We start from the raw sequence: 54165 nt of genomic DNA on the forward strand, positions 1-54165 counted from the left end.
GCTCCACCGGTTTTCGCCGGGGGAGCCGCGCCGCCGTCCGGGCAGGCAGATCTCAGTCGAAGGCCGCGTCGAACATGCCGGCCTCGTAGGAGCCGCCCGCCTGGTGGGTGATCACGGCGAGCCGGTTGGCCGCGTTGATCATGGCGACGAGGCAGACCAGGGTGGCGATCTGGTCGTCGTCGTAGTGCTTGCGCACCTGGGCCCAGGTCTCGTCGGACACGCCCTGGTGGGCGTCGGCGAGCCGGGTGCCCTCCTCGGCGAGGGCCAGCGCCGCCTGCTCGGCCTCGGTGAACACGGTGGACTCGCGCCAGGCGGCGACCAGGTGGAGCCGGACCGCGCTCTCCCCGGCGGCCGCGGCCTCCTTGGTGTGCATGTCGATGCAGTGCCCGCAGCCGTTGATCTGACTGGCCCGCAGCGCCATCAGCTCCTGCGTGGACTTCGGCAGCGACGACTGCTGGAGCACCAGGGCGATGCCCGCGAACCGCTTGGCGAACCGGCCGCCGATCTCGTTCTCGAACAGGTTGAATCGGGTTTCCATGACCCCGTCCTCACTCTCGGTGCCGCGTTGACGCACACAAGACGCCGCCGCCCCGGATGCTGTGACGGGGCCCGGGTGTGACGTGGAACACCGGCGGGGGATGTCACAGACCGGCGGTGGCCGGCGTCCTGTGCGCGTGACACCGTCGAAGGCGAACGAGCGGGAGCAGCTGGTCATGAGCGAGTACGGCAGCCACGAACAGGACGCGACGACCGGGGCGGGCGCCGGGGGCGGACGCACGGACCCCGCCACCGAGGCCTTCGTCGCCCATCGCAACCTCCTCTTCACCGTCGCCTACGAGATGCTCGGCTCGGCCGCCGACGCCGAGGACGTCCTGCAGGAGACCTGGTTGCGCTGGGCGGGAGTCGATCTCGGCTCGGTGCGCGACCGGCGCGCGTACCTGGTCCGGATCACCACGCGCCAGGCCCTGACCCGGCTGCGCACGCTCGGCCGCCGCAAGGAGTCCTACGTCGGCGAGTGGCTGCCCGAGCCGTTGCTCACCACGCCCGACGTGGCCGAGGACGTCGAACTGGCCGACAGCGTCTCGATGGCGATGATGCTGGTCATGGAGACGCTCACGCCGACCGAGCGGGCGGTGTTCGTGCTGCGCGAGGTGTTCGGCCTGGAGTACGACGAGATCGCCGAGGCCGTCGACAAGACCCCGGCCGCCGTCCGCCAGACCGCGCACCGGGCCCGCGCCCACGTCGCGGCCAGGCGGCCGCGCGGCGTCGTCTCCCGGACCGAGAGCCGGAACGCGCTCGCCGCGTTCCAGCGGGCGGTCGAGACGGGGGACCTTCAGGGCCTGCTCGACATCCTCGCCCCGGACGTCGTCCTGCTGGGCGACGGCGGCGGCATCAAGCAGGCGATCCTGCGGCCCGTCATGGGCGCCGACAAGGTGGCCCGCCTGATGCTCGGCGGCCTGGTCAAGCTGCCCGTCGCGATGTCGATGCACCCCGCCCAGATCAATGGCCACCCGGCCCTGGTCATCCGCCTCGACGGCGAGCTGGACACGGTGATGGCGGTGCGCTTCGACGACGGCCGCATCTCCGGCCTCTACGCGGTGCGCAACCCCGAGAAGCTCACGCGCATGGAACGGGAGACCGCCCTGCACCGCTGATGCGGGCCGGGGCTCCTACCTCTCGCGCGGCCGATGGTTGAGCTCGTGGGCGATGGCGTCGAGGTCGGCCTGAGGGCTGCGCGGCTCGCAGAGGCAGATCGGCGCTCAGCCATCTCCCGGCCACGGTCCCGTAGCTGGGGCGGGATGTCGAGGAGACTCTTGGTGAGGTGCGGAGTGACCTGCTCGGCCTTGATGCCGCCCGGCAGTGCCACGATGTCCGTGTAGCGGCTGGTGCGCCCGACGAGCGTGGCGACAGCCGAGGACCGGGTGCCCATCACGAGGTCGCCCTCTCATGGCCGGGAGTCTTCTCGGGAGACCGGCGCAGAGCCGGCTTGGCCTCCACCAGGGCGCGCAGAGCGGCCGAAGCGATCTGCCCAGCCGCTCGGCAGACTGCCGGGCCGATTCACCCGCGGGCGATGCCGTGGGGCCACACACCGCCGCTCCGGTACAGAAACCGACCCGCGTGCCGCATCGGTGCCTCCAGCGCCCGCCCGGTCAAGCTGAACGACTGCCTCTCGCGTCGGCGTCTCCAGACCTCATCGTGCTGAGCCGGCGCACACCTTGCCGCCTGGCCGATGTAGAGAGCTATAGTGCTATAGTGCTAGGAGACTAGATATATGGAGGAACCGGTGATTGAGTTCCACCTGAACAGCCGGTCTGGCCTGTCCCCGTACCAGCAGCTGGTCCAGCAGGTGAAGCACGCACTGCGCCTGGGCCTGCTGAAGGAGGGGGATCGGCTGCCGACGGTCAAGGAGGTGGCGAAGCAGATGGCGGTCAACCCGAACACGGTGCTCAAGGCGTACCGGGAGCTGGAACACGACGGTCTGGTGGCCGCCCGCCCCGGCGTCGGGACGTTCGTGACCCGGACACTGGCCGACGCCACGCTCGCCGCGCACGGCCCGTTGCGCAAGGACCTGCAGCGCTGGCTGACCAAGGCCCGGCTGGCCGGGCTCGATGAGGAGAGCATCGAGGCGCTGTTCCTGAACACGTTTCGTAACGCCGCAGGGGAGGACGTAGCGTGAGCGCTGTCTTACGAGCCCAGGGCCTGGGCAAGAGGTACAAGCGGCGCTGGGCGCTGCAGAACTGCGACTTGGACGTCCCCGCCGGCCGGGTGGTCGGCCTGGTCGGCCCCAACGGCGCCGGCAAGTCGACCTTGTTGAACCTGGCCTCCGGCATGCTGTCCCCGACGGTCGGCACCATCGAGGTATGCGGTGGCCGTCCTGCCGAGGGCGTGGAACAGCTGGCCAAGGTCGGCTTCGTCGCCCAGGGCACCCCGACCTACTCCGCGCTGAGCGTCGCCGACCACCTCGACTTCGGCAAGCGCCTCAACCCGAACTGGGACGACGCCGTGGCGCGCGACCGGATCCGTCGCCTCGGTCTGGACCCCAAGCAGCGGGCCGGCAGGCTGTCCGGCGGCCAGCGCGCGCAGCTCGCTCTCACCCTGGGCATCGCCAAGCGCCCGGAACTGCTCATCCTGGACGAGCCGGTCGCGGCGCTGGACCCGCTCGCCCGACGGGAGTTCATGCAGGACCTGATGGAGGCCGTCGCCGAGCACGAGCTGAGCGTCGTGCTCTCCTCCCACCTGGTCTCCGACGTGGAGCGAACCTGCGACTACGTCATCGTCCTGGTCGACTCCCGGGTGCAGGTGGCCGGCGACATCGATGACCTCGTCGCCTGCCACCACCGGCTCACCGGCCCGCGCCGGGACCCGGACACGCTCCCGGCCGGTCAGCACGTCATCACCGCCAGCCACACCGATCGGCAGACCACTCTCCTGGTGCGTACCGACACCGCGGTCCACGATCCGTCCTGGACGGTCAGCCCGCTCGGACTGGAAGACATTGTCCTGGCCTACATGACCCGGCCCGCCGACGCGGTTCGTGACACCCGGCCCGCGCTGGAGGTACTCCGATGATCTGGCTGACCTGGCGCCAGTTCCGCACCCAGGCCGCCGTAATGTTCGCCGCGGTGGCCGCCCTCGCCGCCACCCTCGCGGTCACCGGCCCGCGGCTGGCCGACCTCTACCGAGCTGCCGGCAGCAGCCTGGTGGACCAGGTCTCCAGTTCGGACCAGACCCTCTACTACGCCGGACTGCTGGTCGTGCTCGCCGTGCCCGCGGTCATCGGGATGTTCTGGGGCGCGCCGCTGATCGCCCGTGAACTGGAGACCGGCACCCACTACCTCGCGTGGAACCAGGGTGTCACCCGCACGCGCTGGCTGGCGACCAGGATGGGGCTTGGTGTGGCGGCATCCATGACCGCCGCAGGACTGGCCGTACTCGCGGTGAGCTGGTGGAGCAGCCCCATCGATCGGGCCGTGAACGGCGGTGGCGAGACGGACACGTACTTCGCGCGGCTCGATCCGGTGGCCTTCGCCGCACGGGGTGTCGTGCCCATGGCCCATGCCGCCTTCGCCTTCGTCCTGGGTGTCGCCCTCGGTCTGGTCATCCGCCGCACCCTGCCCGCGATGGCGACCGCGTTCGCCCTCTACGCCGCCGTCCAGATCGTGGTGCCGATGTGGGTCCGGCCCCACCTGGCCGCCCCGGACCGGGCCATCGTGCCGATCGAGCCCGGCGCTCCGATCGGTATCCATGGCGACGCCGAGCGGATCACCGTGCACCTCGAGGAGCCCGGTGCTTGGCTCACCTCGCAACAGACGGTGAACGCCGCAGGTCAGCCGGCCCGCGTGCCGTCGTCCTTCGCGGACTGTCTGCACACCGAGTCGGGCCCGCCCACCATGCGGCAGATCGACGGTTGCGTCACCGACCTCGGCGCTCTGGGCTACAAGCAGCAGACGACGTACCAGCCCGCCGGAAACTTCTGGGCCCTTCAATGGGCCGAGACCGGGCTCTACCTCGGCCTCGCCCTGGCCCTGACCGGGTTCTGCGCCTGGTGGATCCGCCGCCGAGTGACCTGACGGACGCCGGTCCCATGAATCTCCCGGCAGACCGGGAGCGGCCCGAGCCAGGGCTACGGGGCCTACTGGGGCTGGGGCAGCGCGTCTCCGGTCTCCAGCAGCGTCTTGAGCCCGGAGACGAGGGCGGGCCACCCGTGCTGGATCATCTCGCGCGCGGTGCTGCCGCCCTCGAACCCGTCGTGCACGACGGTCAGCTTGACCGTCCCGCTCCCGTCGAGGTCCTCGATCTCGAAGGCGACCTTCGACCGCCGCTCGGCGCTGAGCCTGGCCAGCGTCTCGTCGTCGATCCCGTTGGCCCGGGCCCACTCGGGCGTGAAGGTGTGCCAGGTGTAGGCGAGCCGCCGGTAGGGATCGGACTCGAGCACGACCTGCTCGGGGTCCTCGGTGGCCGCGCCCCGTTCCTTCCAGGCCATGGGCGACCCGGCCACCCAGTCGGTGCCGAACTCCACCCCCCAGTAGCGGCGGGTGAACTCCGGATCGGTCAGGCCCTGCCACAGCCGCTCGGGCGTGGTCCTGATGTAGGTCGTGTACACGAACGCGTTGCTGTCCATGGCGTTGCTCTCCAGCACGTGCTTGAGGTCGGCGAGTGCGTGCACCCGCTCCTGGTCGTAGCGGCTGATCCAGCGTTCGGCGATGGCGTTGATCGGCTCGGCGTTGAGGTAGTGCAACTTCTCCCGGCCCCGCCGCACGGTGGTGACCAGGTTGGCGGCCTCCAGCACCGCGAGATGCTTGCTGACCGACTGCCGAGCCATGTCCAGCCCGGCACACAACTCCCGCAGACTCTGCCCGTTCCGCCCGTTCAGCCGATCCAGCAGCCGCCGCCGGTTCCGGTCACCCAGCGCCTTGAAGACCTCGTCCATCTCCGCCCCTCTGACATGCAGCCCATTGGCTGCCTTTCACGTTAGGCAGCCGGTGAGCTGCATGTCAATCGGGGGTCTCGAAATAGGTGGACACCCTGCGCGTTGGTCGGCGAGCATCCGCAGGTGGCAGATGGAGCCGATCATCAAAGGCCGCTCGCGCGGAGTCCGAAGCGTGTCCGTTTCGTCGAGCTGTCCGGCGGTGTGATGTCCGCTCTGCTCGATGGAGACCTGTCCGGAGCCAGCGGGATGGCCGGTGTTTCACTGACCGAGTACTTCCTTACCGACAGAGCACGATGGCTGTGGCAGTTCCGGCTCGACCAGATGGCCGCCGATCCCGGCCGTGCGCGGTGGATGGTGCGGCAAGCGGTCGTCGGCGAGGGCGGCCTCGTCGTCGGGCATGCCGGATTTCACGGGCCGCCCGACGAGGTCGGCAAGGTCGAGATCGGCTACTCCGTCGCCCCCGACTTCCGCCGCCAGGGGTACGCCCGGTCCGCGTTGACCGAGTTGCTCCGCCGGGCAGCAGCCGAAGCCGCCGTCACGACCGTGCGGGCAACGATCAGCCCCGACAACGTGGCCTCCCTGGCGACGATTTCTGGCTTCGGCTTCGTTGAGGTCGGAGAGCAGTGGGATGAGGAAGACGGTCTCGAACTGGTCTTTGAGGTTCCTGCTCGCCGAATCCCGCCGGCTTGATGGGAAGGCGAGCGCGTGTGGGCTGAGCGGGGCTTCTTGCGCGTCCGTTCAAGCCCCCGCCAACTCGCACCACACAAACTTCCCCCGGTTGCCGTGCCTGGCCAGCGGATGCCACCCCCACACATCGGCGCAGGCCCGCACCAGTCCCAGTCCCCGCCCCTCCTCCATCTCCTCCACCCGCCCGAACGCCGCCGGCGGCTCCGGAGGTTCGGGGTCCGCGTCCCACGCCCCGATCCGCAACGTGCCGGGCGGTGACCAGCGAATGCGGAGGGCGGCGGGGCCCTTGGTGTGCCGTACGGCGTTGGAGACCAGCTCCGTGGCGAGCAGTTCGGCGACATCTACCAGGCGGATCAGTCCGTGCATGGTGAGGATCAGGCGGAGGGTGCGGCGGCTGACGGTGACGGCGCGTAGGTCGTTGGGGATGTAGAGGGAGTACTCCCAGGGCTCGTTTTCGGGCATGCGGGACTCCGTTTTGTACGAGGGGAGGTGAACGCGGACCCGGTGTCATTGCCGCGGCCGTCATGGCAGGACGGGGCGGTGCGCTTCCGGTGGCCCGGTGCCGCACGGTGTGCGTAGCGTCACTGACGGTAGGGCTAACATGTCATACCAAGCAAGCGGGTCGCCTAATCTGACCCCGAACGAGTAGCAGCACCAGGCCCGTTGAACCGAGGAGCCTTCGATGGTCTTGAGGCGAGAAGCCACCGCCCGACAGATGCGCCTGGCGGTCGAGCTGCGCAGGCTTCGTGATGCGGCGGGTCTCACCGCCGCCGAGGCGGCAGCGCTGCTGGGGACGAGTCGGGTTCAGATCAGCCACATCGAGTCCGGGCTCGCAGGTGTGAGCGAAGAGCGGCTGCGTCGCCTCGCTGATCACTACTCGTGCACGGACGAGGAGTTCATCGACGCACTCGTCGTCATGGCGACCGACCGGACGCGTGGTTGGTGGGAGGAGTACCGAGGCCTACTGCCTACTCCCTTTCTCGACCTGGCCGAGTTGGAGCACCACTCAACGTTCCGGTCCGACGTGGAGTTGCTCATCATTCCTGGACTGCTTCAGACCGAGGCCTACGCCCGTGCTGCCTTCTCTTCAAGGGTCCCCGAACTTCCCTATGAGGAAAGAGAGCTGCGCGTACGCCATCGCATGGAACGCAAGGTCGTCCTCGAAGGTCCGGATCCCGCGCCGTACGAGGCCGTCATCCACGAAGCGGCGTTGCGTATCAGGGTCGGGGATCGAGCCACCGCACGGACCCAGCTCGCTCGTGTCCTGGAACTCTCTGAAGCGGATCACACCACCGTGCGGGTCATCCCCTTCGATCTGGATGGTTTCGGTGGGGCCTGGAGTCCCATGATGCTGGCGGGCGGGGGCGTGCCGAAGCTGGACACGGCTGTCCGCGACGCACCTCACGGCACGGGTTTCATCGATGCCGAAGCACAACTAGCCGTCTTTCGAACGGTCTTCCGTAATGTGGAGGCCGTGTCACTCGACCCCAGTCGTTCGCGTGACTTCATCCAAAGACTGGCCAAGGAACTGTGAGGCTCCGTGACTACCCCTGACCAGTGGCGAAAGTCGTCCTACTCCGGCGGCGGCGATGGCAACAACTGCGTGGAAGTCGCAACCCTTCCCACCATCACCGCCGTCCGCGACAGCAAGGCCCCCACCCGGGCCACCCTCGCCTTCCCGCCGGAGGCCTTCGCCCCCTTCCTCGAAGCCCTCAAGACGCAGCCGCCCCGCTCCTGATCATCCCTGCCGTACCTGCGGAACTCCGACCCGCACACCGTGCGCACCTAGGGCATGCCGCTAAACGGGAGTCTGGTCAGCGGTCCATCCAGTGCGGCACCCACACGTCGTCCGGGATGCGCCGCCTTGAGGAGCGCAGATGGTCGCGTAGCGCGGTCAGCACGGGGTGCTGGTCTCCGGTCCGGGACAACACCATGTGCGTGTACACCGGGTCGGTTCGCGCAACGGAGGTCAGCCGTGATCTTGCAGGGAGTGACCATCGGCGCCGGTGCGGTGGTCGCTGCCGGTGCGGTGGTCAGTCGTGATGTTCCTGCCCGCACGCTGGTCGCGGGAGCCCCCGCCCGGGTGATCAAGACGATCGACTGAGCCCGGCCGGACCACCGGGCCGTGCCATCCTGACCACCGGAAACGACAGCACACGCACCTGGGGAGGGACTCGTGGCCGCCGACTACTACTGCGCCGACAGCGAGAACGGCGACCACATCGACGACCCGTCCGAGGATGCCCTCTTCATGCTCATCAGCGATCTCAACGGCAGGGACAACACCTTCGTCGTGATCCAGCCCGACGAGGACGATCCCGTCTGGTTCGCCTCCATCGCCCTGCTGGACCAGGGCGGCTACGAGATCGTCCGCCGCGACACCACCCACCGCGAACACGACGTCACCGTCGAGTCCAACATCGACCGGATCGCGGGCGACCTCACCAAGTGGCTGGCCGCCCGCGCTTCCTGACACGCGGCCGAGGGTGCCCGATCTCGGGATCTCGGTGGACGACGACCTCAGTCCCCGGCGGCGCGCGCGAAGGTCACGAAGGACGCGCCGCTGTCGAGCACGGTGTGGCCGGTGAGTCGCCAGCCGCGTGGATCGAACGTGGCCTTGTCGGAGAAGAGCGGGATTCCGGCGCCGATGGTCAGCGGCGCCATCTTGAGGATGAGCTGGTCGATCTCGCCGTACAGGGCGCCGGCCAGTTCCGCGCCGCCGATCAGCCAGATGTCCTTGCCGTCCTCCTGCTTCAACTGCCGCACCTTGTCCACAGGGTCGCCGGCGACCAGTTCGACGGCCGGGTCCGGGCTCTCGGTGAGGGTCCGGGAGAAGACCAGGTGACGTAGGTGGGGATAGGCGTCGGTGATGCCCGCCTTGAGGCCTATCTCGTAGCTGCGCCGTCCTTCCAGGACGGTGTCGAAGTGCGTGCCGGGCGCGGTGACGGACAGCGCCGCCCGCGCCTGGACGGGCAGGGTCTCCGGGTACTCCGTCACCAGGTGCCGGATGTAGTCCTCGGGGATAGGCCAGAAGCCGCCCGGCCCCGTGGGGTCGGCGCCGTCCGGGCCCGCGATGAAACCGTCCAGCGTGGTGGCGATGTAGTACACGAGCTTTCGCACGCGGTGCTCCTTCTTCTGGGTCTGCACGATCCGAGCGGGCTCAGGAGGGGTCCGGTGTGGTCCATTCGACGAGCTGGACGACGACCCCATTGGGGTCGGTGACCTGGAACAGGCGTTCACCCCACGGCTCTTCGCGCAGCGGCATCGTGATGTCGACGCCCTCGGAACGCAGTCGCTTCTCCTCCGCTTCGAGGCCGGTGACGGTGAAGGCGAGGATCAGTCCGTCGGCGTGCCGGTCGCGCTGGTCGGGCGGCAGGACGTCGATGCCCCGCCGGAGCAGGACGATGTCGACGGCGGCATCGTCACGCGTGAGGGAGGCGAATCCCTCGGCCGCGGCCTGTTCCTGGTAGCCGAGGTGCTCGGTGAAGAAGCGGCGGGAGGCGGCGATGTCTTCGACCGTGAGCGAGACGGTGGAGGCGGTGATCCGCAAGAGGGGTTCCCTTCCCAGAGGCTGATCTTACGTCGGTAGTAAGATTACTCCCATGCGCTCAGTGCTGTAAACATATTTTTGCTACGGAGGTAAGATTCGCCTCATGGAGACGAGGACGAGCCCCCCGGCGAGTGCCACCGCAGTCGACGCCACCCCCGCCCCACCGGGCCTGCGGGAGGCGAAGAAGCAGGAGACGCGACAGCTGATCTCCGACCACGCGACCCGGCTCTTCATCGAGCAGGGCTTCGAGAACACCACCATCGCCGAGATCGCGGCGGCGGCCCGCGTCGCGAAGAAGACGGTGACCAACTACTTCGCGCGCAAGGAGGACTTGGCCCTCGATCACCAGGACGAGTTCAGCGCCACGCTGGCGCGCACCGTGGCCTCCCGCCACCCCGGGGAGTCCGCCCTCGCGGCGCTTCGCCGTGCCTTCGAGGCATCCGTCGCGGCGCAGGACCCGGTCGCCGGATTCGCCGGCCCGGAGTTCTCCCGCATGGTCGCCGACAGCCCCACGTTGTCGGCGTGCCTGCGCAACCTGCACGACCGGCGCGAGCAGGCGCTGGCCGAGGCCCTCGCCGAGGCCGTCGGCGCGCGGCCGGACGACGACGACATGACGGTCCGCACGGTCGCCGGGCTGCTCGGCGCCGTGCACCGCGTCCTGTTCCAGCGCATCCAGGACCTGACCCTGGCCGGGCACACGCACGACGAGATCGCCAAGACCGTCGCGAAGGAAGCGGCACGCTCCTTCGACCTTCTCGAACCGGCCATCCACGACTACGCGATCGCGTGAGGCCGGGAGCGCCGAGGGCAAAAAAACAGTCCCCGGTAGTGCTGCACGTGTCCTGAAGCCTCAGTCGTCACTGCTGCCTCGGTATCGCGCCGGCTTGCCGGGGGCCTGAACCGCATCCTGTCCGCGTCACTCCGCCGGCTAGACGTCCTCGTCGACTTCGTGACCCTTTCGGTGTTGCCGTCTGATAACCACTACTACGCCCTTTCCGTCCTGAGTCAATAGGTCTTAGGTAAATCTTTCGAATCCTGGCTGTCAGCGGCTCCCGGTAGCCTCCTTTCAGGACTCGGAACGGAGACGCGAAGGGGCAGGTGGGGCGGTGTCCGGCGCGGGAAGTGGTGCGGACCGGGGGAGCCGGCCGGGCCTCGCCGAGGTCACCGGCGTCCTGGAACGCATCACGTACGCCAACGAGGAGAACGGCTACACGGTCGCCCGTGTCGACACCGGCCGGGGCGCCGGTGACCTGCTCACCGTCGTCGGTGCGCTGCTCGGTGCGCAGGCCGGGGAGTCCCTGCGGATGGAGGGACGCTGGGGGTCGCATCCCCAGTACGGCAAGCAGTTCCACGTCGAGAACTACACGACCCTCCTGCCGGCCACCATCCAGGGCATCCGGCGCTACCTCGGCTCCGGCCTGGTCAAGGGCATCGGGCCGGTCTTCGCCGACCGGATCACCCAGCACTTCGGGCTGGACACGCTCACCATCATCGAGGAGGAGCCCAAGCGGCTCATCGAGGTCCCCGGCCTCGGACCCAAGCGGACCAAGAAGATCGCCGACGCCTGGGAGGAGCAGAAGGCGATCAAGGAGGTCATGGTCTTCCTCCAGACCGTCGAGGTGTCGACGTCGATCGCGGTCCGCATCTACAAGAAGTACGGCGACGCGTCCATCTCCGTCGTGAAGAACCAGCCCTACCGGCTCGCCGCCGACGTCTGGGGCATCGGCTTCCTCACCGCCGACAAGATCGCGCAGTCGGTCGGGATTCCTCACGACAGCCCGGACCGGGTGAAGGCGGGGCTGCAGTACGCGCTCTCGCAGGCGACCGACCAAGGGCACTGCTATCTCCCCGAGGAGAAGCTCATCGCCGACGCGGTGAAGCTGCTCCAGGTGGACACCGGCCTCGTCATCGAGTGCCTCGCCGAACTGGCGGCCGAGCCGGAGGAGGACGGCGACGACCCCGGCGTGGTGCGCGAGCGGATCCCCGACCCGGAGGGCGGCGACCCCGTCACCGCCGTCTACCTCGTCCCGTTCCACCGCGCCGAGCTGTCCCTCTCCGCTCAACTGCTGCGCCTCCTGCGCACCGACGAGGACCGGATGCCCGGCTTCCGGGACGTGGCGTGGGACAAGGCGCTCCGCTGGCTCGGCACCCGCACCGGCGCCGACCTCGCGCCCGAGCAGGAGGCGGCCGTGAAGCTGGCGCTCACCGAGAAGGTCGCCGTCCTCACCGGCGGACCGGGCTGCGGCAAGTCCTTCACCGTCCGGTCCATCGTCGAACTGGCCCGCGCCAAGAAGGCGAAGGTCGTCCTCGCCGCCCCGACCGGCCGCGCCGCCAAGCGCCTCGCCGAGCTGACCGGCACAGAAGCGTCCACGGTCCACCGGCTGCTGGAGCTCAAGCCCGGCGGAGACGCCGCCTACGACCGGGACCGGCCGCTCGACGCCGACCTCGTCGTGGTCGACGAGGCGTCGATGCTGGACCTCCTCCTCGCCAACAAGCTGGTCAAGGCCGTACCGCCCGGCGCGCACCTGCTCTTCGTCGGGGACGTCGACCAGCTCCCCAGCGTGGGCGCGGGAGAGGTGCTCAGGGATCTGCTGGCCCCCGGCAGCCCGGTCCCGGCCGTCCGGCTCACCCGCGTGTTCCGGCAGGCGCAGCAGTCGGGCGTGGTCACCAACGCCCACCGCATCAACGGCGGGCAGCACCCCGTTACCGACGGCATGAAGGACTTCTTCCTCTTCGTCGAGGACGACACGGAGGAGGCCGGCCGCCTCACCGTGGACGTCGCCGCCCGCCGCATCCCCGCCAAGTTCGGCCTCGACCCGCGCCGGGACGTGCAGGTCCTCGCTCCCATGCACCGCGGACCGGCCGGCGCGGGCACGCTGAACGGGCTGCTGCAGCAGGCCGTCACCCCGGGCCGCCCCGACGTGCCGGAGAAGCGGTTCGGCGGCCGTGTCTTCCGGGTCGGCGACAAGGTCACCCAGATTCGCAACAATTACGAGAAGGGTGAGAACGGCGTCTTCAACGGCACCGTCGGCGTGGTCACCTCACTCGACCCGGTGGACCAGCGCCTCACCGTACTGACGGACGAGGACGAGGAGGTTCCGTACGAATTCGACGAACTGGACGAACTGGCCCACGCCTACGCGGTGACCATCCATCGCTCGCAGGGGAGCGAGTACCCGGCGGTCGTCATCCCCGTGACCACCGGCGCCTGGATGATGCTCCAGCGGAACCTGCTGTACACGGCGGTCACCCGGGCCAAGAAGCTGGTCGTCCTCGTCGGTTCCCGCAAGGCGATCGGACAGGCGGTGCGCACGGTCTCGGCCGGACGGCGCTGTACGGCGCTCGACTTCCGGCTGGCGGGCCCTCGCCCCTGAAACCTTTCGGTAAACCTCCTGACCCGTGTGAAAAAAATGATCGATCAAACGAGTCGTAAAGGTCACAGAGCACTTCCGGAAGGGGGAAAGAGGGGGCAGGATGAGCAAGTTGGCGGCACTGAGTGCCGCCAATAGGCCCGATGGTCGACCCCGAGTGCACTCTCCTGAGCCAAGTGGGGGATGGTAGAGACAGTCAGGGCACCTCGAAGATGAGGCACTACGTCGGTGAGGGAAGACGTGAGCGAGCACACCAACAACTCGGTAGTACTGCGGTACGGCGACGACGAGTACACCTACCCGGTGATCGACAGCACCGTCGGCGACAAGGGCTTCGACATCGGGAAGCTCCGCGCCCAGACCGGTCTGGTGACGCTGGACAGCGGCTACGGCAACACCGCCGCCTATAAATCCGCCGTTACGTACCTGGACGGCGAGGCCGGCATCCTCCGGTACCGCGGCTACCCGATCGAGCAGCTGGCCGAGCGCTCCTCCTTCGTGGAGGTCGCCTACCTGCTGATCAACGGCGAGCTGCCCACCGTCGACGAGCTCTCCTCGTTCAAGGACGAGATCACGCAGCACACCCTGCTGCACGAGGACGTCAAGAACTTCTACAAGGGCTTCCCGCGCGACGCCCACCCGATGGCCATGCTGTCGTCGGTGGTCTCGGCGCTGTCGACCTTCTACCAGGACAGCCACAACCCGTTCGACGAGCGCCAGCGCAACCTTTCCACCATCCGGCTGCTCGCGAAGCTTCCGACGATCGCGGCCTACGCGTACAAGAAGTCGATCGGCCACCCGTTCGTCTACCCGCGCAACGACCTCGGCTACGTCGAGAACTTCCTGCGGATGACCTTCTCCGTCCCGGCGCAGGAGTACGAGCTCGACCCGATCGTCGTCTCCGCCCTGGACAAGCTGCTGATCCTGCACGCGGACCACGAGCAGAACTGTTCGACCTCCACGGTCCGCCTGGTCGGCTCCTCGCAGGCGAACATGTTCGCCTCGATCTCCGCCGGCATCAACGCGCTCTGGGGCCCGCTGCACGGCGGCGCCAACCAGTCGGTGCTGGAGATGCTGGAGGGCATCCGCGACGCCGGCGGTGACGTCGACTCCTTCATCCGCAAGGTGAAGAACAAGGAGGACGGCGTCCGTCTGATGGGCTTCGGCCACCGGGTCTACAAGAACTTCGACCCGCGCGCCAAGATCATCAAGGCCGCCGCGCACGACGTCCTCTCGGCCCTCGGCAAGTCCGACGAGCTGCTGGACATCGCCCTGAAGCTGGAGGAGCACGCGCTCTCCGACGACTACTTCGTCTCGCGCAGCCTCTACCCGAACGTCGACTTCTACACCGGTCTGATCTACCGGGCCATGGGCTTCCCGACCGAGATGTTCACGGTCCTGTTCGCCCTCGGCCGCCTTCCGGGCTGGATCGCCCAGTGGCACGAGATGATCAAGGAGCCGGGTTCCCGCATCGGCCGCCCGCGCCAGATCTACACAGGCGTCGTCGAGCGCGACTTCGTCCCGGTCGAGGAGCGCTGAGCCGCAAGGCACCCCCGCACGCGCACCAGGAGAGTCCCGCACCGCCTCGAGCGGTACGGGACTCTCTCGTGTCCGGAGTGTTCGCGCACCGGGACGTCCGTGTCCCGGAACAGCAGAAGGCGCCCTGGCGCCGGTCCCCCCACGGGCCGACGATCCAGGGCGCCTTCCCATGTCCCGGTGCGGATTCCCCCCACGGGATCCGGCCGGGCGTCTGTGAGGACAGCGCCTGAATTCGCTGTGTCGTGCTCGTACGTGTCGTACGCGTACGTGTCATGCGTTCGTACGTGTCGTGCGGTCTGCCGGGACAACGCACGCCCGGGAGGGCCGCTCAAAGCTTCCCGGTGTACGTGTCCCGGCAACGCAGCTCTGGGAAAGTCCCCCAAGACATCCCCAGATGCCAGGTGACGCCCCCCAAGACGCTCCCTGACATCGCCAACTTAGACCTTCGAACCCCTTCGATGGTTACGTTCGCATCACTGTGATCTGCGTCTCTTGCAGACGCTGACCGAGACCCCAGCGTAAGGAAGATGCGCGAGCCTTGTGAAGAGCTTATGTGAGGTACGTGCCGGACTCCAGAGGGGCCACCGCATCGAGACCTCAGTGAAACGCCCGCAGCCGCAGGCTGTTGGTGACCACGAAGACCGAGGAGAAGGCCATCGCCGCCCCCGCGATCATCGGGTTGAGCAGCCCGGCGGCGGCCAGCGGCAGCGCGGCGACGTTGTAGCCGAAGGCCCACACGAGGTTTCCCTTGATCGTCGTGAGGGTCCGCCGGGACAGCCGGATCGCGTCCGCCGCCACCCGAAGGTCGCCGCGGACCAGCGTCAGGTCGCCCGCCTCGATCGCCGCGTCCGTCCCCGTGCCCATCGCCAGCCCCAGATCGGCGGTGGCGAGCGCGGCCGCGTCGTTGACGCCGTCCCCGACCATGGCGACCGTCCGGCCCTCGGCCCGCAGCCGCTCCACCACGGCGACCTTCTCCTCGGGCAGCACCTCGGCGATCACCTCGTCGATGCCGACGGCGGCGGCGACGGACTCCGCGACGCGCCGGTTGTCGCCGGTCAGCAGCACGGGCGTGAGGCCCAGCCGCCGCAGCTCGGCCACCGCCTCGGCGCTGGTCTCCTTGACGGCGTCCGCCACGGCGAGGACCCCGCGCGCCGCGCCGTCCCAGCCGACCACGACAGCCGTACGGCCCCCGCTCTCGGCCTCGTCCCTGGCACGGGCCACCTCGGGCGGCAGCTCGTCGTGGAGGCGCCCCACGGCCACCTCACGGCCCTCCACGCGACCGCGCACGCCGCGCCCGGGGACGTTCACGAAGTCCCCGACGTCCGGCAGCGGGCCGACCCGCTCCTCGGCGCCGGCCGCGATCGCGCGGGCCACCGGGTGCTCGGAGGCGTGCTCGACGGCGCCCGCGAGCCGCAGCACCTCCTCCTCGCCGGTGCCCTCGGCGGCGTACACCTCGTGCAGGGCCATCCGGCCGGTGGTGACGGTGCCGGTCTTGTCCAGGACGACCGTGTCGACCCGCCGGGTGGACTCCAGGACCTCGGGCCCCTTGATGAGGATGCCGAGCTGGGCGCCCCGGCCGGTGCCCACCATGAGGGCGGTCGGCGTGGCGAGGCCCAGCGCGCACGGGCAGGCGATGATCAGTACGGCGACGGCGGCGGTGAACGCGGCGACGGTGTCCCCGGTCGCCCCCAGCCACCCGCCGAAGGTGGCGGCGGCGATCAGCAGCACGACGGGCACGAAGACCCCGGACACCCGGTCGGCCAGCCGCTGCACCTCGGCCTTGCCGCTCTGCGCGTCCTCCACGAGCCGCGCCATCCGGGCCAGCTGCGTGTCGGTGCCGACGCGGGTCGCCTCGACCACCAGCCGGCCCCCGGCGTTGACCGTGGCGCCCGTGACGGCGTCGCCGACGCCCACGTCGGCCGGCACGGACTCGCCGGTCAGCAGTGAGGCGTCCACCGCCGAGGCGCCCTCGGTCACCGTCCCGTCGGTGGCGATCTTCTCGCCCGGCCGGACGACGAACCGGTCGCCCACCGCCAGCCGGGCCACCGGTATCCGCACCTCGCGGCCCTCGCGGAGGACGGCGACGTCCTTCGCGCCCAGCTCCATCAGCGCCCGCAGCGCGGCCCCGGCCCGGCGCTTGGAGCGGGCCTCCAGCCAGCGTCCGAGCAGGAGGAAGACGGTGACCCCGGCCGCGGCCTCCAGGTAGATGACGGAGGCGCCGTCGGTGCGGGAGACGGTGAGGTCGAAGCCGTGCCGCATGCCCGGCATGCCCGCGTCCCCGAAGAAGAGCGCCCACAGCGACCAGCCGAACGCCGCGAGCGTGCCGAGCGAGACCAGCGTGTCCATGGTGGCGGCGCCGTGCCGGACGTTGGCCCAGGCGGCGCGGTGGAAGGGCAGCCCGCCCCAGACGACGACCGGCGCGGCCAGGGTGAGCGAGAGCCACTGCCAGTTGTCGAACTGGAGCGCCGGGACCATCGCGAGCAGCACCACGGGGGCGGCGAGCAGGGCGGAGACGATCAGACGTCCGCGCAGGGCGGCCGACTCGGGATCGGCGTCGTGTCCGGATGCCGCCGCGTCCTCGGGGCCCTCGGGCTCCGGCGGCGGCGCGGGCTCCTCGGCGGTGTACCCGGTGCGTACGACGGTGGTGATCAGGTCGGCGACCGTGGTGGTCGCCGGGTGGGTGATCCGGGCCTTCTCGGTCGCGTAGTTCACCGTGGCGGTCACGCCGTCCATGCGGTTGAGCTTCTTTTCGACCCGGGCCGCGCAGGCGGCGCAGGTCATCCCGCCGATGAGCAGCTCGACCTCGGCGAGGTCCGGTTCGGCGGCCTGGGCGGCCTTGGCGGTGTCCGCGGTGGTGCTGGTCATGGTCCGGGCTCCAGACGGGTCCGGCCGGACCGTGCGCGGCCCGGCCGGAGGGACGGTGGCTGCTGCGGGGCGCCGTGGCGCCGGTGCTCAGGCCCGGCCGACGAGCTCGAAGCCGGCCTCGTCCACGGCGGCGCGTACGGCGTCGTCGTCCAGCGGTGCCCCGGAGACGACGGTGACCTCGCCGGTGGACGCGACGGCCTGCACCGAGGCGACGCCCGCGATCTCGGAGATTTCGCCGGAGACGGCGCCCTCGCAGTGTCCGCAACTCATTCCGCTCACCTTGTAGACGGTGGTGACGGAGCCCTGGGTGTCGGTCTGGGCGGTCATGTCGTTACTCCTCGTCGGGGTGTGCACGGCGGGTACCCGTGGTCCAGCGTGGACCACTTACCCTCCACTGTACCCCTAGGGGGTATGGAAACGGACCTCACCCGGCCTCACCCGACCTCACCCGTCACCCGCGACGCCTCCGTGCGCGGCCCACTCGTGGTCGAGGACCGCCATCAGTACGTCGTCCACCCACACGCCGTCGCGCAGCGCCGCCTCCCGGCGTATCCCCTCCACCACGAAGCCGGCCTTCTCGTACACCCGGCGGGCCCGCGTGTTGTGGGCGTAGACCTCCAACTGGACGCGGTGCAGGCCGACCCGCTCGAAGGCGTGGCCGACGATGAGCCGGGTCGCCTCGCTGCCCAGCCCCCGGCCGCGGCCCCGGGCCCCGATGAGGGTGCGGAAGACGCAGCTGCGGGCGGCCGGGTCCCAGTCGTACAGGACGACCTCGCCGACCAGTTCGCCGGTCGCGCGGTCGGTGACGGCGAGGTCGAGGCGGTCGGGGTCGGCGGTGCGCACGCCGTACCAGGAGCGCAGCCGTTCCCGGGTGATCTCGGTGCTGGGCTCGAACGTGAAGCGGACGACCTCGGGGTCGTTGACGATCTCCCACATCACGTCCGCGTCCCGCGCGGTGAACGGCCGCAGGACGGCCCGCTCGCCGGTGAGGACGGGTTTCGCTGAGAAGTCCATGGGCGGCACTGTGCCCCACGCGGCGGTGGGGCACAGAACGGTTTTCTCCCGCGCGGCCCGGCCCGGCTACCGGTTCCGGTTGCGCGGCCGGGACGCCACCCAGGCCCGGATCGTGTCCGCGTACCAGTAGGGCTTGCCGCCCTCCACGTGGTCGGGCGGCGGCAGCAGCCCGTGCTTGCGGTAGGACCGCACGGTGTCGGGCTGCACCCGGATGTGGGCCGCGATGTCCTTGTAGGACCAGAGCCTTCGGTCGGTCACTAGTCGCACCTCCCCGCGCGCGCCGCGGCGGCGGCCGGGGACGGCCACCGGGGGGAGCCGGGCGCTGCGCTGGCGATCACCAAGCGTGTGCCGGGTGAACGACTGAGAGTGGTGGCCGGAGAGGGGCCGTGCGCGCCTGTGACGGAAGATCCGTGGAGGCGCGACAGTTGTGACACGACGGTGGTACTTGTGACACGGTCGTGGCCGAATCTGCAATCTCCGCCGCTTGTCGGTTTGTCTTGAAATGCAGGGCGCCTGAAGACTAGTGCCCGAGGGTGGCTTCGAAGGCGGTACCCATAACTCTGGTGGGTCCCTTGCGTTTGATGGGTGCGGGTGAGTGCCCGCGAATTGTCAGGAAGGCAAAACCCATGGGACTGGCTACCCGAAACGGTGTACTCGCCGCCGCCGCGTCCGGCGTGATGGCCCTGGCACTACCGGTGTCCTCCGCCCTCGCGGCCGACGGAGCCGGCGCCGACGCTGCGGCGGAAGGCTCGCCCGGGCTGCTCTCCGGCAACGCCATCCAGCTCCCGGTGGACGTGCCGGTGAACATCTGCGGCAACACGGTGGACGTCGCGGGGTTGCTCAACCCGGCCGCGGGCAACTCCTGCGCGAACAAAGACGTTGCGAAGACCGACAGTTCGCAGGACAGCAGCGGACAGGCGTCCTCCAGCGGGGCGTCGGCTCAGAGCCACACTGCCGATTCGCCCGGGCTGCTCTCCGGCAACGGCCTTCAGCTCCCGGTCGACTTGCCGGTGAACGTGTCCGGGAACAGTGTCAGTGTGGTCGGCCTGGGCAACCCGGTCTTCGGCAACGAGTCGGTCAACGGCCCCGACGACCAGGCCCGCCCGGCCCCGAGCACCCCGGCCCCGAACACCCCGTCCCCGAAGCCTGCCGCACCGGAGCCTGCGGTCCCGAGCACCCCGGCCGCGGAGACTCCGGCCGACGTCCGGACCCAGCCCGGCTCTGAGCCGGCCGCGTCCGTGCTGGCCGATACCGGAGCGGACCTCACGGTCGGCGCCGTCGCCGGGAGTGCCGCGCTCCTCATTGCGGGTGGTGTCCTGTACCGCCGCTTCCGCCCGGACCCCACCCGCTGACCCGGACGCGGCACCGAACGGGCACCGGAAGGTATGTCGACTCCTTCCGGTGCCCATTGCGTGTCGGCGATCCTCTGTGGCCGCACTGACCCCGGCAGTTGGCCGGGGGAGACGTCAGAGCGCCTGGCTGTTGCAGCCCATGTCGGAACCGAGGTGGTTCTGCTGTGCGCCCGGGTTGCCTTCGCCGTTCAGGATGTTGCCCGCCAGGCCGGTGAGGGCGCCGACGCTGCCGAGCACCTCGATGTTCATGTCGTGCGAACGGCACTCGATGCCCTGCGTGATGTCGAGGTCGCTGCCCCAGTCATCGGCGACGGCAGTGGTGGCGGTGAGGCCGCTGACGCTGCCGAGGATGGCGCTCACGAGGACTGCCTTCTGAAAGGTGCGCATGGGTTCTCCGTTGGTCGAGCGGATGGGGTGTCAGAACAGAGGAGTGGTGCGGGCGGCTGCGCCGGAGGGCCGTCAGCCGAGTCGGGGGAGCCCCAGTTGGCCGAGCGGGGGTGCCGCGACCTGTCCGAGGCCGACCGGGGACAGCTGCGGTGCGTCCGCCGGCGAGATGTGCGGGTTGAGGATCGGGTTCACCTGAGGGTTGACCTGCGGGTTCAACTGGGGGGCGACCTGCATCGGGGGCTCTGCCCCGAAGGCTTGGGGCATGTCCACCTGGGGGGCGACCTGCGGCATCACCTGTGGCACGACCTGTGGCACGACCTGCGGCTGCGCGGGGGCGGCCTGGGGCGGCTGCATGGGGGCCTGCTGCATGGGGGCCGCCTGCGGCTGGTAAGGCGAGGTGGAGGCCTGTGCCGTCCCGTGCGAGGAGGCCGCGGCGTAGGCGTGGCCCGTCTGCTGGGGTGCCGGCGGAGCGTACTGCTGGGGTGCCGGCTGGGCGTACGGCTGAGGGGCCGGCTGAGCGTACGGCTGAGGTGCTGGCTGGGCGTACTGCTGGGGCGCCGGCTGTGCGTACGGCTGAGGTGCCGGCTGGGCGTACTGCTGTTGGTGCGGCGTGGCGGTGGCCTGAGCCGTTCCCTGCGTCCCGGCCGCGGCGTAGGGGCCGGTTGGCTGGGGCGGCGGGGCGGCGTGCGTGGCCGGGTAGTCGGGAGCCGATGCTGGAGCGGCACCGACTTGTCCGACGGGTGCGGCGTGGCTGGCGCCGGCGCCGGCGGCGGTCAGACCGCCGGCTGCTGCCACCACGAGCGCGACCTTGTGAAGCTTGCGCATGAAACCCTCGGCCCTTCGATACCTGAACTGGAAATCCACTGAATTCAGCGCGCTCACGCGTGCAGTCGGCGCGATACTCGCACCGCATCGTCAGCAGCGGTCAAAGTGGAGCCGCTGCCCTCCGTACGTGGAACGAGGGTTTCCTCATCCTGGTCACGGCACATGAAAGCCCGTCACCCATTTGCCGCTGCCTGAAAGGGAGTTGGTGGCAGGCTCGTGCGCCCCTTGCGTCAAATGGGTGACGGCGGCACTGCACCCGTATCTGGGCTCTCGCCCACCTCGTTCCGCACGGGGCAAGCAGAACAACTGCACTGCCGCATCGAGCATTTCGCCAAGTCCGTGCACAGGTCAATGAAGGGCCAAAGGATTTCATGCGCAAGCTTCAGCACGTCGCGCTCATCGTCGCAGCGGCCGGCGGTCTGACCGCCGCCGGGGCCGGCCCCAGCGCCGCTGTGACTCCGGTCGGCCACAACGGGGCTGTGCCGACGCCCGTTTCGCAGCCGGACGCCCAGGCCGCCTCGGCCAGTTCGGCGCAGGCGTCCGCGCAGACGTACGGCTCGCCGGCGCCGCAGCAGGCGGCTCCCCAGCGGGGTACCGCGGTCAGCCCGCAGGTCAACCCTCAGCTGAACCCGCAGATCAGCCCGCAGATTTCTCCGCAGGCCCCGCAGCCGAAGCAGGGCGGCCCGGTGCACCAGAACAACCTGTTCCGTCCGTCCCAGGAGTGCAGCCCGCAGAACCTGCTCGCCGCCAATGTGCCGGTCGCGCTGCTCGCCGCCTCCCAGACCCGGGGCGTCGACTGCACCCAGGCCAACAGCCAGGCGAACTCCCTCGCCAGCGCGCAGGCGCAGTAGCGCGGTCGGCGGCCGGGCGTCGTGGCCCGGCAGCGCGCGATAGGTCTTTCGGGTGCATTTGCCGCGTCACCACAAGAGCGGCGCGTCGCTGCCCGTTTTGTTCATATTTCGCATTATTCTCCTGTAACTGTACAAAGTCGATCTCTCGCGGATCGCACCCACTCACCTCACCGGAGATGAAATGCGCAAGCTTCGCAACGTTGCCGTCCTGGTCGCCGCGCTCGGCAGCATCGGGCTCGTGGGCGGTACGGCCCACGCCGACCAGGGCCATGGCGGCGAGGGCGACAAGTTCAAGATCTCGCAGAGCTCGCAGTGCAAGTCGCACGACCTGAACCTCGACATCCTCGGCCAGGTCGGCATCCTCAACGGCCTGCTGGGCAACGGGCTCAACGGCGAGGGCAACCCGGGTGCCCAGTCCACCCACCTCGGTTCCACCATGGGCTGCAACAACAGCGCCTTCTGACATTCCGGGCCGGCGCCACGGCGTCAGCCAGTGAACGGTCCCGGCACCGGGCCCTCAGGGCAAGGCGCCGGGACCGTTTTCGCATCAGCCTTCGCTGCCGTACCAAAGTCGATCGTTCTCTACCTCACTCCACCGGAGATGACATGCACAACCTCCGCATGGCCGCCGTCCTCGTCGCCGCGTTCGGGAGCGCTGGACTCCTGGGTGTCGGCACAGCCCATGCCGACCAGGGCGGCAACGGCGGCTACACCATCAGCCAGACCAGCAGCTGCGGGTCGCACGACAGCAACATCGACATCCTCGGCCAGGTGGGCATCGGCAACGGCCTGGGCGGCAACCTGCTGAACGGCGAGGGCAGCCCGGGCGCGCAGAAGACGTCCCTGGGCTCGACGATGGGCTGCAACAACAAGGTCGGCGGCTGAAGACTGGCCCACAGACGTGGGCTGCGGGCGTCCCGGCTACGGGACGCCCGCTTCGGCATGAGCGCCCCGTGGGCGCCGGCGTTCGTTCGCGGCGGCATGGCTGCGGGCGCGCAAAGAAATGCCGGGCCGGGAATGATCCCGGCCCGGCATTCGCCGGCAGCGCTCACACGAAGTGCGGCTTCTTGAACGCCTCCGGCAGCTTCGCCGTGTTGGAGCAGTCCACCACCGGCCCGGCACTGGCCGACCCTCCGTCGCCCAGCAGCTGGTGCTCCTGGAACACCACGTTCGGCCGGTCGGTCGTCGAGCAGCGCTGCTCCTGCCTGAGGATGTGCTCGCCGTCCTTTTCGATACGGGTCTCGCTCTTGCGGACGCAGACCCCGTCCCTGCTCTCGCAGTCACCGGCGCCTCCGTCTGCGTACGCGTGCCCGGCGCCGGCACAGAGGACGGCGAGACTTCCGACGATCCCCGAGATGGCGGCGATCTTCCGCGGAGTGAACATGTGCTGCATTCCTTTACCGGATGAGGCCCGGGCGCTGGTTGCCGTTGACCGGTGTGCGCCCGGGCCCGTGAAGGTGTCGGAGCCGATCAGTTGGCGCCTGGACGCGCTGTGAGCTGCGGCCGGCGGCCGAATTGGCCGCAGCCCGGACGCGCACACTGATCAACCGTGGCGCGTCCGGGCTGCGTTCGCCACGGGCCGGTGAGCCCATGGCGGCACCGAGAGAATGAACTCTCGGTAGCGTCTTTACTGGCCTTCGCCCTCGTGGCCGTAGTGCTCGGGCTCGGCGTGCCTCTCCTGCTCCGGCTCGGCCTTCGGCTGCGCCGGCGGCGTGAAGTAGTAACCGCCGCTGACCGCGAGCGCGTTGGCCGACGAGTTGGCCACGGCGGTGACCGGCGCGGGCGCGTCGCCCTCGTTGGCGAAGCTGGTCCCGGCACCGAACGCCGACAGCCCCGCAACCGCCATGGCTACGACCGCGGCACGCTGAAACTTACGCATGAGTGACCTTTCCGTACTCGGGCACAAAGCCCGGCTTGACTACTCAGCGTTAGCCTATACACACATTTCGTCATATGTCGGGATCTGTGCCTTACGCGCCGTGTCGACCCGTACGCCGTGCCGCCCGCTCAGGCGCAATGCCTGCCGGAAGGGTCACCCAGGCAGGATTCGGGGCTGCAGGCCGAACATTCCCTGCCCGCTCTCGGTCTCGTCGACCGCTCCCGTCGTCGTCGGGGAGCAGGTCACCTTGGGGCCCAGTTGCAGCTGCCCCTGGCCCAGGGCGGCAGGCAGCGTGAGGGGCTGCACCGGCGTGCACGTCTCCTGATGGGGGATCTCGCCGTCCTCGGAGAGCTGACCCTGGATCCGCTGACTGCAGGTGAAGCCGCCCAAGAGGTCGGGAGTGCAGGTTCCCGGGTCCTTCACGGCGTGCGCGTGGGCGAGGCCGGCGCAGGCCATGGCGAGGCCGCCGGCGAGCACCGAGACCGCCGTCATCTTCTTCCCGCTGAACATGTGATGCGCTTTCCTTCGTAGGAGTGCCCCGGCGTGCCCGGACACCGGGCGGGCCGGGCTCAGCCGGTGAAGTCGTAGTTGTACTGGTCGCAGGTCGTGTCCAGGGTCCCGGCGATACCGAGCACGCCGATCGGGACGTCGTTCTGGGACACCGTCTGCGGGCTGCACTCCTGGTAGGGGCGGTAGAGGTCGTACACCTTCGGCGCGTTGTCGGAGGTGTCGGCGACGGCGGTGCCGGCGCCGGCGGCCAGGCCGCCGGCCGCTGCCACTGCTGCGATCACGACATGCTGAAGCTTGCGCATAAGACCCTCGGATTTCCGCTCGTGCATAGAGGCTGATTGCCTACCGTGACTGGCCGAACGCTATCAGTAACGGAGGGCCTTTCCGTACCGCGCGTCCCTCTCAAGAGGCAACGAATTGACGGCGTCACCGGGGGGAAGTAAATCCCCGTATTAAAAGCTGGGTTGCTCTGCAGTAGATGCCTTCACATCGTGTGAATTGGCGGTCACGTGCGTCCCGGCGCCGTACCAACACGGCTCAAAAGCAGTGGCGTTGCGTCAACGGGGCGCCGGCTGGGCGGCGGAGAAGCGTCATGTGTGGACACGGACGCGATCACGTCCCGCAGCCTCTCGACGTACCGGCGCACGTTCTTGTAGGCGACGTCGGTGTCCGGGTAGCGGCAGGCGAACCACAGCCCTTCGTGCAGCCGGTTGACCCATACGCACACCTGGTCGCCGTACGAAACCCTGATCAGCCCGTACGCCTTGCTCTCGGTCCAGCGGGACGATCCGGGGAGCAGGCGGGCATCCACGTACGACACGATCGAATACAAGTCGGGCGAGGTCGGGCGGAAGTCCCCGCCCAGCAGCGGCAGTACCCGGGCCAGCGGAATGCGCGCCAGCGACCGGTTGGCCCGCAACTCGGCGCGGACCGTCTCCAGCGCCCCGCGGAAGTCCCGGGCCGCGGGCACCTCGATGGGTGCGCCGCCGACGTACCAGCCCACCGAATCCGACCACGCCGACTTCAGCCGGGTGTGGAACGGCACGACCGTGCGGTAGACGGGTTGGTCGCCGAGCTCATGGACGATCAGACTCGTCGCGGCCAGGATCCCCACCAGGCTGCCGCCGTAGGGCCGGCAGTGCGCCTCGAACGCTGCGGCCGCGTTCGCGTCGACGAGCGGTTCACACACCAGCTTCTGCGCGGGCAGCACACCACCGGGCTGCAGGCCGAGATCGACAGGGAACTCCGGCAGCCGCCCGCCGCATCGGCCGATGAATTCCCGCCAGCGCGCGACGATCGCGTGTGTGTCACCGATCCCGTCCGCGTCCGTCCGCTCCTGCCGGCAGAAATCGACATAGCTCCCCGTCGGCGTCCCGGCCACGGGCCGCCCCGTGAGACCCGCCATGTACAGCTCGTGGATCTCCTCCGGAATGCGCTGCAGAGAGTAGGCATCCACGTTCGTGTGATCGAAAGCCATGTACACGCTCGTGGAATCATCCCGGACAACCGCGGTATAAATGAGGTTCGGCCAGCGAAGCGCGTCCGCTGCCGTGTCGAATCGGTTCTGCAGATATCGGACCAGCGCACCCGTGTCCGCGAAGTCTCCGACCACCTCACGCCGCAGCGAGACATCGCCCTCGCGCAGCGTGAACCGCTGCATCTCGTCACCGGCCCACCTGAAGCCGCTGCGCAGCGTCTCATGGCGCAGCGTCCAGGCCCGCAACGCCCGCTCCAGCACATCGAGATCCACCCGGCCCGGCAGATCGAACGCCGCCCCCAGCCACGTCGGCACGAACAACCCACCCTCACGCACCGACCGCGCTGTCCTGATGTGCGATTCCTGGATATACGCCGGCGGCCGTGGGTCCGGCGCCAGTGACGCCGTGGCCCCCACCGTCGCCTCACTGAATGTGAACTCGACCAGCCGCCCCGGTCGCACCTCACACCGCTGAATGTCGCAAACTCGCATGACGGCGTCTCCATTCGCAGAAGACACCAGCTTGATCAAGGCAGCGCCCCATACACGCGACGACCACTGTGTCGCCCACATTCCAGTACAACGAGCGACACTCCGAACAACGAGCCGAATCCTCCGCGGCGAGCGTCACGGCGCCCCGCCCTGCCGTAGGCCCGGAACATGTGTCTACGCCCGCACCCAAACCGCAGACACTGTGTCGGGCGCATGGGAAGCCCACGCCTGGTGAGATGTAGGCATGGCCGAGACCGCGACCGGACCGTCCGTGGTCAAAGGCCCTGAGCTGTACGAACGGCACGTCTGTACCCGTCGCCGCCATCTGTGAAGGAGTTCTCGGTCATGACGAACATCGTCAACCACTGGATCGGCGGCAAGTCCGCCGAAGGCGCCTCGGGCACGTACGGGCCGGTGACCGACCCGGCCACCGGCGCGGTCACCACCAAGGTCGCCTTCGCCTCGGTCGACGAGGTGGACGCCGCGGTCGCCGCCGCCAAGGAGGCGTACCTGACCTGGGGGCAGTCCTCGCTGGCGCAGCGCACCTCGATCCTCTTCAGGTTCCGGTCGCTGCTGGACGCGCACCGCGACGACATCGCCGAGCTGATCACCGCCGAGCACGGCAAGGTGCACTCCGACGCGCTCGGCGAGGTCGCCCGCGGCCTGGAGATCGTCGACCTGGCCTGCGGCATCAACGTGCAGCTCAAGGGCGAGCTGTCCACCGAGGTCGCCACCCGCGTCGACGTGTCCTCGATCCGCCAGCCGCTCGGTGTGGTCGCCGGCATCACGCCGTTCAACTTCCCGGCGATGGTGCCGATGTGGATGTTCCCGCTCGCCATCGCCTGCGGCAACACCTTCGTGCTCAAGCCGAGCGAGAAGGACCCGTCGGCGGCCGTGCGGATCGCCGAGCTGCTGTCCGAGGCCGGGCTGCCGGACGGCGTCTTCAACGTCGTGCACGGCGACAAGGTGGCCGTGGACCGCCTCCTGGAGCACCCGGACGTCAAGGCCGTCTCCTTCGTCGGCTCGACCCCGATCGCCCGCTACATCCACACCACCGCCTCCGCCAACGGCAAGCGCGTGCAGGCGCTCGGCGGCGCCAAGAACCACATGCTGGTGCTGCCCGACGCCGACCTCGACGCGGCGGCCGACGCGGCCGTGAGCGCGGCCTACGGCTCCGCGGGCGAGCGCTGCATGGCGATCTCCGCGGTCGTCGCGGTCGGCGCCGTCGGCGACGAACTGGTCGAGAAGATCCGCGAGCGCGCCGAGAAGATCAAGATCGGCCCCGGCAACGACCCGGCGTCCGAGATGGGCCCGCTCATCACCAAGGCGCACCGCGACAAGGTCGCCTCCTACGTCGAGGGCGCGGCGGCCGAGGGCTGCGAGGTCGTCCTGGACGGCACCGGCCACACGGTCGACGGCCACGAGGACGGCCACTGGATCGGCATCTCGCTGCTCGACCGGGTGCCGACCACGGCGAAGGCCTACCAGGACGAGATCTTCGGCCCGGTGCTGTGCGTGCTGCGCGCGGACACCTACGAGGAGGGCGTCGCCCTCATCAACGCCTCGCCGTTCGGCAACGGCACCGCGATCTTCACCCGGGACGGCGGCGCGGCCCGCCGCTTCCAGCTGGAGATCGAGGCCGGCATGGTCGGCGTGAACGTCCCGATCCCGGTCCCCGTGGGCTACCACTCCTTCGGCGGCTGGAAGGACTCGCTCTTCGGCGACCACCACATCTACGGCAACGACGGCACGCACTTCTACACCCGCGGCAAGGTCGTCACCACCCGCTGGCCGGACCCGGCCGACGCCCCCGCCGGGGTGGACCTGGGCTTCCCGCGCAACCACTGAGGCACTCCCGGGGAAAGCCCGGGGAAGCCCCGTACGGCCGTCCGGTATGCGGACGGCCGTACTTTTTTCCGTCCGTCCGCAACGGATCCCGCGCACCCGGAACGGCCGCTGGGCCTACGCATCTGATGCCGTTTTCGAAAGCTCTGCGCGTCTCAGACGACTGATTCCGTAGATGAACAGCCATTGACGCACTGGTTTCCGTCGGTATTCCATCTTGCCGCGGGAGCGAACCGGAGGCGGTGGCGCTCCGCCGCGCACCGTGCCGCACGAGTCGATCGGAAACCGCGTATGACCGACACGCTCCGCCCCGCCCAGACCGCCGCGACGGCACCCGAGGACCTCGGGGACCATCCGGACCGGTCGGGGACGCTGAAGCGGTCCATCGGGGTCGTCGGCGGCACGCTCCTCACGCTCTCCTGCGTGACCCCCGCCTCCACGCTGTTCGTGGTCGTCCCCGACCTGTTCGGCTCGCTCGGCACCGCCACCGCCCTGACCATCGCTGTCGGCTCGCTCCTCTGCGTCGCCGTGGCGTTCTGCTACTCGGAGCTGGGCACCCTCATCCCCAGCGCGGGCGGCGAGTACGCCATGGTGTCGACCCTCGCCGGGCGGCTGGCGGGCTGGCTGGTCTTCGTGCTGTCCCTGCTGGTCGTCATGATCGTGCCGCCGGTGATCGCGATGGGCACGGCCGACTACCTCGCCCCGGTCGTGCACCTCGACCCGTCCCTCGCGGGCGCCGGCGTCATGGCGCTGGCCACCCTCGCCGGCCTGCTCGACCTGCGCGCCAACGCCTGGATCACCGGCGTCTTCCTGGTCCTGGAGGTCATCGCCGCGGCCGTCGTCGCGGTGCTGGGCTTCGCCCACGGCGAGCGCGGCCTCGGCAGCCTCGCCTCCATGGAGGTGGGCGGCGCGGACGGCGGTGCGGACCCCGTGACGGGGATGCTGGTCGTCTCCGGGCTCGCCATCGCCCTCTTCGTCACGCAGGGCTTCTCCACCGCGGTCTACCTCTCCGAGGAGTTGGAGAACCCGCGCCGCAACGTCGCCCGCACCGTGCTCGCCACGCTCGGCATCTCCGCCGTGATCATCCTCGTCCCGGTCGTCGCCATCACCCTCGGCGCCTCCGACCTCGCGGAGCTGACCGGCGGCGACATCGGCGCCATGGTCACCGCCTGGTCCAACTCCGCCGTCGGCACCTTCGTCAGCCTCTGCGTGGCCCTCGCCATCATCAACGCCGGCATCGTGATGGTCATCCAGAACTCGCGCGTCCTGTTCGCCTCCGCCCGCGACAAGGCGTGGCCCACGCCGGTCAACCGACTCTTCGCCAGGCTCGGCCGGTTCGGCTCCCCGTGGGTCGCCACCCTCGCCGTCGGCGTGCCCGGCGCCGCCCTGTGCTTCGTCGACCTGGACACCCTGTACGGCGTAACCGGCGTCTCCGTCACCGGCATGTACCTGCTCGTCGCGGTCGCCGCCCTGCTCGCCCGGCGCGGCGCCCACCGGCACGCGCACGCGTGGCGCATGCCCCTGTGGCCGGCGGTGCCCCTCCTGCTGATCGCGGTCCTCGCCTACGTGCTGACCCAGCAGGAGGCGGCCCACCTGCTGTGGACCGGCGGCATCACGGCCGTCGCCACCCTGTACTGGGCCCTGTACCTGCGCCCGCGCCGCGACACCCGCTGGCTGGTCTCCGTCCCCGACGACGTACGGGAGCCCGCCGGGCCGTGACCGCGCCTACCGCGCCCGTGGTACGCGGCACCGCGCCCGTACCTCCCTGGGAGGGGTGGTGGTTCACCCCCGGGAGGGCCTCGGTTGTCGGCGGCTGCCCGTACCGTTGACGCATGGATCTTCGACTGCCCCGCGTGCGAGGGCTGCTACGGGGGCCGCGGCGGATACTCTCCGCCGCGGCCGCCGTCGTCGTGCTCGCCGGTGCCGGGACCTGGACGGCCGTCGCCGGCGACGACCCGCCCCCGGTGCACCGCGCCGACCGGGTCGTGGAAGTGGGCGACGGAGTGCGCCTGGACACCTCGTACTTCACGGCCGGCTCCGACGGCCGCCGCCCCGCGGTCCTGCTCGCCCACGGCTTCGGTGGCAGCAAGGCCGACGTACGGGACCAGGCGGAGCGCCTCGCCCAGGACGGGTACGCGGTCCTGACGTGGTCGGCGCGCGGCTTCGGCAGGTCGACCGGGAAGATCGGGCTCAACGCCCCGGACGGCGAGGTCGCCGACGTGTCCCGGCTGATCGACTGGCTCGCCGGGCGGCCCGAGGTCCGGCTGGACGGCAAGGGCGACCCCCGCGTGGGCATGGCCGGGGGCTCCTACGGCGGCGCCGTCGCACTGCTGGCCGCCGGGCACGACGACCGCGTGGACGCCATCGCCCCCGCCATCACGTACTGGAACCTGGCGGACGCCCTCTTCCCGAACGGCGTCTTCAAGAAGCTCTGGGCCGGCATCTTCGTCAACATGGGCGGCGGCTGCGAGAAGTTCGAGCCCGCGCTCTGCCGCATGTACCAGCGCGTCGCCGAGAAGGGGGCGCCGGACGCCGAGGCGGTGAAGCTCCTCCAGGAGCGCAGCCCGCAGGCCGTCGGCGACCGGATCGACGTACCCACACTGCTGACCCAGGGCCAGACCGACTCCCTCTTCCCGCTCGGCCAGGCCGACGCCGCCGCCAAGGCGATCCGCGCCAACGGCGCCCCCGTGGACGTCGACTGGGTCTCGGGCGGCCACGACGGCGGCGACATGGAGACCGACCGCGTCGAGGCCCGCACCGGCGCGTGGTTCGACCGCTACCTGAAGGGCGACGAGTCGGCCGGCACCGGCCCCGCCTTCCGCGTCTCCCGCACCGTCGGCACCGGCAGCGGCGACGGCGAGCCCCGCCTGGAGGGCGTGAGCGCCGACTCCTACCCCGGCCTCGGCGGCGAGCCGCGCGCGATCGAACTGCGCGGACGCGAGCAGACCTTCGAGAACCCGGCGGGAGCCGCCCCGCCCGCCGTCTCCGCCCTGCCCGGCATCGGCGGCTCCGGCGGCCTCTCCCAGCTCTCCTCGCTCGGCGTCGGCATCTCCCTCGACTTCCCCGGCCAGTACGCGGCCTTCGAGTCGGCGCCCCTGCGCGAGGACCTCCAGATCACCGGCTCGCCCACCGCGACCGTCCGCGTGCAGTCCACCGCCGAGGACGCCGTGCTCTTCGCCAAGGTGTACGACGTCGGCCCCGGCGGCGGCGCCCAGCAGGTGCTCCCCTCGCAACTGGTCACGCCGCTCAGGGTGGCGGACGCCAAGGCCGGCAAGGACGTCACGGTCACCCTGCCCGCCGTCGACCACGAGGTGGAGCGCGGCCACAAGCTGCGCCTGGTCCTCGCCTCCACCGACCTCGGCTACGCCTCACCGGCTGCCCCGGCCACCTACACCGTCTCCCTCAAGGGCGGCCTGTCGGTGCCGACCGCCCTCGGTGACACCGGTGCGACGGCCGGGCTGCCCGCCTGGGTCTGGTGGGCGCCCCTCGCGGGAGCCGCCGTCGCCGCGGCCCTGCTGCTGACCGCCCGCCGCCGCACCACGGCCCCGCCCCCCGACCCCGCGCTGGCCGACGTACCCCTCCAGATCACCGACCTGACCAAGCGGTACGCCAAGTCCGCCGACCGGTACGCCGTCCGGGACCTGTCCTTCCGCGTGGAGAAGGGCCAGGTGCTCGGCCTCCTCGGGCCGAACGGCGCGGGCAAGACGACGACCCTGCGCATGCTGATGGGCCTGATCGCGCCGGACGGCGGCGACATCCGCGTCTTCGGCCACGCCATCGCGCCCGGCGCCCCCGTGCTCTCCCGCGTCGGCGCGTTCGTCGAGGGCGCGGGCTTCCTGCCGCACCTGTCCGGCCGGGAGAACCTGGAGCTGTACTGGCGCGCCACCGGACGCCCGGCCGAGGACGCCCACCTCGCCGAGGCCCTGGAGATCGCCGGACTCGGCGACGCGCTCGCCCGCGCGGTGCGCACCTACTCCCAGGGCATGCGCCAGCGCCTGGCCATCGCCCAGGCCATGCTGGGCCTGCCCGACCTGCTGATCCTGGACGAGCCGACCAACGGCCTCGACCCGCCCCAGATCCGCGAGATGCGCGAGGTGATGATCCGCTACGCGGCGGCCGGGCGCACGGTGATCGTCTCCAGCCACCTGCTGTCCGAGGTCGAGCAGAGCTGCACCCACCTGGTGGTGATGGACCACGGCCGCCTCGTGCAGGCCGGCCCGGTCGGCGAGATCGTCGGCTCCGGGGACACCCTGCTGATCGGCACCCACACGCGCGTGGACGCGCCCCTCGTGGAGAAGGTCGCCGCGCTGCCCGGCGTGACCTCGGCGGCCACCACCGACGGCGGCCTGCTGGTCCGCCTCGACGGCACCGGCACCGCCCGCGACCTCATCCCCGAACTCGTCCGCCTGGACGTGCCCGTGGAGTCGGTGGGCCCCCACCGGCGCCTCGAGGACGCCTTCCTCACCCTGATCGGAGACTCGGCATGAGCACGCTGGCCGACCGCGCCGAGCCCACCGGCGCCCAGGAGGTCGCCGAGGGCTACCGCGCGGGCCGCACGCTGCCCGTCCGGGTCGAAATGGTCCGGCAGCTGAAGCGGCGGCGCACCCTCGTCATGGGCGGCATCCTGTTCGCCCTCCCGTTCGTGCTGCTCGTCGCCTTCCGGATCGGCGGCGAGCCGGGCGGGTCGAACAACCAGGTCAGCCTGATGGATTCGGCCACCGCGTCCGGGGCGAACTTCGCCGCTGTGAACCTGTTCGCCTCCGCGGGCTTCCTGCTCGTCGTGCCCGTCGCCCTGTTCTTCGGGGACACGGTCGCCTCCGAGGCCGGCTGGTCCTCCCTGCGCTACCTGCTCGCCGCTCCGGTGCCCCGCGCCCGCCTGCTCTGGTCCAAGCTGGTCGTCGCCCTCACCCTCAGCCTCGCCGCGATCGTCCTGCTGCCCCTGGTCGCCCTCGCCGTCGGCACCGCCGCCTACGGCTGGGGCCCGCTGGAGCTGCCCACCGGCGGCAGCCTGCCCACCGGCACCGCCGCCGAACGCCTCGCCCTCACGGTGGCGTACGTCTTCGTCTCGCAACTGGTCACCGCCGCGCTGGCGTTCTGGCTCTCCACCAAGACCGACGCCCCGCTCGGCGCGGTCGGCGGCGCGGTCGGCCTGACCATCATCGGCAACGTCCTGGACGAGGTGACCGCCCTCGGCGACTGGCGCGACTTCCTGCCCGCCCACTGGCAGTACGCCTGGCTGGACACGGTCCGCCCCGAGCTGGACTGGACCCGCCTGATCCAGGGCACCTCGCTCTCGGTGACATACGCGCTGGTCCTGTTCGCCCTGGCCTTCCGGAACTTCTCCCGCAAGGACGTGGTGTCCTAGACGCCGTGTCCTGCGGTCTCGCCGGCTCGCCGCCGTGCCCGTTTCGAGACGCACCCGTGACGCCCCGTCCCGCACGTTCCGCCCCGCGCCGCCGTCACAGTCACGTACGTCGGCGTCAACGGAACCAGGGGGTAGGGACGATGAAGCGGTACCGGACACGAAGGCCGGTCGGCGCGCTGCTCGCGCTCACGGCGGCGGGCGGCCTGCTGCTCACCGGCTGCGGGGGAGGGGACGACGAGGCCCAGGGGGCGAAGGACACCGCCGCCGACTCCCGGGGCGGCGGCTACGCGCCCGCGCCCGACGGGCCGCGCGGCGGCACGTCCACCGGGGAGGCCGGGGAGACGGGCAAGAACGGCGACTCCCGGGAGGTCGCCCCCGACCCCGACCACCTCTCCACCTTCGCCCTCGACGTGGACACCGCCTCCTACGGCTACGCCCGCCGCACCCTCTCCGAGGGCCGGCTGCCCGACCCGTCGACGGTCCGCCCCGAGGAGTTCGTCAACAGCTTCCGCCAGGACTACGACCGTCCCGACGGCGACGGCTTCACGGTGAGCGTGGACGGCGCCCGCACCGACGAGGAGGACTGGTCGCTGGTCCGGGTGGGCCTCGCCACCCGCACCGCCGAGCAGCGCGGCGAACGCCCGCCGGCCGCCCTGACGTTCGTCATCGACGTCTCCGGCTCGATGGGCGAGCCCGGCCGCCTGGACCTCGCCCAGGACTCCCTCGCCACCATGACCGACCAGCTGCGCGACGACGACTCGGTCGCGCTCGTCACCTTCAGCGACGAGGCCGAGACGGTGCTGCCGATGACCCGGCTCGGCGATCACCGCGGCCGGGTCCACGACGCGATCGACAGCCTGGAGCCGACCGAGTCCACCAACCTCGGCGCGGGCGTCGAGACCGGCTACGACACCGCCGTCGAGGGCCGCCGCGAGGGCGCCACCAACCGCGTCGTCCTCGTCTCCGACGCCCTCGCCAACACCGGCGACACCGACGCGGACACCATCCTCGAACGCATCGCGGACGAGCGCCGCGAGCACGGCATCACCCTCTTCGGGGTCGGCGTCGGCAGCGACTACGGCGACGCCCTGATGGAACGCCTCGCCGACAAGGGCGACGGCCACACCACGTACGTCTCGGACACCGAGGACGCTCGCGAGGTCTTCTGCGAGCAGCTCCCGCGCCACATCGAGCTGACCGCCCGCGATGCCAAGGCCCAGGTCGCCTTCGACCCGGAGACGGTCGCCGAGTTCCGCCTCGTCGGCTACGACAACCGGCAGGTGGCCGACGAGGACTTCCGCGACGACCGCGTCGACGGCGGCGAGGTCGGCCCCGGCCACACCGTCACCGCGCTGTACGCCGTGCGCACCCGGCCCGGCGCCGACGGACACCTCGCGACGGCCACCGTCCGCTGGCTCGACCCCGACAGCCGCACCCCGCACGAGGAGTCCGGCGACGTGGAGACCGACGACCTCGGCGACTCGGTCTGGGAGGCGGACCGCGGCCTGAAGGTCACCGCGACCGCCGCGTACTTCGCGGACGCGCTCCGATCCTCGTCGGCGTACGACGGCGACAGCCGCCACGGCTCCCTGCCGGGCGCGCCCGGCCTCGGTGAACTCGCCGAGCGCGCCGACTCCCTGGCCGGCCGTACCGAGGACGAGGACGTCCGGCGGCTGGCCGAGGCGATCGGCACGGCGAACCGGCTGACCTGAGGCGCCTCGGTCCGCCCGCACCCATTGACCTATGCTTACTCCTGAGTAAGTTTACTCAGGAGTAAGCAACTCTGGGTGACCGGGAGCCGACATGGGCGTACGCAAGGACCTGACACGGGCGAGAAACCGCGGTGACCTGGTGTCCCGCGCGAGCACCGAGACCGTCAGGGACGCCTACGGCGCCGTCCGCGAGGCCCGCACCGCACCCCTCGCGCCCCGCCCCACCACCGGCAGCACCGCCGACATCCCGTTCACCAACGCGGCCGAGGCCCCCGACGCGGTGGTCCTGCGCCGCGAGGTGGACGGCGTCTGGCGGCCCGTCACCGCGGCCGAGTTCGCCCGCGAGGTGACCGCCGTGGCCAAGGGCCTGATCGCGGCCGGCCTGGAACCGGGCGGACGCGTCGCCGTCATGTCCCGCACCCGCTACGAGTGGACCGTCCTGGACTTCGCGATCTGGGCGGCCGGCGGCCAGACCGTCCCCGTCTACGCCACCTCCTCGGCCGACCAGGTGGAGTGGATCGTCCGCGACTCGGGCGCTCGGCACCTCGTCACCGAGACCGCCGCCAACACCGCCACCGTCCTGGCCGGCACCGCCGCCCACCCCGAACGCCCGCGCGCCTGGGAACTCGACGCGGGCGCGCTCGCCGACCTCACCGCCCTCGGTGTGGGCGTGAGCGACGAGGAGGTCACCAAGCGCCGTACCGCCCTGACCCCGGACACGGTGGCGACCGTCTGCTACACCTCCGGCACCACCGGCCGCCCCAAGGGCTGCGTCCTCACCCACGCCAACCTGCACGCCGAGGCCGCCAACACGGTCGAGCTGCTGCACCCGATCTTCAAGGAGGTCACCGGCCAGACCGCCTCGACGCTCCTCTTCCTGCCGCTCGCCCACATCCTGGGCCGCACGATCCAGATCGCCTGCCTGCTGGCCCGCATCGAGATCGGCCACTTCCCGAGCATCAAGCCCGACGAACTGCGCCCCGCGCTCAAGTCGTTCCGCCCCACCTTCCTGGTCGGCGTCCCGTACCTCTTCGAGAAGATCCACGACACCGGCCGGGCGACCGCCGAGAAGATCGGCCGCGGCGCCTCCTTCGAGCGCGCCCACCGCCTCGCCGTCCGCTTCGGCGGCGCCCACCTCGAACGCTTCCTCGGCCGCGGCAAGGGCCCCGCGCTGGGCCTGTGGGCCGGCTGGGCCCTGTACGACCTGCTGGTCTACCGGCGGGTGCGGGCGGAACTGGGCGGCCGGATGCGCTACGCCATCAGCGGCGGCTCCCCGCTCGACCGCGACCTCAACCTGTTCTTCTATGCCGCCGGAATCATGGTCTACGAGGGCTACGGACTCACCGAGACCACCGCCGCCGCCACCATCGTCCCGCCGCTCGGCCCCCGCCCCGGCACCGTCGGCCCGCCCGTCCCCGGCACCTCCGTGCGCATCGCGGACGACGGCGAGGTGCTCGTCAAGGGCGGCATCGTCTTCGGCGCCTACCGGGGCAACCCGGAGGCCACCGACGCGGCCCTCACCGACGGCTGGTTCGCCACCGGCGACCTCGGCTCCCTCGACGACGACGGCTACCTCACCATCACCGGCCGCAAGAAGGACCTGCTGGTCACCTCCGGCGGCAAGAACGTCTCCCCGGCCGTCCTGGAGGACCGCCTGCGCAGCCGACCGCCCGTCGCGCAGTGCCTCGTCGTCGGCGACAACCGCCCCTTCGTCGGCGCCCTGATCACCCTCGACCCGGACGCCGTCGCCCACTGGCTGGCGGTGCGGAAGCTGCCCGCGGACACCCCGATGTCCGAGGTCGTGCGCGACGAAAGGATGCGGGCCGACGTCCAGAAGGCCGTGGACCACGCCAACGCGGCGGTCTCCCGGGCCGAGTCGATCCGCGCCTTCCGGCTGGTCGAGGGCGAGTTCACCGAGGAGAACGGGCTGCTGACCCCGTCGCTGAAGGTGAAGCGGCACGCGGCCGTCGCGGCGTACGCGGACGCCATCGAGGCCCTGTACGCACCGCCCGGGCGCTGACACGCGAAAGGGGCGGGCCGCCGATGTGCTCGGCGGCCCGCCCCTCAGCCGATGTCAGTCCTTGTCGTCCTTGCTGTCCTTGTCGTCCTTGCCGCCCTCGCCGTTCGCCGACAGGATCGACACGTCCTCCAGCAGGTGGGCCAGCGCACCGTCGCGCTTGGTCTGCGTGGAGTTCTCCGCGCACTGCTGGTTCAGGTCGTCCGACAGGACCGGGATGTCCTGGATCGGGACCAGTCCGACGACGCTGACCGGGATGTCGCTGACCGCGATGCACGGCTTGTTGAACGACCCCTGGACGAGCGCCAGCTGCGGGCTCATGTTGCCGTGGGTCGCCGAGTTGCCGAAGTACTGCGAGGCCCCGTTCCCGTTGGCCGAGACGGGTCCGCTGTCGTCGCCGATCGCCATCGCCTGCGGGGCCGCGGCAGCGGAGGCGCCCATGACGGAGGCGGCGATCGCCGCGTAGACGGCTACCTTCTTGATCACTGGCCAGTCCTTTCTGAGGAAACCCCGTCCACCGGAGCGCACTGGTCAACTCCATGAGTCCGGCCGGGTTTCTCCCGTTCACTCGGTCGGCGGACACGGGAAATCCGTACGGGTCCTTGATTCCACCGGTATTCCGGCGATCCGGGTGCCCCATTTCGGGATCCGGTGGAGGCCAACCGGGTGAACGCCCGAAACCAATCATCGCGCACCGGGTTGATGAGGCCGTAGGACAGTGCGTCGCTACGACGAAAGGAACGCGAAGTGCTCAAGAAGGCAATGGTCGCCGCGGCGGCTGCCGCTTCTGTGATCGGCATGTCGGCTGCCGCCGCTCCTCAGGCTCTTGCCATCGGGGACGACAACGGGCCGGCCGTGGCCAACGGCAACGGCGCCAAGTCGGCGTTCGGCAACTCGGCTACCAAGGGCGACATGAGCCCGCAGCTCTCGCTGGTCCAGGGCACGCTGAACAAGCCGTGCCTGGGCGTCGAGGACATCAACGCCGCCGTCATCAACCTCGTGCCGATCCAGGACATCAACGTCCTGTCGGACGACCTGAACCAGCAGTGCGCGGACAACTCCACGCAGGCCAAGCGGGACGGTGCCCTGTCGCACGTCCTGGAGGACCTGTCGGTTCTGTCGGCGAACGGCGAGGGCGGCAAGGACTGAGTCCTGTCCCGCCCGGTCCGGGCAGCCCACTGACTTCCCCGTGGGCCGCCCGGTCGTTCCCGGGCCGGGGTTTCGCCGAGGAGCGGTTGACGTCGTCGCCCTTCTGGGGGAATGGCCGGGCCGTGTCGTGAGGCATCCGAGTGAATTTCGGGGTGTTCCGCGTTCGGTAGTTGCTCCGGCCGTCAATTCCTCGTTTGCAGCTGCAGGTCATGGTGCGAGCCGTCAATGCTGTGCTCGCGCGGTTTCGGCCGCCATTCAGGCATGACCGCAGAGAAGGGAAAGTTCATGAAGAAGACCGCTGCCGTCGTCGCAGGCGCGATCATGGCTCTCGGCATGGCCGCCCCGGCCTTCGCCGACGCCGATGCCAAGGGCGCCGCGATCGGCTCCCCGGGCGTCCTGTCCGGCAACGTCGTCCAGGTTCCCGTGCACGTTCCCGTCAACGTATGCGGCAACACCGTCAACGTGATCGCCGCACTGAACCCGGCGTTCGGCAACGAGTGCGAGAACGACTGACGTCGTTCCGCACCGACCGGCTGCGTCACGGCCGGCCTTGGCCAGCTTGTTTGGTTCGGGGCCGGCTCTTCCTCTTTCCGCAGCCTGTCCTCCGGACCGTTCTCCAGCCATCTCTACAAGCAGGAAGACAACGAGAGTGCGACAGACTCTGAGCAGGGGGATGGTCGCGGCGGCCGCCGCGACGGGCATCCTTTCCCTGTGCGGTAGCCCCGCCCTGGCCGACTCGCATGCGGACGGAGCCGCCAAGAACTCGCCGGGCGCCGCGTCCGGCAACGCCGTCCAGGCCCCGGTCGACGTGCCGGTGAACGCCTGCGGCAACACGATCGACGTGATCGCGGCGCTCAACCCCGCCTTCGGCAACGAATGCGAGAACGACTCGGACGAGCACAAGAAGAGCGGCTCCGGCGAGGACACGTCCGTCCCGTCCGGCACCGACGCTTCCGACACCGACGCCTCCAGCACCGACGCCTCCCGCACCGGCGGGAGCGGCGCCGACGCGAGCGCCACCGCCGTGGGTTCGCCCGGCATCGGCTCCGGCAACGTCGCGCAGCTCCCGGTCGAGGTGCCGGTCAACCTCTGCGGCAACACCCTCGACCTGATCGCCGCGCTCAACCCGGTCTTCGGCAACGAGTGCGAGAACCGCTCCGAGGAGCCCCCCGGCTACGGCGAGGAGGAGCCGCCGCCCCCCACCACCCCGCCCACGGACGAGGAGGAGCCGCCGGGTGAGGAGGAGCCGCCCCCGCCCCCGAGCGAGGAGGAGCCCCCGCCGCCCGCCGAGGAGGAGAGGACTCCGCCCACCCCGCAGACGGAGCAGCCGCCCGTCCTGGCCGAGACCGGCAGCGAGGGCACGCTGGGCGCCGCGGCCGCGGGTGCCGTGCTGATCGCCGGCGGAGCGATCCTGTACCGCAGGGGCCGGGCCGCCACCACCCGCTGACCCCGCCCCACCCCGACGCCCCCGGCCGTCCCGCATGGGCCGCCGGGGGCGTTGTCGTGGCCGCGTCCCGCGTCAGTGGCTGCCCGCCCGGTCGTCCCCCGGGCGGTCCGGCTGTCCCGCACGGTCGGTCCGCGGCGCGCCCGCCTGGCGCACCACACGGGCGTGGGCCGGGGCCCCGTTCGCCGGGCGCGCGCGCCGGCTGCGCGCGCGGTCCAGCACCCGGCCGGCCACATGGCGGCTCCACAGGGTCCACAGGGCCCGGCCCGGCGCCCGGTCGTCCGGCGCGTGCCAGGCCAGCTCCCGCCCGTCGAGCGCCGGCCGCAGCGCGCTCAGCGGCGCGTAGTTCTCCACCACGAAGGTCCGCCCCGGCCGCGGCACCCCGTCCGGCAGGGCCCGGTGGGTCAGGTCCAGGTGCAGGGCCCGTACGACGTCCAGCCCGGCGGAGTCGGTGAAGAGCCGGAACTGCGCGCCGGGACGCGGGTTGAAGTCGAGCAGGTGGTAGCCGCCCGTGGCACCGCAGCGGCGGAAGTCGAGGTCGAAGACGCCCCGGTAGCCCAGCTCGCCGGTGACCCGCTCGGCGAGCGCCTGCACCTGCGGGTTGGGCGTCCAGCGGCCCACCGCGGTCAGTCCGGCACCGCGCGGCCTGGCCCGGGTCTTGCGGCCCGGGCCGCCCGCCCGCACCACGCCCGAGCGGTCGGCGTACCCGTGGAAGAACCAGTCGCGGTCCGGCCCCGGCGGCAGGAACGCCTGGAGCAGCAGCCGGCTCCCCGCCTCCTCGGCACGCCGGTACAGCTCCCCGGCCTCCCGTGCCGAGCGCACCAGCACCGTGCTGCGCAGCCCGCCGCCCGGGGGCACCAGCCAGGGCCGGCTCCACTTCGCCACCACCGGCAGCCCCAGCCGCCACGCGGCCCGCGCCGCCTCCGCCGGCCCGTCCGGGACCAGCGTCTCGGGGTGCGGCACGCCCAGGGAGGCGCACACCCCGGCCAGCTCCGCCTTGTCGGCGACCCGCCCGGGCAGGTCGCCCGGCTGGTCCGGCAGCAGATACGCCGGCGCCAGCTCGGCCCGCGCCCGGCCCACCGCCACGGCACACGCGTCGTCCATCGGAATCAGTACGGCGGGACGCGCGATCCGTGCCGCCACCCGGCGCAGGGCCGCCACGATGTCGGCGGGCGACGCGCCGGGCGGCGGGGGAGTGTGCAGCCCCGTCACATAGCGGGAGGCGCGGACGGGGCTGCGCCCGCAGTCGGCGACCACGTGCACATCCACTCCCGCCCGACCGAGCGAACGCACGGCTCCCAGCGTTCCGTGGTGAAAGGGATTCCGGTCGGTCCGCAGCAGAACGGCGGGGACGCGGGTGTCGAACAGCGACACGGGAAACTTCCTTCGTCTTCGAATCGGTTCACCAGTGCGGGCGATCGGCGCACTCGAAAGCCGTAACGGCGGTGGCGTGATGGCATTTCATATGACTGAGTGTCAGTAACGGAGCGGAATTCACGGCGAGGAAAGGAGCCGGTATGGCCGTACGGCAGTCACGGAACCGGTCCAGGCGGCCGGCAGGCGTCGCGGCGGCGGTCGCGCTGGCGGCGCTGGTGGCCGCGGCGGGCCCCACGGGTGCCGCCGAACCGACCCCGCCGGCCCCCGCGCCCGCGGTCCCGGCACCCGGAGCCCCCGCGAAGAAGCCCGCCGCCACCCCCGCGTTCGGCGCCTACCTGGACTACGGCCCGCGCGGCGTGGCCCGGATGGCCGGGCTCAGCCAGTGGCTGGGCGACGCCGAACTGCGCGTCGGCCACACCTATCTGCCCGGCGACCTCTGGAGCAACATCGAGGGCGCCCCCGGCTTCCTCGACGTGTGGGCCGACTGGCGCACCCGCAAGGCGGACCGGATGTTCGTCCTCAACGTGCCCATGCTGGAGCGCAACGAGGAGGGGGTCGGCGACGACGAGGTGCGCGCACTGCTGCGCCGGGGCGCCGCCGGAGAGTTCGACCACCACTTCCGCGCCCTCGCCGAACGGCTCGTCGAACTCAAGGTCCCGGACACGGTCCTGGTGCTCGGCTGGGAGATGAACGGCATCACCTACACCCACCGGTGCGGACCGGACCCGGAGGCCTGGAAGACGTACTGGAAGCGGATCGTCACCACCATGCGCGCGGTGCCCGGCCAGAAGTTCCGGTTCGACTTCACGCCGAGCCGCGGCCGGGACGCCGTGCCCTGGACGCAGTGCTACCCGGGGGACGACACGGTCGACATCATCGGCATGGACTCCTACGACCAGCCACGCGGAATGAAGTTCGACGAACAGGTGAAGGAACCCTACGGACTCCAGGCGCACGTCGATTTCGCGAAGAAGCACGGAAAGCCCATCTCCTATCCGGAATGGGGCCTGTTCCGCAACGGCGACAACGCCGAGTACATGCGGCGCATGCTGGCCTGGATGGACGAGCACAAGCCCGTCTACAACACGGTCACCGACTACTGCCCGCACGGCGTGTGGCAGTGCGACGACAATCCCCGCTCCACCGCCGTCTACCGGTCCGTGCTCTTCGGCCGCACCGACGAGCCCGTCCCCGGGACCCCGGAGCCCAGCGCACCCGCGACGCCCACCGCGCCGCCCGTGCCCGCGGTGCCGGAGACCACGACCCGGCCGCCGTCCGGCTGCTCGCCGCTGGAGCTGGGCGACTGGGTCGAGTACTGGCTCGGCGGGAAGCTCTGCATGCGCCTCGACTGGTACTCGCGCGACGAGTAGCCGTACGCGACGGTGGCGGCCGGGCCGGTCAGGTGCCGCCGCCACCGTCGCCCTCCTTCCGCTCCGGGCGCCGCAGCAGCGCCTTGCCCCGCCGTCGCGCGGCGGCGTCGCCCAGGGCCGCCGCGAGCAGCGGGGCGGTGCGCCGGCGGGCCAGCAGCAGCCGCTGGTTGGGCACCGCGTCCGGGCGCCAGTGGTGTTTGTACGGCTCGTTGCCCCGCAGCAGGCTGAGCGTGCCGCGCCCCGGCTGCCGGGTGTGCTCGGCGCACGCGTCCAGCAGCATCACCGCCACGTCCGCCCTGCGCTCCCGCAGCCGGGGGTGGGCGCCGTACAGATAGCCGCCGGCCAGTCGGCGCGACAGCAGCGTCACGTCCACGGCCACCACCTCGTCGTCCATCCGGAACTCGGTGACCACCGCGTCCCCGGCACACACCATCGGCCGTACCGCCCCCACCAGGTGCTCGCGGAACCGCGGCCGCAGGTGCTCGCCGGTCACCTTCCGGCCCTGCCACTGCAGCCGGTGCAGTTCGAGCAGCCGCCGCAGCGCCGCGTCGACCTCGTCGGGCAGGACGGTCCGGCTCTTGACGCCGAGCGAGTCCAGGCGACGCACCTGGGCGCGGACCCGCTGGCGGGCCTTGGCCGAGGGCAGCCGGGCGAGCAGTTCGTCCATCGGGAGGGCGGGCAGCTCCAGGCAGAGCGAGTCGGCCAGCCGGCGGCGGGGACCGCGCCAGCGCTCGTAGACCCGTTCGGCGGCGGCGCCCGGCCGTACCTCGCGCAGGTCGACCAGCGCGGTGCGGGCGGCCCGGGACAGGCCCTCGGTGAGCGCGGCCACCGCGTCCGGGCCGCGCTCGTCGTCCAGCAGGACGTCGCCGTAGTCGGAGATCGCCCCGCCCAGCGGAACCAGGGCGGGCACCGGACGCCGTACGAGCGTCAGCGGTGCGGCGCCGACCAGGTCGCGGCCGTCGCGGGCCAGCACCAGCCGCAGCCGCCCGCCCGAGCCGTACGAACGCCACCACGAGAGCAGCCAGGCGTGGCTCTGGAACGGGGTCGCGGCCTCGCAGCGGGCGTACAGGCGCGCCCACTGCGGGGCCAGGTCGGCGAAGTGCGCCTCGTCGGTGACCAGTTCGGTCGTGCAGTCGGCCGGGGGCGCGGCGGTGCGCGCCCGCGTGTCCGTCACAGCTGACCGCGGACGCCGGCCGCCGAGGCGGGTCCGGGCACGGCCGCCGTCGCGTGGCCGCCGTCCGCAGCGGCGCGGCGCGGCCGGGCCAGCAGCGCCAGCCCGCCGAGCAGCCCGCCCGCGCTCGCGCCCACCAGGCCGGTCACCGCGGCGGACGCCGAGGACGCCTCGGTCGGCTCGGTGGCCCGCGCGAACTGCCGCAGCTCCACGTGGGTGGCGTCGACGGACGCCGCCGCGTGCCGGGTCAGCGCGCGGGCGACGGCGTTGGCCATGTCGGCGGCCTCCTCCGGGTCGGCGGAGGTGGCCGTCACCGAGACCATCGGCGCGTCCGGCGAGGTGGCCGTGCGCACGCTCTCCTCCAGCCGGGCCACCGGCACGTCCGCCCACATCTGCGCGTCCGCGAGCACCGCGAGCTGCGTGGCGACCCGCCCGTAGGCCTGCGCGAAGCCCAGCGCGGTCGCCGGGTCGGACTTGTCGGTGGGGACGGCGACGACGTAGCCGGTCGCCGTGTACTGCGGGGTGGTGAGCAGGCCGTAGCCGGCGCCGAGCAGCCCGCCGGCCACGATGCCGGCCGCCAGCGGTGACCAGGGCGGCAGGGACCGCAGGCGGTGCCGGACGCGGTGCAGGGCGGCCCGTGCGCGGCGCGGGCGGGCGGGCGGTCCGGTCTCGGGCTCGGTCGCGGGCTGGGCCGGGGTCTGGGTGAGGGGCTCGGTCATGCGGAACTGACTCCCTGGTGTGCCGGGGACAACGGGTGCGTGAGGGTGGTCGCGTACACGTCCATCAGCCGGGCGGCGCTGCGGGTGACGCAGTAGTGGCGGGCGGCCTCGGGAACCGTGCGCGGCCCGGGACCGGGTTCGGCACCGGCCCGGACCTCGGCGAGGGCGCGGGCGAAGTCCTCGGCTCCGCCGGTGACCCGCCGGGCCGTGGGCGCGTGCCCGGAGGGCAGGTCCTCGATCGCCGGGCAGGACGCGTACAGCACCGGCAGTCCCGACGCGAGGCCCTCCACGACCGCCAGGCCGAAGGCCTCCTCCGGCGACGGCGACGCGAGGACGTCCATCGCGGCGGCGAGGGAGGGCAGGTCGGGGCCGGGGGAGCCGTCGGGGACGTAGGGGCGTTCGCCGGTGAGCAGGACGCGGTCGGCGACCCCGGCCTCGCGGGCGGTGCGGCGCAGCACGTGCTCCTCCGGGCCGCCGCCTACCAGCAGCAGCCAGCAGTCGGAGGGCAGTTCGGCCAGGGCCCTGACCAGCACGTCGAACCGCTTGGCCGGGGTCAGCCGCCCGACGCCGCCGATCACATACGCGCCCTCCGGCAGGCCGAGGCGGCGGCGGGTGCGCAGGCGCTGGACCGGGTCGAAACGGAAGCGTGCCAGGTCGATGCCGTTGGGCACCACCTCGATGCGGGGCGCGGGCACCCCCCACCGCTTCAGCCGGTCGGCGACGGTGGGGGAGACGGCGACGGTGGCGCTGCCCAGCCGCTCCCCGGCCAGGTAGAGGGCGCGGACGCCCGGGGTGAGTGGGCGGCCCTCCATCTGGGAGTCGCCGAGGGAGTGTTCGGTGGCGACGACGGCGCGTACGCCGGCCAGGCGGGCGGCGAGCCGGCCGTACAGGCAGGCGCGGTAGAGGTGGGTGTGCACGAGGTCGTAGCCGCCGGCGCGGATCAGGCGGGCCAGCCGGGGCAGCGCGGCCAGGTCGCGGTTGCCGGTCATGCCGAGGTGGACGACCCGGACGCCGTCGGCCAGCAGCCCGTCGGCGACCGGGCCGGGGTTGGTGAGCGTCACGACGTCGCAGTCGACGGGCAGATGCCGCAGCAGCAGCCGGAGTTGCTGCTCGGCGCCGCCCACGCCGAGGCCGGTGATGATGTGCAGCGCCTTGAGGTCCGGCACGTCAGACCCCCGCCACGGGACGGCGGCGCAGCCGGTGCAGCCGCGTCTTCAGCAGCAGCCGTACGGACGTGTCGTTCTGCCCCACGTGCACCCGCGGCACCGCGTACGGGCCGGTCAGCGGGCCGGGGTCGATGGCGCAGGCGTAGCCGTACCCGGCGGTGCGCACGGCGTCGGCGGCGCGGGCGTCGACCGTGCCGTACGGGTAGCAGAAGCCGGTGACGGGAGCGCCGGTCAACTCCGTGAGCAGCGCCCGGCTCTCGGCGGTCTCGGCGCTCAGCGCGGCGTCGTCCGCCTGGGTCAGGTCGACGTGGGTGAGTCCGTGCGAGCCGATCTCGACGCCCTCGGCGGCGGCGTGCCGGATGCCGTCGGCGGTCAGCAGCGGCTTGCGCGGGCCCAGCGGGTCCCAGGCGTTGACCCCGCCGAGCCGTCCCGGCAGGACGAAGAGGGTGGCTCCGCAGCCCCAGCGGCGCAGGCACGGCAGGGCCTGCTCGACGAAGTCGGCGTACCCGTCGTCGAAGGTCAGCCCCACCAGGTCCCGGCCCCCGCCGCGGGCCCGCGCGGCCAGCAGCTCGGTCATGGACACACCGCGCAGCCCGCGCCGCCGCAGCCAGCCGAGCTGCGCGTCCAGCCGGTCGGGCGTGACCGTGACGCGGTACGGGTCGTCCATGGCGTCGCCGACGGAGTGGTACATCGCCACCCAGGGCACCGAGCCGGGGCGCGGACGGGCGCCGGTGCGGGTGTCAACGGGATCTACGGAAGCCGAAGCGGCCATGCGGAATCCTTCGTGTGACGGAGCGGAGGGTGCGGAAGGAGCGGAGGAAGCGGAGGGGCCGTGCGGAGCGGACGGACCGGAGGGCGGGGCGGACGCCCTGGACGCCCAGCGCCAGGCCGAGCAGGGCGAAGACACCGCCGACGGTCACGACGCCCGCGGTGAGCGCGAGGGCCGAACCGACGCCCGGGGAGAGACCGGAGGACGCGGCGAGGGCGGTGACCGCGTCCGCGGCCCATCCGCCCGCGCCGGTCGCCACGGCCGCCGCCAGCACCGGCCTGCCCAGGTCGCCCAGGACCCGCCGGACCCGGACCGGGACGCTGCGCGGGCCCATCCCGGCGAGCAGCAGGGCCCCGGTGACGGTGATGCCGGCGGCGTTGGCGGCGGCGATGCCGGTCACGCCCCACGGGCCGACGGCCCAGGCGCCGACACCGGCGGTGGCGGCGATGCCGACGGCCATCGCGCCGAGCGGGTACCAGGAGGCGCGGCCCGCCGAGAAGTAGGACCGGGCCAGCGCGCCCACCACGGTCTGCCCGAGCAGCCCGAGGGCGTACACGCGCATGACGTCCGCGGTCGCCGCCGTGTCGGCCGCGGTGAAGGCGCCGCGCTGGAAGAGCAGTTCGATGATCTGCGGTGCGCAGGCCACGACCGTGGCGGCGCCCAGCAGCACCAGGCAGGCCGCCAGCGCCACGTCCCGCTCGACCCGCTCGCGGGCCCGTTCGGTGTCGCCGTCGGCCATGGCGCGGGCCACCACCGGGAAGGTGACCGTGCACAGCATCAGCGACAGCGTCATCGGGATCTGCGCCACCTTCTGCGCGTAGTTCAGGTGCGAGATGGCCCCGGCGGGGAGCCCGGAGGCGAGGAAGCGCTCGATGAGGATCTGCGACTGCCGGCACACCGCGAAGAGCAGCACGGTGGTGAACAGGGCGAGGGCGAGCGGACGGGCCGGGTCCGCGGCGTCCGGGAGCCGCTCGCCTGTGTCCCGGTGCCGCAACTGCCGCAGCAGCGACGGCACCTGGGCCGCCACCATCAGCAGACCGCCCGCCGCGACCCCCACCGCCGCCGACCGCACCCCCCAGCGCCCGCCGAGCACGAACATCGCCGTGATGATGCCGGTGTTGTACGCGACGTAGATCGCCGCCGGCGCCAGGAACCGGCGGTGCGCCCGCAGCGCCGCGCTGCAGTACCCGGCGAGCCCGAAGCTGACGACGCAGGTGGCGGTAAGCCGGGTGCAGTCCACGGCGAGGGCGTGGTCGGCCAGGCCCGGCGCGAGGGCCCGGACCAGCGCGGGGGCGCAGACGACGACCAGCGCGCCGACCGCGACGAAGGCCGGCAGCAGCCGGGGCAGGGTGGCGCCGACCAGTTCACGGACCGGGTCGCCGGGGGCGCCCCGCGCGCGGCGGGCCAGGGCCAGGCTGAACATCGGGACCAGCGCGAAGGCCAGCCCGTCCTCGATCAGCAGCGTCGCCGCGAACTCCGGCACCGTCCACGCCACCAGGAAGGCGTCCGTCTCGCTGCCCGCCCCGAACAGCCGGGCCAGCGCCTGGTCCCGGGCCAGCCCGAGCACCGACCCGGCCACCGACAGCACGGCGGTGAGCAGCGCGGCCCGGGCGAGGAAGCCGCCGGAGGACCGGGTCTCGGCCGCCGCGGCGTCCGGGTCCGGCGGGGCGGTCCGGGCCGGCGGGACCGACGTCCCGTCCGCCGCGCGCGGCCGGGTCGTCCTCACCGCGCCGCCACCCGCTCACCCGTCCCGGACCCGAGCGCCCACCAGGCCGCCAGGCCGAAGCACACCGCCGTCAGCACCGTCGAGGGCCCGCCGATGTCGGCGTACGCGAAGTCGGTCAACTGCCACACCAGGAGCCCGCAGGCGACGAGCCCGCAGTCCTGCCCGCCCGTCCCGGCCCGCCGCAGGGCACGCAGCCTCCGCAGCCCCAGGACGAGCAGCGCCAGCCAGCTCCCGGCGAGCGCGAGCAGCCCGAGCAGGCCCTGTTCGGCCAGCACCAGCAGGTACATGTTGTGCGGGGACAGCAGCGGCTGCCGGTGGTACCCGGTACCGGCGCCGTCGGTCTCGCTGCCCGAGGACAGGGCCAGGGAGGCGTGCGAGTCGCGGTGTTCGGGGAACCCCTTCAGCCCCACGCCGGTCAGCGGCCGTTCGCGCCACATCCCGGCCGCCGCCGCCCACATCGTGTAGCGGTCGGTCACCGACTGGTCGGGCGCTTCGGTGACCTGCGTGATGCTGCCGACCCGCTCCTGGAGCATCGCCGTACCCACACCCAGCCCGCCCACCAGCACCACGCCCGCCGCGACCGCCGCCGCGCCCACCGCCAGCGCCCGGCGCGCCCCGGCCAGCAGGAGCTGCGCCGCGCAGGTCACCGCCGTCGCGATCCACGCGCCCCGGCTGAACGACAGGGCGAGCGGCAGCAGCAGGGCGAGCGCGCACCCGGCGGCGAGGAGCCGGTGCCGCACCGGCGTACGCCCCAGCGCCAGACCGACCGCGCAGACCAGACCCAGGGAGACCACGGTCGCCATCCCCATCACGTCCTGCGCCCCGAAGGTGCCCACCGCCCGGATCCGCTCGCCCTGGTAGGAGGCGCCGGTGCCGGTCACGTACTGGTGCACGCCGACCGCCCCCTGCCACACCGCGAGCCCCACCATCGACCAGGCGAGCAGCCGTACGTCGTCCCGGTTCCGCAGGAGCAGCAGTACGGCGGCGGGGACGAGGACGAAGACCTGGAGGTACCGGCCCAGCCCTTCGAGTCCCGCCCCCGGCGAGACGGCGCCCACGGCGGCGACGGCCAGCCCCAGCACCGGCAGGCCCAGCACCACGGCCGCTCTGCGGGTCAGGGGGCGCCGCCGGTCCCGTACCAGCCGCAGCGCGCAGTACAGCACCGCCAGCGCGGAGACCGCGTCGGCCGGATGCGCGCCGCCTGCGCCGTCCCCGTCCGGCGCGACCGGCAGGGCGAGCAGCGCGACGACCGCGACCACGGCCAGTACGGGCGGCAGCCGCCGTACGCGCGCCGCCGGCCACAGGGGAAGGGCGTGGGCCACCTCGGTCAGCTCCCCGTGGGGCGCACGAGCGCGGCGGCGGTGCGCAGCAGGATGCAGACGTCCTGCCACAGCGACCAGTCGTCGATGTAGGCGTTGTCGAAGCGGGCCCGGTCCTCGATGGAGGTGTCGCCGCGCAGCCCGCTGATCTGGGCCAGGCCGGTGATGCCTGCGGGCACCCGGTGCCGGGCCGCGTAGCCGGGGTAGGTCTGGCTGAACTGGGTCACGAAGAAGGGCCGTTCGGGGCGGGGGCCGACCAGGCTCATGTCGCCCCGGAAGACGTTCCACAACTGGAGCAGCTCGTCCAGCGAGGTGCGCCGCAGGAAGCGGCAGAACCACGGCATCCGGTGCTCGTCCGCCACGCTCCACCGGGTCGCCGACTCGTGCTCGTCGGCCGGGCGGTGGGTGCGGAACTTCAGCAGTGTGAACGGCCTGCCGTCCTGGCCGATGCGCTCCTGCCGGAACAGCACGCCGGGCCCGCCGACCATCCGCAGCACCGTCGCGCAGGTCAGCAGCACGGGGCTGAGCAGGAGCAGGAGCAGCCCGGACACGGTCACGTCCAGCACCCGCTTGCCGGCGCCGGCCGGCCGCGGGGCGCCCGGTTCCAGGCGGCGGCGGGAGAACCCGGCGAGCCGTTCCCGGCCGTCCCGCGCGGGGAGGTCCGCGTCCAGCTCCCACACCACGCAGCCGGACTCCGCCAGCGCCCGCAGCAGCGGTTCCTGCCGGGTGTGTACGGAGGGGTGGACGGTCAGGATGTCGCGCACCCCGTTCTGCACGACCGCCCGCCGCACCTCCTCGCCGGTGGACAGCACGGGCAGGCCGTTGGTGCCGTCGGGTTCGTCGGTGACGACGCCGACGGGACGGACCCCGCAGCGGGGGTGGCGCAGCAGCGCCGAGGCCACCCGCTGCGCGGTCGCGGCGGGACCGACGACGAGGGCCGCGTGCGGCCGGTTCGCCAGCGCCGTACGGTGCCGCCGGTGCACGGCGCCCCGTCCGGCGCAGCCCGTGGCCGCGTGCAGCAGGAAGCCGAGGAGCAGAGTGGGCGCGGAGAGCGCCTGCGGCGGGGCGTACGCCGCGACGAGCGCCGCCACCGCCAGCCAGACCACCGCGATCCGCCCGCACAGGGCGGGCAGGTCGTCCAGCACGCCCGCGGGCCGCCGGGCGGGGCCCGGGCGCGGGCGCAGCAGCAGCGAGGCGCCGATCAGCAGCGCCGCGAGCAGCGGTTGGTGCGGGGTGCCGGTGAGGGCCAGCGAGCCCGGCAGCGCCGCCGTGCCGTCCGCGACGAGCAGCGGCAGCGGTGAGTCCGGCCGCGGTGCGGTGCGTCCGGCGGGCAGCCGGAAGCCGGCGGGGCGGGTACGCGGCGGCAGGACCGCGACGGGGGACGGGCCGAGGTCGCGCGCCTGGCCGGCGGGGGTGGGGACGGTGCTTTCCGCGGTCACGGGTGGGTGGACTCCCTGTACTCGATGGGCACGACGGCCGGCCGGCCCATGGCTGCGGGCCGGTCGCCGGGGAGGAGACGGGGTGCGTCGGGCGGCCCGCCGCGCGGGAGGGACGGGCCCGCGGTGGCCGACCCGTCGTCGCCATCGCCGAGGCGCGCCCGGGTCGTTCGTCCGCTGTTCTGGGGGGTGTGCGGGTCTGCGTGTGCCGGGGCGCGGCTGTCGGCGTGGTGTGCCTGGGTTGTTCGTCCGCCGTTCTGGGGGGCGTAGGGGTCCGGGGTGGCCGGGGCGCAGCCGTCGACGAGGCGGGCCCGGGTCGTTCGTCCGCTGTTCTGGGGGGCGTGCGGGTCTGCGTGTGCCGGGCCGTGGCCGTCGGCGAGGTGGGCCCCGGTCGTTCGTACGCCGGCCAAGAGGGCGCCGTACAGCGTCGCGACCGCCGCGGCCGTGTGCCGTACGTCGTGTGCGGACCGCACGTGGGCGTGTCCCCGGCGGCCGAGCGACGCGCGCAGCGGCGCGTCGAGCAGCAGGGCGGCGACCGCGCCGGCCAGCGTCGCGGGCTCCTCGGGCGGCACCAGGCAGTGCGGCTCCAGAGCGGGCGGCAGGCCCTCGCGGGCCCCGTCCACGTCCGTCACCACCACGGGCCGCCCGCAGGCCATCGCCTCCAGCGGGGCCAGCGCCATGCCCTCCCAGCGCGACGGCAGGACGACCAGGTCGGCGGCCCGGTACCAGGCGGCGACGTCGTCCACACCGCCCGCGAAGACCACCGAGGCCCGGGCACCGTCCAGGAAGCCGTACGCCGATGCCCGCGCGGTGAGCGGGCCGCGGTCCGGGCCGTCGCCGACCAGGACCAGCCGGGCGTCCGGCACCCGCGCGAGGACCGAACGCCACGCGGCCAGCAGGACGTCCTGGCCCTTCTGCCGGCACAGCCGCCCCACGCAGACCACCAACGGGGCGTACGGGCCGATGCCGTGCCGGAGCCGCACGCCGTCGGCATCGGTCGGGTCCACGGGCGTCCCGGCCGCGGGGAAGCGGTCGGTGTCGATGCCGTTGGGGATCACCGTCCAGCGTCCGCGGACCCCGGCCCGTACCCCGCGCCACCGCTCCGCCTCGCTGACGCACACCGTCCGTGCCGCCCACCGCGAGCCCCACCGCTCCCAGCGGAGCGCGAGCGCCCCGGCGGGACCGCCGACCGCCTCGAACGACCAGGCGTGCGGCTGGAAAACGGTCGGGATCCGCCCCCGCACCGCGAGCCGCGCCGCGAGACCGGCCTTCGCGCTGTGCGCGTGCACCAGGTCCGGGCGCACGGCCCCGGTCACCCGGGCCAGCCGGCGCACCTCCGGCACGAGTGCCGGGCCCGGCGCGCGGGTGGCCGGCCAGTGGTGTACGTCGGCGCCCAGGGCCCGGAGGCGGTCCGCGAGGCTCCCGTCGGGGCAGGCGACCGCGACACTCAGCCCGGCGGCGAGCTGAGCCCGCGTCAGGTCGGTCACGACCCGGGCGACCCCGCCGTCCACCGGTTGGGTGACATGCAGAACCCGTGGCCGGGAGCCGGTCGGTGGCAGGTGCATGCGCGTTTCCTCGTTCACGGAGAATGCTCGGGACGTGCGGGAACGCGTCTGACGGCGGAGCGTCGGCCGCCACGCGGCGTCCGCCGGCGTACGCCGCGTCCCGCTGCCAAACGAGCCGGAAACCGGCCGGCCACCGCCGCGTCCGGAGTTCTCGGAGCGTGCCTTCGGCCGATGTCTCGCGGTGGTGCGACAGGGAGGCGTCGATGGAGTGGGGAACGGAGTGGGACTCTAGCCGCTATCCGTACTAATACGGTGAAACCAGGTAAGTGTGTTGGATTTGTGAATGCCGCTCTTTCGGGAGACCACCCCTTTGGCGGCACAACTCACGTGGGTGTCACGCGTTGACACTGCGCCGGGCAGCCGCCCGGATGTGTGTGACAACCTCAAGGAGCACTTCTCCATGTCGCGTATTGCGAAGGGCCTGGCCCTGACCTCCGTCGCCGCCGCCGCGGTGGCGGGCACCGCCGGTGTCGCCGCTGCCGACAGCGGCGCGAAGGCCGCCGCCGCCCACTCCCCGGGCGTCCTGTCCGGCAACGTGGTGCAGGTCCCGGTCCACATCCCGGTCAACGTCTGCGGCAACACCGTCGACTTCATCGGCCTGCTGAACCCGGCGTTCGGCAACGAGTGCGAGAACGACTGACGTCGGCTCGCGCCTTTCCTTACCGGCCGTCCGTACCGCGGTTCCTCCGCGAGCGGGCGGCCGGTTCGCGTTGCCGCGCGGACGGCGGCACGCTGCCCCGAATGGGGGGTGCGGGCGCCGACACGGCGTACGGACCTTGACAGGGCGTCTCACCAGCTAAGACGCCGACGGGCGAAAAGCGGGGCGGGTGCGTGCGGTCACCGCTCGGTTGCAGAGCGCCACGGGCGCTTCCACGGTGGGCACAAGATCCGACGCACCACCGAAAGGAACCCCCATGCGTCTGCCCGCACGACGAATCGCCACCACCGCTCTCTGCGCCGGCCTGCTGATCGGCCTCTCGGGGCCGGCGGTGATGGCGGCCGATGGCGAATCGGCCCGGGAACGCACCCACGCGGTGTCCCACGCACCCCTGCCCGACGTGGCGGAACTGCAGAGCCAGGTCATCGGCCTGGCCGGCCTGGGCGGAGTGCTCACGCCCGTCACCGACATGGTCAACGCCATCCTCAAGGCCGACAACGGCCAGCTCCCCGCCGCCGACGCCGACCAGTTCGCCGCCGCCGTCAAGGACGCGCTCGCCAAGGCCGAGGCGGCCGACCTGGACGCCGACGACGCGGACTCCGACGACACGGTGAACCTGCCCGGCACGACCACCCCGGCCCAGCCGCCGGCCGTGACCGCGCCGCAGGCCGAGAACCCGGTCACGCTCCCGGCGCCCATCGTGGCGGAGGACCAGACCGCGGCGGCGTCCGACTTGACGGCCACCGCCTACGCCGACCTCCAGAAGCGGATCGACGCGCTGGTCAAGGCCGCCACGGCCGGCAACGCCGAGCAGGTGAGCCCGGCCGTCCAGGAGGTGATGACCGGCGTCGTCAACGTCGTCGCCGCCACGCTCGTCGACAGCGGCCTGCCCGCCGCGGACCTGGCCGGTCTGCCCGCGCTCCCGGCGGCTCCGGAGGCCACCACGCCGGAAGCCGCGGTACCGGCGAGCCCGCTGCCGGCGAACCCCTCCTGACGCCCCGCGCGTCCCCGGGCCGTCGCGGCACCCCCCTTGCGGGGGGGGGGGGCGGCCCCTTCTGTTTTTACGCCGTTGAGGGCGTACGTGTTTGGAGGGTGCGGAGTTCTCATATGTCATACGGACGGGTGAG

Annotated in this window: 52 protein-coding genes and 2 pseudogenes; 28 read left to right on the forward strand and 26 right to left on the reverse strand. The window is 71.9% G+C overall.

Annotated elements, in window-relative coordinates:
- Positions 1–52: 52 nt before the first annotated feature.
- Positions 53–538 (reverse strand): carboxymuconolactone decarboxylase family protein, encoded by a 486-nt coding sequence (locus ACFC1X_RS04425; RefSeq protein ID WP_376348697.1) that lies wholly within the window; start codon positions 536–538, stop codon positions 53–55.
- Positions 539–713: 175 nt separating this feature from the next.
- On the opposite strand from ACFC1X_RS04425, the gene ACFC1X_RS04430 reads away from it, so the two are divergent.
- The 4 genes from ACFC1X_RS04430 (at position 714) to ACFC1X_RS04445 (ending at position 4571) form a co-directional block, all read left to right on the forward strand.
- Positions 714–1655, forward strand: a complete 942-nt coding sequence (locus tag ACFC1X_RS04430; RefSeq protein WP_376349755.1) for an RNA polymerase sigma-70 factor — start codon at positions 714–716, stop codon at positions 1653–1655.
- A gap of 617 nt (positions 1656–2272) precedes the next feature.
- Positions 2273–2677: a GntR family transcriptional regulator gene (locus tag ACFC1X_RS04435; RefSeq protein WP_376348698.1), complete on the forward strand. Its 405-nt coding sequence runs from the start codon at positions 2273–2275 to the stop codon at positions 2675–2677.
- The gene (locus tag ACFC1X_RS04440; RefSeq protein WP_376348700.1) at positions 2674–3570 is read left to right on the forward strand and encodes an ABC transporter ATP-binding protein; all 897 of its coding nucleotides are present in this window, start codon (positions 2674–2676) and stop codon (positions 3568–3570) included. Before ACFC1X_RS04435 ends, ACFC1X_RS04440 begins: the two co-directional genes overlap by 4 nt.
- On the forward strand, positions 3567–4571 hold the full coding sequence (locus ACFC1X_RS04445; protein WP_376348701.1) for a transporter: 1005 nt from the start codon (positions 3567–3569) through the stop codon (positions 4569–4571). Before ACFC1X_RS04440 ends, ACFC1X_RS04445 begins: the two co-directional genes overlap by 4 nt.
- Positions 4572–4633: 62 nt before the next feature.
- Here ACFC1X_RS04445 and ACFC1X_RS04450 read toward each other — a convergent pair whose 3' ends face one another.
- A complete protein-coding gene (locus ACFC1X_RS04450; protein WP_376348703.1) occupies positions 4634–5431 on the reverse strand; it encodes an ArsR/SmtB family transcription factor in 798 nt (265 codons plus the stop codon).
- Positions 5432–5635: 204 nt separating this feature from the next.
- Here ACFC1X_RS04450 and ACFC1X_RS04455 point away from each other — a divergent pair, with 204 nt between their 5' ends.
- Positions 5636–6121 carry a GNAT family N-acetyltransferase gene (locus ACFC1X_RS04455; protein ID WP_376349757.1) on the forward strand — a complete coding sequence of 162 codons (486 nt, stop codon included), beginning with the start codon at positions 5636–5638 and terminating at the stop codon, positions 6119–6121.
- 48 nt (positions 6122–6169) lie between these two features.
- On the opposite strand, the gene ACFC1X_RS04460 is transcribed toward ACFC1X_RS04455, so the two are convergent.
- Complete coding sequence (locus ACFC1X_RS04460; protein WP_376348705.1) at positions 6170–6580, reverse strand: ATP-binding protein; 411 nt, start codon at positions 6578–6580, stop codon at positions 6170–6172.
- Positions 6581–6800: 220 nt separating this feature from the next.
- On the opposite strand from ACFC1X_RS04460, the gene ACFC1X_RS04465 reads away from it, so the two are divergent.
- From ACFC1X_RS04465 to ACFC1X_RS04480, 4 genes and pseudogenes are all read left to right on the forward strand, one after another.
- Positions 6801–7652, forward strand: coding sequence for a DUF5753 domain-containing protein (locus tag ACFC1X_RS04465; RefSeq protein ID WP_376348707.1), 852 nt, complete (start codon positions 6801–6803; stop codon positions 7650–7652).
- Between the two features lie 6 nt (positions 7653–7658).
- The gene (locus ACFC1X_RS04470; RefSeq protein ID WP_376348709.1) at positions 7659–7856 is read left to right on the forward strand and encodes a DUF397 domain-containing protein; all 198 of its coding nucleotides are present in this window, start codon (positions 7659–7661) and stop codon (positions 7854–7856) included.
- Positions 7857–8087: 231 nt separating this feature from the next.
- Positions 8088–8222 (forward strand): annotated as a pseudogene (locus ACFC1X_RS04475) (sugar O-acetyltransferase); the annotation flags it as partial.
- A 72-nt stretch (positions 8223–8294) separates the two neighbouring features.
- The gene (locus ACFC1X_RS04480; protein WP_376348710.1) at positions 8295–8591 is read left to right on the forward strand and encodes a hypothetical protein; all 297 of its coding nucleotides are present in this window, start codon (positions 8295–8297) and stop codon (positions 8589–8591) included.
- A 47-nt stretch (positions 8592–8638) separates the two neighbouring features.
- On the opposite strand, the gene ACFC1X_RS04485 is transcribed toward ACFC1X_RS04480, so the two are convergent.
- Both ACFC1X_RS04485 and ACFC1X_RS04490 read right to left on the reverse strand, forming a co-directional pair.
- Positions 8639–9238, reverse strand: a complete 600-nt coding sequence (locus ACFC1X_RS04485) for a dihydrofolate reductase family protein (RefSeq protein WP_376348712.1) — start codon at positions 9236–9238, stop codon at positions 8639–8641.
- Positions 9239–9278: 40 nt separating this feature from the next.
- Positions 9279–9668: a VOC family protein gene (locus ACFC1X_RS04490; protein WP_376348713.1), complete on the reverse strand. Its 390-nt coding sequence runs from the start codon at positions 9666–9668 to the stop codon at positions 9279–9281.
- A 103-nt stretch (positions 9669–9771) separates the two neighbouring features.
- Here ACFC1X_RS04490 and ACFC1X_RS04495 point away from each other — a divergent pair, with 103 nt between their 5' ends.
- The 3 genes from ACFC1X_RS04495 (at position 9772) to ACFC1X_RS04505 (ending at position 14578) form a co-directional block, all read left to right on the forward strand.
- Entirely contained in the window at positions 9772–10458 is a 687-nt protein-coding gene (locus ACFC1X_RS04495) for a TetR/AcrR family transcriptional regulator (protein WP_376348715.1), read from the forward strand.
- A 316-nt stretch (positions 10459–10774) separates the two neighbouring features.
- Complete coding sequence (locus ACFC1X_RS04500) at positions 10775–13042, forward strand: ATP-dependent RecD-like DNA helicase (RefSeq protein WP_376348717.1); 2268 nt, start codon at positions 10775–10777, stop codon at positions 13040–13042.
- Positions 13043–13279: 237 nt separating this feature from the next.
- Positions 13280–14578, forward strand: a complete 1299-nt coding sequence (locus ACFC1X_RS04505) for a citrate synthase (protein WP_376348719.1) — start codon at positions 13280–13282, stop codon at positions 14576–14578.
- Positions 14579–15175: 597 nt separating this feature from the next.
- Here the strand turns inward: ACFC1X_RS04505 and ACFC1X_RS04510 are convergent.
- From ACFC1X_RS04510 to ACFC1X_RS04525, 4 genes are all read right to left on the reverse strand, one after another.
- Positions 15176–17443, reverse strand: coding sequence for a heavy metal translocating P-type ATPase (locus tag ACFC1X_RS04510; RefSeq protein WP_376348721.1), 2268 nt, complete (start codon positions 17441–17443; stop codon positions 15176–15178).
- A gap of 87 nt (positions 17444–17530) precedes the next feature.
- On the reverse strand, positions 17531–17770 hold the full coding sequence (locus tag ACFC1X_RS04515; protein ID WP_376348723.1) for a heavy-metal-associated domain-containing protein: 240 nt from the start codon (positions 17768–17770) through the stop codon (positions 17531–17533).
- Positions 17771–17887: 117 nt separating this feature from the next.
- Positions 17888–18457 carry a GNAT family N-acetyltransferase gene (locus tag ACFC1X_RS04520; protein ID WP_376348725.1) on the reverse strand — a complete coding sequence of 190 codons (570 nt, stop codon included), beginning with the start codon at positions 18455–18457 and terminating at the stop codon, positions 17888–17890.
- A 66-nt stretch (positions 18458–18523) separates the two neighbouring features.
- A complete protein-coding gene (locus ACFC1X_RS04525) occupies positions 18524–18715 on the reverse strand; it encodes an AlpA family transcriptional regulator (RefSeq protein WP_161326861.1) in 192 nt (63 codons plus the stop codon).
- A gap of 368 nt (positions 18716–19083) precedes the next feature.
- On the opposite strand from ACFC1X_RS04525, the gene ACFC1X_RS04530 reads away from it, so the two are divergent.
- Positions 19084–19809, forward strand: coding sequence for a chaplin family protein (locus ACFC1X_RS04530; RefSeq protein WP_376348727.1), 726 nt, complete (start codon positions 19084–19086; stop codon positions 19807–19809).
- A 114-nt stretch (positions 19810–19923) separates the two neighbouring features.
- On the opposite strand, the gene ACFC1X_RS04535 is transcribed toward ACFC1X_RS04530, so the two are convergent.
- Positions 19924–20196, reverse strand: coding sequence for a hypothetical protein (locus ACFC1X_RS04535; protein ID WP_376348729.1), 273 nt, complete (start codon positions 20194–20196; stop codon positions 19924–19926).
- A gap of 72 nt (positions 20197–20268) precedes the next feature.
- Positions 20269–21021, reverse strand: coding sequence for a hypothetical protein (locus ACFC1X_RS04540; protein WP_376348731.1), 753 nt, complete (start codon positions 21019–21021; stop codon positions 20269–20271).
- 371 nt (positions 21022–21392) lie between these two features.
- Here ACFC1X_RS04540 and ACFC1X_RS04545 point away from each other — a divergent pair, with 371 nt between their 5' ends.
- The 3 genes from ACFC1X_RS04545 to ACFC1X_RS04555 all read left to right on the forward strand — a co-directional run bounded on the left by ACFC1X_RS04545 (position 21393) and on the right by ACFC1X_RS04555 (position 22757).
- Positions 21393–21872: a hypothetical protein gene (locus tag ACFC1X_RS04545; protein ID WP_376348733.1), complete on the forward strand. Its 480-nt coding sequence runs from the start codon at positions 21393–21395 to the stop codon at positions 21870–21872.
- A gap of 181 nt (positions 21873–22053) precedes the next feature.
- Entirely contained in the window at positions 22054–22335 is a 282-nt protein-coding gene (locus ACFC1X_RS04550) for a hypothetical protein (RefSeq protein WP_376348734.1), read from the forward strand.
- A 143-nt stretch (positions 22336–22478) separates the two neighbouring features.
- A complete protein-coding gene (locus tag ACFC1X_RS04555) occupies positions 22479–22757 on the forward strand; it encodes a hypothetical protein (RefSeq protein ID WP_376348736.1) in 279 nt (92 codons plus the stop codon).
- A gap of 163 nt (positions 22758–22920) precedes the next feature.
- Here the strand turns inward: ACFC1X_RS04555 and ACFC1X_RS04560 are convergent, their stop codons facing one another.
- The 5 genes from ACFC1X_RS04560 to ACFC1X_RS04580 form a co-directional block, all read right to left on the reverse strand.
- Positions 22921–23256, reverse strand: coding sequence for a hypothetical protein (locus tag ACFC1X_RS04560; protein WP_376348737.1), 336 nt, complete (start codon positions 23254–23256; stop codon positions 22921–22923).
- Between the two features lie 243 nt (positions 23257–23499).
- Positions 23500–23751 (reverse strand): hypothetical protein, encoded by a 252-nt coding sequence (locus ACFC1X_RS04565; protein WP_376348739.1) that lies wholly within the window; start codon positions 23749–23751, stop codon positions 23500–23502.
- 153 nt (positions 23752–23904) lie between these two features.
- The gene (locus tag ACFC1X_RS04570) at positions 23905–24261 is read right to left on the reverse strand and encodes a hypothetical protein (RefSeq protein WP_376348740.1); all 357 of its coding nucleotides are present in this window, start codon (positions 24259–24261) and stop codon (positions 23905–23907) included.
- Positions 24262–24320: 59 nt separating this feature from the next.
- Positions 24321–24542, reverse strand: a complete 222-nt coding sequence (locus tag ACFC1X_RS04575) for a hypothetical protein (RefSeq protein ID WP_376348741.1) — start codon at positions 24540–24542, stop codon at positions 24321–24323.
- Between the two features lie 224 nt (positions 24543–24766).
- Positions 24767–26230 carry a condensation domain-containing protein gene (locus tag ACFC1X_RS04580; protein WP_376349758.1) on the reverse strand — a complete coding sequence of 488 codons (1464 nt, stop codon included), beginning with the start codon at positions 26228–26230 and terminating at the stop codon, positions 24767–24769.
- Between the two features lie 345 nt (positions 26231–26575).
- Between ACFC1X_RS04580 and mmsA the strand changes: the two genes are divergently transcribed.
- The 6 genes from mmsA to ACFC1X_RS04610 all read left to right on the forward strand — a co-directional run bounded on the left by mmsA (position 26576) and on the right by ACFC1X_RS04610 (position 37172).
- Positions 26576–28078 (forward strand): CoA-acylating methylmalonate-semialdehyde dehydrogenase, encoded by a 1503-nt coding sequence (gene mmsA / locus ACFC1X_RS04585; RefSeq protein ID WP_376348743.1) that lies wholly within the window; start codon positions 26576–26578, stop codon positions 28076–28078.
- Between the two features lie 288 nt (positions 28079–28366).
- Entirely contained in the window at positions 28367–29794 is a 1428-nt protein-coding gene (locus tag ACFC1X_RS04590; protein WP_376348745.1) for an APC family permease, read from the forward strand.
- 113 nt (positions 29795–29907) lie between these two features.
- A complete protein-coding gene (locus ACFC1X_RS04595; protein ID WP_376348746.1) occupies positions 29908–32562 on the forward strand; it encodes an alpha/beta fold hydrolase in 2655 nt (884 codons plus the stop codon).
- Positions 32559–33440, forward strand: coding sequence for an ABC transporter permease (locus ACFC1X_RS04600; protein ID WP_122620033.1), 882 nt, complete (start codon positions 32559–32561; stop codon positions 33438–33440). Before ACFC1X_RS04595 ends, ACFC1X_RS04600 begins: the two co-directional genes overlap by 4 nt.
- 140 nt (positions 33441–33580) lie before the next feature.
- On the forward strand, positions 33581–35152 hold the full coding sequence (locus tag ACFC1X_RS04605) for a von Willebrand factor type A domain-containing protein (RefSeq protein ID WP_376348747.1): 1572 nt from the start codon (positions 33581–33583) through the stop codon (positions 35150–35152).
- A gap of 91 nt (positions 35153–35243) precedes the next feature.
- Positions 35244–37172 carry an AMP-dependent synthetase/ligase gene (locus tag ACFC1X_RS04610; RefSeq protein ID WP_376348748.1) on the forward strand — a complete coding sequence of 643 codons (1929 nt, stop codon included), beginning with the start codon at positions 35244–35246 and terminating at the stop codon, positions 37170–37172.
- A 54-nt stretch (positions 37173–37226) separates the two neighbouring features.
- On the opposite strand, the gene rdlB is transcribed toward ACFC1X_RS04610, so the two are convergent.
- Positions 37227–37655: a rodlin RdlB gene (gene rdlB, locus ACFC1X_RS04615; RefSeq protein ID WP_376348750.1), complete on the reverse strand. Its 429-nt coding sequence runs from the start codon at positions 37653–37655 to the stop codon at positions 37227–37229.
- 261 nt (positions 37656–37916) lie between these two features.
- Here rdlB and rdlA point away from each other — a divergent pair, with 261 nt between their 5' ends.
- The 3 genes from rdlA (at position 37917) to ACFC1X_RS04630 (ending at position 39765) form a co-directional block, all read left to right on the forward strand.
- A complete protein-coding gene (gene rdlA / locus ACFC1X_RS04620; RefSeq protein WP_376348752.1) occupies positions 37917–38318 on the forward strand; it encodes a rodlin RdlA in 402 nt (133 codons plus the stop codon).
- 285 nt (positions 38319–38603) lie between these two features.
- Positions 38604–38831, forward strand: a complete 228-nt coding sequence (chpD, locus tag ACFC1X_RS04625; RefSeq protein ID WP_376349759.1) for a chaplin ChpD — start codon at positions 38604–38606, stop codon at positions 38829–38831.
- Between the two features lie 160 nt (positions 38832–38991).
- Entirely contained in the window at positions 38992–39765 is a 774-nt protein-coding gene (locus tag ACFC1X_RS04630; protein WP_376349760.1) for a chaplin, read from the forward strand.
- Positions 39766–39837: 72 nt separating this feature from the next.
- Here ACFC1X_RS04630 and ACFC1X_RS04635 read toward each other — a convergent pair whose 3' ends face one another.
- A complete protein-coding gene (locus ACFC1X_RS04635; protein ID WP_376348754.1) occupies positions 39838–41136 on the reverse strand; it encodes an ATP-grasp domain-containing protein in 1299 nt (432 codons plus the stop codon).
- A 143-nt stretch (positions 41137–41279) separates the two neighbouring features.
- Between ACFC1X_RS04635 and ACFC1X_RS04640 the strand changes: the two genes are divergently transcribed.
- Positions 41280–42509 (forward strand): glycoside hydrolase family 26 protein, encoded by a 1230-nt coding sequence (locus ACFC1X_RS04640; protein ID WP_376348756.1) that lies wholly within the window; start codon positions 41280–41282, stop codon positions 42507–42509.
- 28 nt (positions 42510–42537) lie between these two features.
- Here ACFC1X_RS04640 and ACFC1X_RS04645 read toward each other — a convergent pair whose 3' ends face one another.
- The 8 genes and pseudogenes from ACFC1X_RS04645 to ACFC1X_RS04680 form a co-directional block, all read right to left on the reverse strand.
- A complete protein-coding gene (locus ACFC1X_RS04645; RefSeq protein WP_376348757.1) occupies positions 42538–43683 on the reverse strand; it encodes a GNAT family N-acetyltransferase in 1146 nt (381 codons plus the stop codon).
- Positions 43680–44399 carry a lipopolysaccharide biosynthesis protein gene (locus ACFC1X_RS04650; RefSeq protein ID WP_376348759.1) on the reverse strand — a complete coding sequence of 240 codons (720 nt, stop codon included), beginning with the start codon at positions 44397–44399 and terminating at the stop codon, positions 43680–43682. The genes ACFC1X_RS04645 and ACFC1X_RS04650 overlap by 4 nt, the downstream gene beginning before the upstream one ends.
- Positions 44396–45565: a glycosyltransferase gene (locus tag ACFC1X_RS04655; RefSeq protein WP_376348761.1), complete on the reverse strand. Its 1170-nt coding sequence runs from the start codon at positions 45563–45565 to the stop codon at positions 44396–44398. Before ACFC1X_RS04655 ends, ACFC1X_RS04650 begins: the two co-directional genes overlap by 4 nt.
- A gap of 1 nt (position 45566) precedes the next feature.
- On the reverse strand, positions 45567–46256 hold the full coding sequence (locus ACFC1X_RS04660; protein WP_376349762.1) for a polysaccharide deacetylase family protein: 690 nt from the start codon (positions 46254–46256) through the stop codon (positions 45567–45569).
- A gap of 49 nt (positions 46257–46305) precedes the next feature.
- The gene (gene murJ / locus ACFC1X_RS04665) at positions 46306–48060 is read right to left on the reverse strand and encodes a murein biosynthesis integral membrane protein MurJ (RefSeq protein ID WP_376348763.1); all 1755 of its coding nucleotides are present in this window, start codon (positions 48058–48060) and stop codon (positions 46306–46308) included.
- Positions 48057–49382, reverse strand: a complete 1326-nt coding sequence (locus ACFC1X_RS04670; protein ID WP_376348764.1) for an O-antigen ligase family protein — start codon at positions 49380–49382, stop codon at positions 48057–48059. Before ACFC1X_RS04670 ends, murJ begins: the two co-directional genes overlap by 4 nt.
- A 5-nt stretch (positions 49383–49387) precedes the next feature.
- Positions 49388–50818 (reverse strand): exopolysaccharide biosynthesis polyprenyl glycosylphosphotransferase, encoded by a 1431-nt coding sequence (locus tag ACFC1X_RS04675; protein WP_376348766.1) that lies wholly within the window; start codon positions 50816–50818, stop codon positions 49388–49390.
- A 365-nt stretch (positions 50819–51183) separates the two neighbouring features.
- Positions 51184–52380, reverse strand: a pseudogene (locus ACFC1X_RS04680) (glycosyltransferase); the annotation flags it as partial.
- Positions 52381–52780: 400 nt separating this feature from the next.
- Between ACFC1X_RS04680 and chpG the strand changes: the two are divergent.
- Together chpG and ACFC1X_RS04690 are read left to right on the forward strand one after the other, a co-directional pair.
- The gene (chpG, locus tag ACFC1X_RS04685) at positions 52781–53020 is read left to right on the forward strand and encodes a chaplin ChpG (protein ID WP_376348768.1); all 240 of its coding nucleotides are present in this window, start codon (positions 52781–52783) and stop codon (positions 53018–53020) included.
- Positions 53021–53294: 274 nt separating this feature from the next.
- Positions 53295–54032: a hypothetical protein gene (locus ACFC1X_RS04690; protein WP_376348769.1), complete on the forward strand. Its 738-nt coding sequence runs from the start codon at positions 53295–53297 to the stop codon at positions 54030–54032.
- Positions 54033–54165: the final 133 nt, after the last annotated feature.

The organism is Streptomyces sp. NPDC056128 (assembly GCF_042263835.1).
GTDB lineage: Bacteria > Actinomycetota > Actinomycetes > Streptomycetales > Streptomycetaceae > Streptomyces.

Coding starts and splice junctions, on each gene's coding strand:
- ACFC1X_RS04425 (WP_376348697.1), bottom strand. CDS start 538: ATGGAAACCCGATTCAACCTGTTCGAGAACGAGATCGGCGGCCGGTTC.
- ACFC1X_RS04430 (WP_376349755.1), top strand. CDS start 714: ATGAGCGAGTACGGCAGCCACGAACAGGACGCGACGACCGGGGCGGGC.
- ACFC1X_RS04435 (WP_376348698.1), top strand. CDS start 2,273: ATGGAGGAACCGGTGATTGAGTTCCACCTGAACAGCCGGTCTGGCCTG.
- ACFC1X_RS04445 (WP_376348701.1), top strand. CDS start 3,567: ATGATCTGGCTGACCTGGCGCCAGTTCCGCACCCAGGCCGCCGTAATG.
- ACFC1X_RS04450 (WP_376348703.1), bottom strand. CDS start 5,431: ATGGACGAGGTCTTCAAGGCGCTGGGTGACCGGAACCGGCGGCGGCTG.
- ACFC1X_RS04455 (WP_376349757.1), top strand. CDS start 5,636: ATGTCCGCTCTGCTCGATGGAGACCTGTCCGGAGCCAGCGGGATGGCC.
- ACFC1X_RS04460 (WP_376348705.1), bottom strand. CDS start 6,580: ATGCCCGAAAACGAGCCCTGGGAGTACTCCCTCTACATCCCCAACGAC.
- ACFC1X_RS04465 (WP_376348707.1), top strand. CDS start 6,801: ATGGTCTTGAGGCGAGAAGCCACCGCCCGACAGATGCGCCTGGCGGTC.
- ACFC1X_RS04495 (WP_376348715.1), top strand. CDS start 9,772: ATGGAGACGAGGACGAGCCCCCCGGCGAGTGCCACCGCAGTCGACGCC.
- ACFC1X_RS04510 (WP_376348721.1), bottom strand. CDS start 17,443: ATGACCAGCACCACCGCGGACACCGCCAAGGCCGCCCAGGCCGCCGAA.
- ACFC1X_RS04515 (WP_376348723.1), bottom strand. CDS start 17,770: ATGACCGCCCAGACCGACACCCAGGGCTCCGTCACCACCGTCTACAAG.
- ACFC1X_RS04520 (WP_376348725.1), bottom strand. CDS start 18,457: ATGGACTTCTCAGCGAAACCCGTCCTCACCGGCGAGCGGGCCGTCCTG.
- ACFC1X_RS04530 (WP_376348727.1), top strand. CDS start 19,084: ATGGGACTGGCTACCCGAAACGGTGTACTCGCCGCCGCCGCGTCCGGC.
- ACFC1X_RS04535 (WP_376348729.1), bottom strand. CDS start 20,196: ATGCGCACCTTTCAGAAGGCAGTCCTCGTGAGCGCCATCCTCGGCAGC.
- ACFC1X_RS04540 (WP_376348731.1), bottom strand. CDS start 21,021: ATGCGCAAGCTTCACAAGGTCGCGCTCGTGGTGGCAGCAGCCGGCGGT.
- ACFC1X_RS04545 (WP_376348733.1), top strand. CDS start 21,393: ATGCGCAAGCTTCAGCACGTCGCGCTCATCGTCGCAGCGGCCGGCGGT.
- ACFC1X_RS04550 (WP_376348734.1), top strand. CDS start 22,054: ATGCGCAAGCTTCGCAACGTTGCCGTCCTGGTCGCCGCGCTCGGCAGC.
- ACFC1X_RS04555 (WP_376348736.1), top strand. CDS start 22,479: ATGCACAACCTCCGCATGGCCGCCGTCCTCGTCGCCGCGTTCGGGAGC.
- ACFC1X_RS04560 (WP_376348737.1), bottom strand. CDS start 23,256: ATGTTCACTCCGCGGAAGATCGCCGCCATCTCGGGGATCGTCGGAAGT.
- ACFC1X_RS04565 (WP_376348739.1), bottom strand. CDS start 23,751: ATGCGTAAGTTTCAGCGTGCCGCGGTCGTAGCCATGGCGGTTGCGGGG.
- ACFC1X_RS04570 (WP_376348740.1), bottom strand. CDS start 24,261: ATGTTCAGCGGGAAGAAGATGACGGCGGTCTCGGTGCTCGCCGGCGGC.
- ACFC1X_RS04580 (WP_376349758.1), bottom strand. CDS start 26,230: ATGCGAGTTTGCGACATTCAGCGGTGTGAGGTGCGACCGGGGCGGCTG.
- mmsA (WP_376348743.1), top strand. CDS start 26,576: ATGACGAACATCGTCAACCACTGGATCGGCGGCAAGTCCGCCGAAGGC.
- ACFC1X_RS04590 (WP_376348745.1), top strand. CDS start 28,367: ATGACCGACACGCTCCGCCCCGCCCAGACCGCCGCGACGGCACCCGAG.
- ACFC1X_RS04595 (WP_376348746.1), top strand. CDS start 29,908: ATGGATCTTCGACTGCCCCGCGTGCGAGGGCTGCTACGGGGGCCGCGG.
- ACFC1X_RS04600 (WP_122620033.1), top strand. CDS start 32,559: ATGAGCACGCTGGCCGACCGCGCCGAGCCCACCGGCGCCCAGGAGGTC.
- ACFC1X_RS04605 (WP_376348747.1), top strand. CDS start 33,581: ATGAAGCGGTACCGGACACGAAGGCCGGTCGGCGCGCTGCTCGCGCTC.
- ACFC1X_RS04610 (WP_376348748.1), top strand. CDS start 35,244: ATGGGCGTACGCAAGGACCTGACACGGGCGAGAAACCGCGGTGACCTG.
- chpD (WP_376349759.1), top strand. CDS start 38,604: ATGAAGAAGACCGCTGCCGTCGTCGCAGGCGCGATCATGGCTCTCGGC.
- ACFC1X_RS04630 (WP_376349760.1), top strand. CDS start 38,992: ATGGTCGCGGCGGCCGCCGCGACGGGCATCCTTTCCCTGTGCGGTAGC.
- ACFC1X_RS04640 (WP_376348756.1), top strand. CDS start 41,280: ATGGCCGTACGGCAGTCACGGAACCGGTCCAGGCGGCCGGCAGGCGTC.
- ACFC1X_RS04650 (WP_376348759.1), bottom strand. CDS start 44,399: ATGACCGAGCCCCTCACCCAGACCCCGGCCCAGCCCGCGACCGAGCCC.
- ACFC1X_RS04660 (WP_376349762.1), bottom strand. CDS start 46,256: ATGTACCACTCCGTCGGCGACGCCATGGACGACCCGTACCGCGTCACG.
- chpG (WP_376348768.1), top strand. CDS start 52,781: ATGTCGCGTATTGCGAAGGGCCTGGCCCTGACCTCCGTCGCCGCCGCC.
- ACFC1X_RS04690 (WP_376348769.1), top strand. CDS start 53,295: ATGCGTCTGCCCGCACGACGAATCGCCACCACCGCTCTCTGCGCCGGC.